This window comes from Gemmobacter aquarius (genome assembly GCF_003060865.1).
GTDB lineage: Bacteria > Pseudomonadota > Alphaproteobacteria > Rhodobacterales > Rhodobacteraceae > Paragemmobacter > Paragemmobacter aquarius.
Map to the genome: position 1 here is coordinate 966600 of NZ_CP028918.1, position 55053 is coordinate 1021652.

The 55053-nt window shown below is 65.5% G+C and carries 55 protein-coding genes (2 of these 55 running past the window's edge); 31 read left to right on the top strand and 24 right to left on the bottom strand.

The genetic code is table 11. The features are described 5' to 3' along the window. From HYN69_RS04675 to HYN69_RS04690, 4 genes are all read right to left on the bottom strand, one after another. Positions 1-156: the start of a hypothetical protein gene (locus tag HYN69_RS04675; protein WP_108434723.1), read on the bottom strand. The gene continues 447 nt to the left of window position 1, outside the view; the window shows 156 of its 603 coding nt (coding positions 1-156); it begins with the start codon at positions 154-156; its stop codon lies off the left edge, out of view. Positions 157-254: 98 nt separating this feature from the next. After that, positions 255-2702, bottom strand: a complete 2448-nt coding sequence (locus tag HYN69_RS04680) for a GcvT family protein (protein WP_108434724.1) — start codon at positions 2700-2702, stop codon at positions 255-257. Continuing rightward, positions 2699-3574, bottom strand: coding sequence for a choline kinase family protein (locus HYN69_RS04685; RefSeq protein ID WP_108434725.1), 876 nt, complete (start codon positions 3572-3574; stop codon positions 2699-2701). Before HYN69_RS04685 ends, HYN69_RS04680 begins: the two co-directional genes overlap by 4 nt. Before the next feature lie 86 nt (positions 3575-3660). Beyond that, entirely contained in the window at positions 3661-4719 is a 1059-nt protein-coding gene (locus HYN69_RS04690; RefSeq protein ID WP_108434726.1) for a glycosyltransferase family 4 protein, read from the bottom strand. Between the two features lie 150 nt (positions 4720-4869). Here HYN69_RS04690 and HYN69_RS04695 point away from each other — a divergent pair, with 150 nt between their 5' ends. Further along, positions 4870-5757 (top strand): lysophospholipid acyltransferase family protein, encoded by an 888-nt coding sequence (locus HYN69_RS04695; RefSeq protein ID WP_108434727.1) that lies wholly within the window; start codon positions 4870-4872, stop codon positions 5755-5757. On the opposite strand, the gene HYN69_RS04700 is transcribed toward HYN69_RS04695, so the two are convergent. Continuing rightward, positions 5681-7024, bottom strand: coding sequence for a 3-deoxy-D-manno-octulosonic acid transferase (locus HYN69_RS04700; RefSeq protein ID WP_108434728.1), 1344 nt, complete (start codon positions 7022-7024; stop codon positions 5681-5683). The genes HYN69_RS04695 and HYN69_RS04700 overlap by 77 nt on opposite strands. Positions 7025-7255: 231 nt before the next feature. Further along, a complete protein-coding gene (locus HYN69_RS04705) occupies positions 7256-8773 on the bottom strand; it encodes a UxaA family hydrolase (RefSeq protein WP_108434729.1) in 1518 nt (505 codons plus the stop codon). Between the two features lie 66 nt (positions 8774-8839). On the opposite strand from HYN69_RS04705, the gene HYN69_RS04710 reads away from it, so the two are divergent. Both HYN69_RS04710 and HYN69_RS04715 read left to right on the top strand, forming a co-directional pair. Beyond that, the gene (locus HYN69_RS04710; RefSeq protein WP_108434730.1) at positions 8840-9577 is read left to right on the top strand and encodes a GntR family transcriptional regulator; all 738 of its coding nucleotides are present in this window, start codon (positions 8840-8842) and stop codon (positions 9575-9577) included. 24 nt (positions 9578-9601) lie between these two features. Then, positions 9602-10567, top strand: a complete 966-nt coding sequence (locus tag HYN69_RS04715) for a sugar phosphate isomerase/epimerase family protein (RefSeq protein ID WP_108434731.1) — start codon at positions 9602-9604, stop codon at positions 10565-10567. Positions 10568-10807: 240 nt separating this feature from the next. Here the strand turns inward: HYN69_RS04715 and HYN69_RS04720 are convergent, their stop codons facing one another. Then, positions 10808-11641, bottom strand: a complete 834-nt coding sequence (locus HYN69_RS04720) for an amidohydrolase family protein (protein WP_108434732.1) — start codon at positions 11639-11641, stop codon at positions 10808-10810. Further along, positions 11638-12666 (bottom strand): aldo/keto reductase, encoded by a 1029-nt coding sequence (locus HYN69_RS04725; RefSeq protein WP_108437036.1) that lies wholly within the window; start codon positions 12664-12666, stop codon positions 11638-11640. The genes HYN69_RS04720 and HYN69_RS04725 overlap by 4 nt, the downstream gene beginning before the upstream one ends. Positions 12667-12761: 95 nt before the next feature. On the opposite strand from HYN69_RS04725, the gene HYN69_RS04730 reads away from it, so the two are divergent. The 4 genes from HYN69_RS04730 (at position 12762) to HYN69_RS04745 (ending at position 16935) form a co-directional block, all read left to right on the top strand. Further along, positions 12762-13574 carry a BtpA/SgcQ family protein gene (locus tag HYN69_RS04730; RefSeq protein ID WP_108434733.1) on the top strand — a complete coding sequence of 271 codons (813 nt, stop codon included), beginning with the start codon at positions 12762-12764 and terminating at the stop codon, positions 13572-13574. Positions 13575-13644: 70 nt separating this feature from the next. After that, positions 13645-14727 (top strand): M42 family metallopeptidase, encoded by a 1083-nt coding sequence (locus tag HYN69_RS04735; RefSeq protein WP_108434734.1) that lies wholly within the window; start codon positions 13645-13647, stop codon positions 14725-14727. Beyond that, positions 14724-16214 (top strand): FGGY-family carbohydrate kinase, encoded by a 1491-nt coding sequence (locus tag HYN69_RS04740; RefSeq protein ID WP_108434735.1) that lies wholly within the window; start codon positions 14724-14726, stop codon positions 16212-16214. The genes HYN69_RS04735 and HYN69_RS04740 overlap by 4 nt, the downstream gene beginning before the upstream one ends. After that, on the top strand, positions 16186-16935 hold the full coding sequence (locus tag HYN69_RS04745; protein WP_216824655.1) for a creatininase family protein: 750 nt from the start codon (positions 16186-16188) through the stop codon (positions 16933-16935). Before HYN69_RS04740 ends, HYN69_RS04745 begins: the two co-directional genes overlap by 29 nt. Before the next feature lie 82 nt (positions 16936-17017). Here HYN69_RS04745 and HYN69_RS04750 read toward each other — a convergent pair whose 3' ends face one another. From HYN69_RS04750 to HYN69_RS04770, 5 genes are all read right to left on the bottom strand, one after another. Beyond that, complete coding sequence (locus HYN69_RS04750) at positions 17018-17488, bottom strand: RbsD/FucU family protein (RefSeq protein WP_108434736.1); 471 nt, start codon at positions 17486-17488, stop codon at positions 17018-17020. 94 nt (positions 17489-17582) lie between these two features. Beyond that, entirely contained in the window at positions 17583-18506 is a 924-nt protein-coding gene (locus tag HYN69_RS04755; RefSeq protein WP_108434737.1) for a carbohydrate ABC transporter permease, read from the bottom strand. Further along, positions 18503-19606: a carbohydrate ABC transporter permease gene (locus HYN69_RS04760; protein ID WP_108434738.1), complete on the bottom strand. Its 1104-nt coding sequence runs from the start codon at positions 19604-19606 to the stop codon at positions 18503-18505. Before HYN69_RS04760 ends, HYN69_RS04755 begins: the two co-directional genes overlap by 4 nt. A 47-nt stretch (positions 19607-19653) precedes the next feature. Beyond that, entirely contained in the window at positions 19654-20544 is an 891-nt protein-coding gene (locus tag HYN69_RS04765) for a hypothetical protein (protein WP_108434739.1), read from the bottom strand. 122 nt (positions 20545-20666) lie between these two features. Continuing rightward, positions 20667-22295, bottom strand: a complete 1629-nt coding sequence (locus HYN69_RS04770; protein WP_108434740.1) for an extracellular solute-binding protein — start codon at positions 22293-22295, stop codon at positions 20667-20669. A gap of 265 nt (positions 22296-22560) precedes the next feature. On the opposite strand from HYN69_RS04770, the gene HYN69_RS04775 reads away from it, so the two are divergent. From HYN69_RS04775 to HYN69_RS04840, 14 genes are all read left to right on the top strand, one after another. After that, positions 22561-23613 carry an ABC transporter ATP-binding protein gene (locus HYN69_RS04775; protein ID WP_108434741.1) on the top strand — a complete coding sequence of 351 codons (1053 nt, stop codon included), beginning with the start codon at positions 22561-22563 and terminating at the stop codon, positions 23611-23613. 58 nt (positions 23614-23671) lie between these two features. Next, complete coding sequence (locus HYN69_RS04780; RefSeq protein WP_108434742.1) at positions 23672-24124, top strand: RbsD/FucU family protein; 453 nt, start codon at positions 23672-23674, stop codon at positions 24122-24124. Positions 24125-24128: 4 nt separating this feature from the next. Then, positions 24129-25058 (top strand): ribokinase, encoded by a 930-nt coding sequence (locus HYN69_RS04785; protein WP_108434743.1) that lies wholly within the window; start codon positions 24129-24131, stop codon positions 25056-25058. A gap of 166 nt (positions 25059-25224) precedes the next feature. Then, entirely contained in the window at positions 25225-25911 is a 687-nt protein-coding gene (locus HYN69_RS04790; protein WP_108434744.1) for an HAD family hydrolase, read from the top strand. Continuing rightward, on the top strand, positions 25908-26867 hold the full coding sequence (locus HYN69_RS04795; protein WP_216824656.1) for a sugar-binding transcriptional regulator: 960 nt from the start codon (positions 25908-25910) through the stop codon (positions 26865-26867). Before HYN69_RS04790 ends, HYN69_RS04795 begins: the two co-directional genes overlap by 4 nt. A 206-nt stretch (positions 26868-27073) precedes the next feature. After that, positions 27074-28387, top strand: coding sequence for an ABC transporter substrate-binding protein (locus tag HYN69_RS04800; RefSeq protein ID WP_108434746.1), 1314 nt, complete (start codon positions 27074-27076; stop codon positions 28385-28387). Positions 28388-28591: 204 nt separating this feature from the next. Continuing rightward, entirely contained in the window at positions 28592-29464 is an 873-nt protein-coding gene (locus HYN69_RS04805; RefSeq protein WP_108434747.1) for a carbohydrate ABC transporter permease, read from the top strand. Between the two features lie 10 nt (positions 29465-29474). After that, positions 29475-30305: a carbohydrate ABC transporter permease gene (locus tag HYN69_RS04810; RefSeq protein ID WP_108434748.1), complete on the top strand. Its 831-nt coding sequence runs from the start codon at positions 29475-29477 to the stop codon at positions 30303-30305. Positions 30306-30312: 7 nt separating this feature from the next. Further along, a complete protein-coding gene (locus tag HYN69_RS04815) occupies positions 30313-31311 on the top strand; it encodes an ABC transporter ATP-binding protein (RefSeq protein ID WP_108434749.1) in 999 nt (332 codons plus the stop codon). Continuing rightward, positions 31308-32078 (top strand): L-iditol 2-dehydrogenase, encoded by a 771-nt coding sequence (locus HYN69_RS04820; RefSeq protein WP_108434750.1) that lies wholly within the window; start codon positions 31308-31310, stop codon positions 32076-32078. The genes HYN69_RS04815 and HYN69_RS04820 overlap by 4 nt, the downstream gene beginning before the upstream one ends. A 2-nt stretch (positions 32079-32080) precedes the next feature. Beyond that, positions 32081-32866, top strand: a complete 786-nt coding sequence (locus HYN69_RS04825) for an L-iditol 2-dehydrogenase (protein ID WP_108434751.1) — start codon at positions 32081-32083, stop codon at positions 32864-32866. 10 nt (positions 32867-32876) lie between these two features. Then, positions 32877-33665 carry an SDR family NAD(P)-dependent oxidoreductase gene (locus tag HYN69_RS04830; protein WP_108434752.1) on the top strand — a complete coding sequence of 263 codons (789 nt, stop codon included), beginning with the start codon at positions 32877-32879 and terminating at the stop codon, positions 33663-33665. A gap of 13 nt (positions 33666-33678) precedes the next feature. Then, on the top strand, positions 33679-35118 hold the full coding sequence (locus HYN69_RS04835; protein ID WP_108434753.1) for a mannitol dehydrogenase family protein: 1440 nt from the start codon (positions 33679-33681) through the stop codon (positions 35116-35118). 92 nt (positions 35119-35210) lie between these two features. Continuing rightward, positions 35211-36584 (top strand): amidase, encoded by a 1374-nt coding sequence (locus HYN69_RS04840; protein WP_108434754.1) that lies wholly within the window; start codon positions 35211-35213, stop codon positions 36582-36584. A gap of 164 nt (positions 36585-36748) precedes the next feature. Here HYN69_RS04840 and HYN69_RS04845 read toward each other — a convergent pair whose 3' ends face one another. From HYN69_RS04845 to HYN69_RS04865, 5 genes are all read right to left on the bottom strand, one after another. Then, positions 36749-37738, bottom strand: a complete 990-nt coding sequence (locus tag HYN69_RS04845) for an aldo/keto reductase (protein WP_108434755.1) — start codon at positions 37736-37738, stop codon at positions 36749-36751. Between the two features lie 97 nt (positions 37739-37835). Continuing rightward, positions 37836-39554, bottom strand: coding sequence for a methionine--tRNA ligase (metG, locus tag HYN69_RS04850; protein WP_108434756.1), 1719 nt, complete (start codon positions 39552-39554; stop codon positions 37836-37838). Between the two features lie 150 nt (positions 39555-39704). Next, positions 39705-40244, bottom strand: a complete 540-nt coding sequence (locus tag HYN69_RS04855) for a cytochrome b (protein WP_108434757.1) — start codon at positions 40242-40244, stop codon at positions 39705-39707. 16 nt (positions 40245-40260) lie between these two features. Continuing rightward, entirely contained in the window at positions 40261-40818 is a 558-nt protein-coding gene (locus HYN69_RS04860; protein ID WP_108434758.1) for a YceI family protein, read from the bottom strand. A gap of 66 nt (positions 40819-40884) precedes the next feature. Continuing rightward, on the bottom strand, positions 40885-41826 hold the full coding sequence (locus tag HYN69_RS04865; protein WP_230426485.1) for a fatty acid desaturase: 942 nt from the start codon (positions 41824-41826) through the stop codon (positions 40885-40887). A 127-nt stretch (positions 41827-41953) separates the two neighbouring features. On the opposite strand from HYN69_RS04865, the gene HYN69_RS04870 reads away from it, so the two are divergent. Then, complete coding sequence (locus HYN69_RS04870; protein WP_108434759.1) at positions 41954-42811, top strand: helix-turn-helix domain-containing protein; 858 nt, start codon at positions 41954-41956, stop codon at positions 42809-42811. Between the two features lie 165 nt (positions 42812-42976). Here the strand turns inward: HYN69_RS04870 and HYN69_RS04875 are convergent, their stop codons facing one another. The 3 genes from HYN69_RS04875 to HYN69_RS04885 form a co-directional block, all read right to left on the bottom strand. After that, a complete protein-coding gene (locus tag HYN69_RS04875; RefSeq protein ID WP_108434760.1) occupies positions 42977-43501 on the bottom strand; it encodes a lipocalin family protein in 525 nt (174 codons plus the stop codon). A gap of 66 nt (positions 43502-43567) precedes the next feature. After that, the gene (locus HYN69_RS04880; RefSeq protein WP_108434761.1) at positions 43568-44116 is read right to left on the bottom strand and encodes a hypothetical protein; all 549 of its coding nucleotides are present in this window, start codon (positions 44114-44116) and stop codon (positions 43568-43570) included. 96 nt (positions 44117-44212) lie between these two features. After that, complete coding sequence (locus tag HYN69_RS04885) at positions 44213-45250, bottom strand: aldo/keto reductase (RefSeq protein WP_108434762.1); 1038 nt, start codon at positions 45248-45250, stop codon at positions 44213-44215. A gap of 96 nt (positions 45251-45346) precedes the next feature. Between HYN69_RS04885 and HYN69_RS04890 the strand changes: the two genes are divergently transcribed. Together HYN69_RS04890 and HYN69_RS04895 are read left to right on the top strand one after the other, a co-directional pair. Next, entirely contained in the window at positions 45347-45970 is a 624-nt protein-coding gene (locus HYN69_RS04890) for an ImuA family protein (RefSeq protein WP_108434763.1), read from the top strand. Positions 45971-46528: 558 nt separating this feature from the next. After that, positions 46529-47419 carry an EamA family transporter gene (locus HYN69_RS04895; RefSeq protein ID WP_108434764.1) on the top strand — a complete coding sequence of 297 codons (891 nt, stop codon included), beginning with the start codon at positions 46529-46531 and terminating at the stop codon, positions 47417-47419. Between the two features lie 7 nt (positions 47420-47426). Here HYN69_RS04895 and HYN69_RS04900 read toward each other — a convergent pair whose 3' ends face one another. Both HYN69_RS04900 and HYN69_RS04905 read right to left on the bottom strand, forming a co-directional pair. Next, positions 47427-48071 carry an NUDIX hydrolase gene (locus tag HYN69_RS04900; RefSeq protein WP_108434765.1) on the bottom strand — a complete coding sequence of 215 codons (645 nt, stop codon included), beginning with the start codon at positions 48069-48071 and terminating at the stop codon, positions 47427-47429. Beyond that, entirely contained in the window at positions 48044-48433 is a 390-nt protein-coding gene (locus HYN69_RS04905; RefSeq protein WP_108434766.1) for a DUF983 domain-containing protein, read from the bottom strand. The genes HYN69_RS04900 and HYN69_RS04905 overlap by 28 nt, the downstream gene beginning before the upstream one ends. Positions 48434-48687: 254 nt before the next feature. Between HYN69_RS04905 and HYN69_RS04910 the strand changes: the two genes are divergently transcribed. The 4 genes from HYN69_RS04910 (at position 48688) to HYN69_RS04925 (ending at position 50768) form a co-directional block, all read left to right on the top strand. After that, on the top strand, positions 48688-49242 hold the full coding sequence (locus HYN69_RS04910; RefSeq protein WP_108434767.1) for an EF-hand domain-containing protein: 555 nt from the start codon (positions 48688-48690) through the stop codon (positions 49240-49242). Between the two features lie 86 nt (positions 49243-49328). After that, positions 49329-49937 carry an RNA polymerase sigma factor gene (locus HYN69_RS04915; RefSeq protein ID WP_108434768.1) on the top strand — a complete coding sequence of 203 codons (609 nt, stop codon included), beginning with the start codon at positions 49329-49331 and terminating at the stop codon, positions 49935-49937. After that, positions 49927-50265 (top strand): dihydroorotate dehydrogenase, encoded by a 339-nt coding sequence (locus HYN69_RS04920; RefSeq protein ID WP_108434769.1) that lies wholly within the window; start codon positions 49927-49929, stop codon positions 50263-50265. The genes HYN69_RS04915 and HYN69_RS04920 overlap by 11 nt, the downstream gene beginning before the upstream one ends. 35 nt (positions 50266-50300) lie before the next feature. Then, positions 50301-50768: a periplasmic heavy metal sensor gene (locus tag HYN69_RS04925; protein WP_230426486.1), complete on the top strand. Its 468-nt coding sequence runs from the start codon at positions 50301-50303 to the stop codon at positions 50766-50768. Between the two features lie 266 nt (positions 50769-51034). Here the strand turns inward: HYN69_RS04925 and HYN69_RS04930 are convergent, their stop codons facing one another. Further along, positions 51035-52393, bottom strand: a complete 1359-nt coding sequence (locus HYN69_RS04930; RefSeq protein ID WP_108434771.1) for a diguanylate cyclase — start codon at positions 52391-52393, stop codon at positions 51035-51037. Between the two features lie 163 nt (positions 52394-52556). Here HYN69_RS04930 and HYN69_RS04935 point away from each other — a divergent pair, with 163 nt between their 5' ends. The 3 genes from HYN69_RS04935 to HYN69_RS04945 form a co-directional block, all read left to right on the top strand. Continuing rightward, positions 52557-52835 (top strand): DUF3572 domain-containing protein, encoded by a 279-nt coding sequence (locus HYN69_RS04935; RefSeq protein WP_108434772.1) that lies wholly within the window; start codon positions 52557-52559, stop codon positions 52833-52835. 202 nt (positions 52836-53037) lie between these two features. Continuing rightward, entirely contained in the window at positions 53038-53733 is a 696-nt protein-coding gene (locus HYN69_RS04940; protein ID WP_108437039.1) for an HAD family hydrolase, read from the top strand. A 134-nt stretch (positions 53734-53867) separates the two neighbouring features. Next, positions 53868-55053 carry the 5' portion of a trimethylamine methyltransferase family protein gene (locus HYN69_RS04945; RefSeq protein WP_108434773.1) on the top strand. It continues 371 nt past the right edge of the window, so only the first 1186 of its 1557 coding nucleotides appear in the window; the start codon lies at positions 53868-53870; the stop codon falls past the right edge of the window.

Here is a 55053-nt window from a genome sequence, read left to right on the forward strand (position 1 = left end):
GAGTTCGCGGTCTTCGTCTGTCAGGCGCAGGGTGGCGGGGCGGCCTTCGAGCACGGCGCGGCGCAGGGCGGCGAGGGCCGGGGTTCGGTGCACGTTGGGGATCATGTCGATGACCGACAGGGCCGGTTTCATCAGGGTACGGATGTCCCAAAGCATGATGCTGGCCCTTTCTGCGGTGAAAGGACGGGCTAGCATGGCGGAGCGGCGGTGGCCACGGCGTTCCGCGCGATGTGCGCGGTGCCGTGACTGGCAGGTCAGGCCTTGATTCGGGTGCCTTTGGGGTCGTGGAGCGGGGCGAGGTGAAGACGTGCCGGGATGCGGGTGGAGGCGACCTCGAGTTCGTAGGTGGCATCGGTCAGGTATTCGTCGGTCACGCCGTCCGCGTTGCGGACGTAGCCGAGGCCGATGGGTTTACCCAAGGTGTGACCAAAGCCGCCCGACGACAGCCAGCCAGCGCGGGTGCCGTTGCGGTAGATGGTCTCGCGGCCGAGGAGAATCACTTCGGGGTCATCGACGGTGAAGGTGGCGAGGCGTTTCTTCACTCCGTTTGCCAGTTGCTTTTCCAGCGCGGCGCGGCCGATGAAATCGGTAGGGGTTTTCAGCTTGCAGGCCCATGTCAGGCCTGCCTCGACGGGGGTGTGGTCGGGGCCGATGTCGGCACCCCATGCGCGATAGGCTTTTTCCAGACGCAGGGTTTCGATGGCGCGGTAGCCTGCATTTTGCAGCCCGTGGGGGGCGCCTGCCTGCATCAGGGCTTCATAGACGGTGACGGCGCAGTCGGTGGGCAGGTGCAGTTCCCAGCCGAGTTCGCCGACATAGGTGACGCGCAGCGCGAGGACGGGGCAGCTTGCGACCGAGATGGGTTTGGCGGTGCCGAAGGGGAAGGCGGCGTTGGTCAGGTCGGCATCGGTGAGCGATTGCAGGATGGTGCGGGCGTTGGGGCCCATGAGCGACAGGACCGAAGAGGCGGAGGTGACATCGACCAGTTGGCAGTTTGCGCTTTCGGGGATGTTGCGGGCGATCCAGTCGAAATCATGGGTGGCAAAGCCGGTGCCGGTGACGATGTAGAATTCGTCTTGGGACAGGCGGGCGATGGTGACATCGGCCTCGATCCCGCCGCGGGGGTTGAGGAGTTGGGTGTAGGTCAGCGTTCCGGGGGCGCGGTCTACGTTGCCTGCGGCGATGTGGTTGAGGGTTTTCGCGGCGTCAGGGCCTTTGAGGGTGAATTTGGCGAAAGAGGTCTGGTCGATCAGCACGGCCTGTTCGCGCGCGGCGCGGTGTTCGCGCGCGACGGCGTCAAACCAGCCGGGGCGGTTGTAGCTGTAGCGGTCGACTGGTTGTTCGCCAGCTGCGAGGTCGGCGAACCAGTTGGGGCGTTCCCAGCCGAGTTTTTCGCCAAAGCAGGCCCCTGCCTGTTGCAGGTGGGCGTAGAGCGGCGAGCGGCGGGTGGGGCGGGCGGAACGGTGTTCTTCGGACGGCCAGGCGATGGTGTAGTGTTTGCCATAGGCTTCCAGCGTGCGGGCGCGAACCCAATCGGTCGAGCGGTGCACCGCTCCGAAGCGGCGGATGTCGACGGGCCAGAGATCATAGGGCGCTTCGCCCTTGGCGGCCCATTCGGCCAGCGCCATGCCTGCGCCGCCGCCTGATGCGATGCCGAAAGCGTTGAAGCCTGCGCCTACGTAGAAATTCCGCAACTCGGGCGCTTCGCCCAAGATGAAGTTGCCATCGGGGGTAAAGCTTTCGGGGCCGTTGATCAGTTGCTTGACGCCTGCGGTGGCCAGCGCGGGGACGCGGGCGAGGGCATTTTCCATGAATTGCGAATAATGGTCGTAATCGGAGTTGAGGAGTTCGAAGTGGAAACCTTCGGGGATGCCGCTTTGCGCCCATGGTTTGGGGTTAGGTTCGTATCCGCCCCAGACGAGGCCGCCCACGTCTTCCTTCCAATAGGTGAGTCGGTCGGGGTCGCGCAGGGTGGGCAGATCGGGGGTGACGCCTTCGATGCGTTCGGTGACCATGTATTGGTGTTCGACCGAGATCAGGGGCACGTTGACGCCGACGGTGGCGGCAAGGGTGCGGGTCCATTGGCCCGCGCAACAGATGACCTTTTCACATTCGATGGTGCCATGCGGCGTTTCCACGCCACGGATGCGGCCGTTTTCGACGATGATGCGGGTGACGGGGGTGTCTTCGTATATCTGCACGCCGGACATGCGGGCGCCCTTGGCCAGCGACTGGGTGATGTCGGAAGGGTTGGCTTGGCCATCGGTCGGCAGGTAGGCGGCGCCGACGAGATCGTCGATGGTCATCAGGGGCCAGAGGTCTTGGGCCTCGCGCGGGGTCAGCAGGTGCATTTCGAGGCCGAAGCTGTGGGCGGTGGTGGCTTGGCGCTTCACTTCCGTCCAGCGTTCGGCGTTGCAGGCGAGGCGGAGGCCGCCGTTCATCTTCCACCCCGTCTGCAGGCCGGTTTCCTGTTCGAGTTTCTTGTACAGCTCGACCGAGTAGCCAAGGAGCTGGGTGATGTTGGCCGAGGTGCGGAGTTGCCCGACAAGCCCTGCGGCGTGGAAGGTGGTGCCGGAGGTGAGCTTTTTGCGTTCCAGAAGCACGGTGTCGGTCCAGCCGAGTTTGCCCAAGTGGTAGGCGGTCGAGCAGCCGATGATGCCGCCACCGATGATGACGGCGCGGGCAGTGGTGGGCAGGGTCATTGTGTATCCTCGAAGGCTGCAAGGGCGGTGCGGTAGGTTTCCAGATTGGTTGCCGTATAGGCGGCGTAGTCGAAGGCGAGGTCGGAGTGGATTTCCTGCACCATGGACCACATCGCCTCGCGCAATGCACTGGCGGCTTTCATGGCGCGGTAGCTGCGCCAGAGCGGGGCATCGGGCGGGCGTTGGTAGTAGGTGTTCAGGGCGTGGGCTTCCTGCTCGGGGGAAAGACCGTTGTTGGCGGCAATGCCGCCGAGGTCGAACAGGGGCGAGTTGAAACCGGCATAATCCCAGTCGATCAGCCAGAGGCGGGTGCCATCGTCGAGGAAATTGGCGGGCAAGAGGTCGTTGTGGCCGAAGATCAGGTCGACGGGTCCGGTTGCGGCCTCAAGTCGGTTGGTGTCGTGCAAGAGTGCGGGAAGGAGCGGGGCGTGGTGCGAGGCGGCGTCGCGCAGGGTGGCGGCGTAGTCGCGCAGGACGTGGAAGACCCAGAAGACAAGGGTGGGGCCGCGCAGGAAGCGGGGGATGTCGCGGTGGGCGCGGGCGACGAGGGACAGGGCGGCGTCGAGCGTGGCGGGGTGCTGGAAATCGGCAGCCGAAAGGGTGCGGCCGTGGATGAAGTCGATCACCAAGGCGCCGGGTTCGTGGTAGAGGACGGCGGGCGAGATGCCTGCGGCATGGGCGGCGCGGCTGGCGGCGAGTTCGTTGAAGCGCAGGATCTGGTGGACGGGGATGTCGTCGCCGATGCGGACGACGACGCGCTTTTCGGCGTCTTGCACGACGAAGTTCACGTTGGTGATGCCGCCGCCGAGGGGTTCGGCGTGAATCGTGCCGCGCCAGATCGGCAGGCTATGGACCTTGTCCAGCGGTGTCATGGTTCGCCCACCCGTTTGGCCCCCCTTTTGCGCGCAGGCTGTGGGCTGCGCCTTGCGCTGTCAAAGGGAATTTTGGACGGGTTGTGTCAGGGCGTGGTGCGGTGCCAGAGCTGGTCGTAGACAGAGCGGATGCCTGCGACCTCGGTTTCGATGCCGAACAGCGTGGTGGCGCGGTGGCGGGCGTTGGCGGCAAATGCGGCGTGGCGTGCGGGATCGGCGAGAAGCGCCACGGCGGCATCGGCTGCGGCGGTCCAGTCTTCTTGCGCGACGATGTGGCCGGCGGGTCTGGTGCTTTCCGGTGCGAGGAATTCGGCGAAATGGCCTGCGGTCGAGGCGATGACGGGCGCGCCTGTGGCCATGGCTTCCAGCGGGGTGACGCCGTAGCCTTCGTAGCGGGGCACGGCCACGAGGAGCGCCGCGCCTTGAAGGATTCGGGGCATCCGGTCGGCGGCGATTTCACCCGGGAACAGGATGCGGGCGGAGAGGCCCGCTGCGGCGACTTCGGACTTGAGCCGGTCGAGGAAAGCGGAGTCGGCGGGTTTGGCCATGCCGATCACCACGGCGGTCGCGCCGGGAAGCTGCGGCAGGGCGCGGATCATGGCGCGGACGAACAGGTCGGTGCCCTTTTCGGGGCGGATGCGGCCGACCGTGACGATGCCGTAAGCGCCGCCGAAACCTGTCGCTTGCCATGCGGCTGCGCGGTCCGGGGCGGGGGCAAAGCGGGCGGTGTCGATGCCATGGGGCACCACGGCGCGGACATGGGGCACGAAGCCTGCCGCCGCTTGGGTCGTTGCGATCACCGCGTCCATCCGGCCGATGAGCCAGCGCGGCCAAGCCGAATGGCGGCGTTGTGCGGCTGATGTGAAGACGATGCGGATGGGCAGGCGCAGGATGTCGCGGGCAAAGAGTGCTGCCTGCATTTCGGAATTGCGGCGGACGTGCCAGATCGAAAACGGCAAGCCTGCAGGCGAAAGGCGCGACAACGCCAACGCCTGCCGCAACGTCATCGGCGCCGGGCAGGCGGGCAGCGGTTTGCCGACGAGTGCGGCGTCAAGGTTGCGCGCCTGTTCGCCGAGCACTGCGGCGGCTGTCGCCGACACTCCGGTAAAGCGCGGGTTGAAGTTGGTGACGTAGAGGGCGGGCATCGGGCACGGGTCCAAGGGGTGCCCCCATAGGCAGGGACACATGCGGCGCTGTCAATCACCTGGCGTTCTTGTGACCCGCCCGAGGCGCGGTTATATCTGGCGGCGATTTGCAGCGCGGCCCCGGCCCCGTCCTGCACCCCAAGGATCGTGATGCCCTATCTGCAAACCCTGATCTACTGGATTACCGACCGCCTGATCCGGGGCGCGATCCGTCTGTTGCTGGTCTTGCCGTTCGACAGGCGGCGGCGGGTGGCGGGGTGGCTGATGTCGCGCATCGTCTCGCCACTGGGGGGGTATGACGACCGGATCCGCGAAAACCTTGCGCTGATCTTTCCCGACCTGCCGCAGGCCGAGGTGCGCCGTCTGGTCAGGCGGGTGCCGGAAAATCTGGGGCAGTCGACGATCGAGCTTTATTCGGCGCAGGATTTCCTTGACCGTATCCGCGCCGAACCCCTGACCGGTGCAGGGGTCGAGGCTTTGGCCGAGGCGCACCGGACGGGGCGCCCGGTGATGCTGGTGACGGGGCATATCGGCAATTACGATGCGATCCGCGCGGCGCTGATCACGCGGGGTTACCGTGTCGGCGGGCTGTACCGGCCGATGGGGAACCCGTTTTTCAACACACATTACGTCGCGGCGATTTCGGCCATCGGCAAGCCTTTGTTCCCGCGCGGCCGCAAGGGGCTGTCCGACATGGTGCGCTTCTTGCGGTCGGGGGGGATGCTCGGGGTGGTACTCGACCAGTATATGGGCGACGGCGCACCGCTGACATTCATGGGACGCGAGGCGTTGACGGCGCTGTCATCGGCCGAATTGGCGCTGCGCTACGATGCGCTGGTGGTGCCGACCTATGGCATAAGGCGCGAGGATGGCGGGTTCGACCTGATCGTCGAGGCCCCGATCCCGCATGGTACGCCGGAAGCGATGACGCAGGCGTTGAACGACAGCCTTGAAGGGCAGGTCAGGGCGCATATGGACCAGTGGCTCTGGACGCATCGGCGCTGGAAGGTGTCACGCCGGAAAGGGCTGAAAAGATAAGCGCTGCGACGCGGTCCGTCGCATCGCCTTCGGCTGAAAGCGTGCTTGTGGCGGCACGTGTCAGGGCATCGCGGGCGGTCGGATCTTGCAGGGTCAGGACGGTTTCGGCAAGGGTTTCGGCCGTGATGCAGAGTGCTGCGCCATTCTGGTCGAGACGCGCATAGAGGTCGGCGAAATTGCCCACCATCGGGCCGTGCAGGATGGCCGATCCGTGCAGGGCGGGTTCATAGGCGTTGTGACCGCCGACAGGAACCAGCGATCCGCCGATGAACGAGACGGGGCAAAGGTCGAACCACAGGCCCAACTCGCCCAAGGTGTCGGCAAGGTAGATGCCGGTCGCGGGGGACTCGCCCTTGGTGCGTTGCGCGACGCTATGGCCTGCGGCTTGCAGTGCGGCGCGGATCGCGCTCGCGCGGTCGGGATGACGCGGGGCGAGGATCAAAAGCGCATCGGGCAGGGCATCGGAGATTTTGCGGTGGGCGGCGGCGACGATGTCCTCCTCGCCGGGATGGGTCGATGCGGCGAGCCAGAGCGGGCGGCCTACGGTTGCCGCGCGCAAGCGGGCAAGTTCGGCGGGGTCGACCGGCAGCCGGTCTGCGCCGCGTTTGAGCGAGCCTGTGACGGTGACGGTGGAAGGGTCGGCTCCGAGGCGCAGCAATTTGTCAGCGGCGGCGTGGTCAGGGGCGGCCAAGGCGCTGAACCGCCGCAGCAGGGCGCGCGACAGGCCACGAAGCCGCGACCAGCGGGCCAACGAGGCATCGGAGATGCGGGCATTGACCAGCAACAGCGGAATGGCGCGGCGGTGGGTCTGATAGATGAGACGCGGCCAGAACTCGCTTTCCACCATCACCGCGACATCGGGCCGCCAATGGCGCAGAAAGCGGCCAACCGGACCGGGCAGGTCGAGCGGCAGGAATTGCACCGTGACGCCGGGCGGAACGCGCGCCGTCATCAGCCGGGCCGAGGTGACGGTGGTGCAGGTAAGCAGCACATGGGCGCGGGTGGTCAGGGCAGCGAGCAGCGGCAGGACGGAAAGCCCCTCGCCCACGCTGACGGCATGCAGCCAGACCAGCGGGCCAGCGGGACGGGGGACATTGGTTTGCCCCAGTTTCTCGCGCCAGCGGTCGGGGTCTTCCTTGCCTGCCGCAAGGCGGCGGCGCAGCAGCGGGGCTGCGAAGGGCGACAACAGGGCCGTCAGGCAAAGATAGGCCCCGAGGAGGGGTGACGCGGGCGGACTGGGCGGATCGGTGAAGGGTACGGATGCCATGCGTCCAGTTACACCCCGCCCGTGCCGGACGCCAAGGCCGATTGTACAGCCGATATTGCCGGACGCGTCACGGGACGGGCAAGAGCGAAGGGCTTTTTGCCATTTTCTGTCGTCAAATATCCTCGGGGGTTGGCCGGAACGGCCATAAGGGGGCAGACAGCCCCCTTCCTTCGCCGAGCGCCCTGCGCGAGAGATGGCTTGCGCGGGCGTCTTTGCCCGCGCTCCGTTTGGTCACATCACGGCACCGATCTGCCACGGCACGAATTCCGCGCCGCCAAAGCCGAGCGCTTCGGAAAAGCTTTTCTCGCCTGACGCGACGGCGATGATGCGGTCGAGGATTTCCTCGCCCTTCTTCTCGATGCTGATGCCTGCGGTCAGGATGTCGCCGCAGTTGATGTCCATATCTTCAGACATGCGGGCATACATTTCCGAATTGGTCGCCAGTTTGATGCAGGGGCTGGGTTTGTAGCCCGACACCGAGCCGCGCCCTGTCGTGAAGACGATCATGGTCGCGCCGCTCGCGATCTGGCCGGTGACCGAGCAGGGGTCGTAGCCGGGGCTGTCCATATAGACGAAACCGGGCGTGGTGATGGGTTCTGCGAATTTGTAGACGCCCGACAAGGGGGCGGTGCCGCCCTTGGCGACCGCGCCGAGCGATTTCTCGAGGATGGTGGTCAGCCCGCCCTTCTTGTTGCCGGGGCTGGGGTTGTTGTCCATCTCGCCCTTGTTGCGGGCGGTGTAATCCTCCCACCAGCGGATGCGGTCGAGCAGTTTCTCGCCCACCTCGGCGCTGGTGGCGCGGCGGGTGAGCAGGTGTTCGGCGCCATAGATTTCGGGGGTTTCCGACAGGATCGTGGTGCCGCCCATGCGGACCAGCAGGTCTGAGGCATGACCCAAAGCGGGGTTGGCGGTGATGCCGGAATAGCCGTCGGACCCGCCGCATTGCAGGCCGACGACCAGTTTCGACACGGGCGCGGGGGCGCGGGGGGTCTTGCTTGCCACCTCGGCCATCTCGCGCAGGACCTCCATCGCTTTCGCGATGGTGGCGCGGGTGCCGCCGGTCTGCTGGATGGTCATGTAGCGGAAGTTGCCGTCGGGGCGCAGGCGGCCTTGGCCCACCAGATCGGGAACCTGCATCACCTCGCAGCCAAGGCCCACCAGAAGAATTCCGCCGAAATTGGCGTTGCGGGCGTAACCTTTCAGCGTGCGCATCAGGGTATCATAGCCTTCGTCCACGCCCGACATGCCGCAGCCCGTGGAGTGCACGATGGGAACGATGCCGTCCATATTGGCCATGGAATTCAGGTAGGGGTCTTTTTCGGCGGCTTCGGCGATGAAGCGGGCGACCGAACCCGAGCAGTTCACGCTGGTCAGGATGCCGATGTAGTTGCGGGTTCCCACCTGACCATCGGCGCGGTGATAGCCCATGAAGCTGCGGGGTGGCAGGGGCGGCAGGGGCGTGCATTCCGCGCCGATGGCGTAATCGTCGGTATGGGGTGCCATGCCGAGATTGTGGCTGTGGATATGGTCGCCCGCAGCGATGGGGCTTGTGGCCTGCCCGATGATCTGGCCATAGCGCAGCACGTTTTCGCCCTGCGCGATGGCGCGGGTGGCGATCTTGTGGCCGCGCGGGACGGGAGCGGAAAGGGTTGCGCCTTCGGCTGGGGAGCCTGCGGGAAGATCGGCCAGTGCGATCACCAAATTGTCCGACCCGTGCAGACGGATCACCTTTGCCTCTGGAGCAGCCATCGACCTATATCCTTTGCCTTGCGCCCGCTTGCTTGACAGCGCGGCGATCATGCCTAACATGTTAGCATGTTACAGGCGCAGGAACCCACTTCACAAGGCCCTTCCGACGCGGGCGCGTCGCGGCTGAAGCCGCTCGAGGCCTTTGCGGGGTCGCTGGGGCAAAAAGTCTATCAGACGCTGCGCGAGGCGATCCTGTCGCTTGCCTATCGTCCGGGCGAGATATTGCGCAAGCCCGAGATCTGCGAGGCTTTGGGCGTGTCGCGCAGTCCGGTGGCGGATGCTGTGGCGCGGCTTGCGGCGGAAGGGCTGGTCGATGTGGTGCCGCAGGCGGGCACCTTCGTCGCGCGGTTTTCGATGGAGGAGATCCGCGAGGGCGCGTTCCTGCGCGAGGCGATCGAGGTTGCGGCGATCGAGCGGCTGGCCGAGACGATCACCGAAGAACAGCTTACCCAGTTGCGCCGCAATCTGACGGTGCAGGCGGCGCTGGTGGCCGATGGCGATGTGCCGGGGTTTTACCAGATGGATGCGGCGATGCATGAATTGCTGCTGTCGTTCACCGGCTTTCGCAAGCTGGCGCAGGTGTCGGAGACCGCATGGCTGCATGTGAACCGCGCGCGGCAGTTGATCTTGCCGGTGGCGGGGAGGATCGGGGCCACGGTCGAGGAGCACCGCGCGATCCTTGCCGCCCTCGAGGCGCATGATGCTGCGGCCGCGCGCGAGGCTGTGCGCTTGCATCTGCGGCAGTTGATCCGCTATCTCGAACCGCTCGAGCGTGACCGGCCCGAGTTGTTCGCGCCGGATTGACCAAAGCTGAAAGGCCGCCCCGTGATGACTTTACCGAACCGCCCGCGCTATGCCGCGCGTCTGAATGCCTTCAAGCGCGGCAAGGAAGGTGTGGCGGGCATGATCGCCCGCGCGGGCGAGGTGGGCGGGCTGTCGGCGGCGGACCTGAACTTTCCCGACCATTTCGAGGCGCATCGGGCGGCCGAGCTGTCCGACATGCTGGCGGCGCAGGGCATGGCGCTGAACGGGCTTGCCATGCGCTACTATACCGAGGCAGGATTCAAGCTGGGCGCGTTCACGCACCCCGACCGCGATGTGCGGCGGGCGGCGGTCGATGTGACCAAGCGCGGGATGGATGCGCTGGCGGCGATGGGCGGCACGGTCATGACGCTGTGGCTGGGGCAGGACGGGTTCGATTACAGTTTTCAGGCCGATTACGCGCGCATGTGGGACGATACGCTGGAAGCTCTGGCCGAGGTTTGCGATCACAATACGGGTCTGGATGTGTCGGTGGAGTACAAGCCGAACGAACCCCGCGCCCATGCGCTGATGCCGGATATGGCGACGACGCTGCTCGCCTTGCGCGATCTGGGGCGCAAAAATGCGGGCGTGACGCTGGATTTCGCGCATGTGCTTTATGCCGGAGAGATGCCGGCAAAGGCCGCGATGCTGGCGGCGCGCTACAGCCGTATCTTGGGCGTGCATCTGAACGATGGCTACGGCAAGCGTGACGACGGGCTTATGGCGGGTACGGTGCATCCGGTGCAGACGGTGGAATTGTTCGTGGCGCTGGAAAAGATCGGCTATGACGGCGTGATCTATTTCGACACCTTCCCCGACCACGGCGGGCTGGACCCGGTGCTGGAGGCGCGCGAGAACATCCGCCTGACCGAACGGCTGCGGACCATAGCCTCGGGGCTGGCCGGTCGCGCCGATCTGGAGGCAGCCATTGCACGGCAGGACGCCGCCGCGTCGACCCGCATCATCGCCGGAGCGATTTACGGCGCTTGAGCCGCTGACCAAACGGAGCGGGCGTTCCGCCCGCACGCGTTCAGCGCCTTGGCAGGCGCGCGTTCAGGGGGCTTTCCGCCCCCCTCGCCGCCAAGGCGGCTCACCCCCCGAGGATATTTGAGCGAGTGTGAAAGCAGGGGGCGGCTTTGGCTTTCATGCTCGCTCAAATATCCTCGGGGGGGAGGGGCGCGGAACGCGGCCCGTGGGGGGGCGGAAAGCCCCCCTTCCTTGGGCGAGGGGTCAGAGGCCGTAGAAGGAGGCTGCGGTTCCGCCGAAGATGAGGGCGCGGTCGACCTCGGTCAGGGTGGCAGTCAGGGTTCGGGCGGCGCCGTGCCAGTCGGCGTATTCGCCGCGCAGGCGGCATACCGGCCAGTCGGAGCCCCACATCGTGCGTTCGGGGCCGAAACTGGCGAAGATGTGGTCGGTGTAGGGTTTGAGGTCGGCAGGGGTCCAGTCGGGGTTGGCCTCGGTGATCAGGGCCGAGAATTTTACGCAAGCCGCTGTTTCATCGGCGAGGCGGGACATGCCGTCGGACCAAAAGCGCAGGTGGTCGGGGGAATTGTCGCGGATTTGCGGTTTCATGCAATGGTCTATGACGGTCTGCATGTCGGGGTAGCGGTTCAGAAGCGTGCGGAAATGCGCGAGGTGGCGGGGAAAGCCCAAGGCATCGAAGCGTAGGCCAAGGTCGGTTATCGCACGGAAGGCCCATTGCACATCGTCGCGCAGCATCCAGGCGTCGTCGGGTATGTCCTGGATCATCGGGCGGACGCCCTTGAATTTCGGGTGGTTCGCGAGGCGCTTCAGATGGGCGAGGTCGGCGGGGTTTTCGAAGTCGATCCAGCCGACGACGCCGAGGACCCACGGCGTCGCATCGGCTATGCCGAGCATGTATTCGGTCTCGTACACCGTGGGGGCGGCCTGCACGAGGATTGTGCCGTCGATCCCTGCCGCTGCCAGTTGCGGGGCGAGGTCGGCGGGGGCGTAGGGGCGCGACAGTGTCGGGTCATCCTTCGGCATCCAGCCGTAATCGCCCCTGTGGGGGTGCCAGAAATGCTGGTGGGCGTCGATTTTCATTGCGGGTCTACCGGAGCGTTGGCGGGCAGAAGGCCTGCCTGTTTCATATCTGCCCAGAGGGCAGGGGGGATTTGGGCTGTGCTGGCGGCGAGGTTTGCTGTGACCTCGGCCACGGTCTGGCCGCCGGGGATGACCGAGACTACGGCCGGATGGGCGGCGCAGAAGCGGAAGGCGGCATCGACGAGGCGGGTGCCGTGCTTGATGCAGAGCGATTGTAACTCGGCTGTGCGGTTCATGGCCCAGTCGGGGGCGTCTTCGTAGCGGTATTTGGCGGTCGGGATCGGGCCGGTAGCAAGGATTCCGGAGTTGTAGGGGCCGCCGATGACGACGCCGATGCCGCGTTCGTGGGCGGGGTTCATGAAGCCGTCGAGGGCTTCGCTGCGGAGAAGCGAGTATTCGCCGGCGAGCAGGAAGATGTCGAAATCACCGCGATCCATCATCCAGCGGCACGGCTGCCATTCGTTCACGCCTGCGCCGAAGGCCTTGATCGTGCCGTCGTCGCGCAATTTGACAAGGGCACGATAGGCGCCGGACATGAATTCGGCCAGTCTTGCATCGAGGGCGTTTTGGCTGCCGTGGGTGAAGATGTCGAGGTCATGGGCATAGAGGATGTCGATGCGGTCGATCCCGAGGCGTTCGAGCGAGAATTCGACCGAGCGGAAGGTGGCGTCGTAGCCGTAGTCGAAAACCTCGGTCCGGGAGGGTACGTCGAACCATTTGCCGAAACCGTCGCGTTTGTCGGGGGTCGTGGCGCGAAACAGGCGGCCGATTTTCGAGGAAATGACGTAGGCATCACGGGGTTTGCCGCGCAGGAAGCGGTTGAGGCGGGTTTCCGACAGGCCGAGGCCGTAGAGGGGGGCGGTGTCGTAGTAGCGCACGCCTGCGTCCCATGCGGATTGCAGCACGGCTTGGGCGTCATCGTCGGATATGGCGCGGAAGAGGTTGCCGATGGGGGCCGCGCCGAAGCCGAGGGTGGTGAAGGTCAGGCCACCGTTTCCGAGCCTGTCCCAATGTCGTGTCTGCATCTGTGCCTCCGCCAAGTTGCTGACATGCTAGTATGAAGGGCCTTGCGGTCCAATAGGTTTTGGCTAGCGTGGGGGCGATCTTCGGGAGGAATGGAATGAACCGGTTCGAGCGTGTCTTCGGCGCAGGCAGGAAGCCTGTGATTGCCATGGTGCATCTGGGGGCGCTGCCCGGCACGCCGTTGCATGATGCGGGGCGCGGGGTCGAGGGGATCATCGCGGATGCGCGGGCGGACCTGACGGCTTTGCAGGCGGCAGGGGTCGATGCGGTGATGTTCGGCAACGAGAACGACCGGCCCTATGAGTTGAAGGTGGACACGGCCAGCACGGCGACGATGGCCTATGTGGTCGGGCGCCTGCGGGACGAGATCACGGTGCCGTTTGGCGTGAACGTGCTGTGGGACCCGATGGCGTCGATTGCCTTGGCGGCGGCGACGGGGGCGGCCTTCCTGCGCGAGATCTTCACCGGCACCTATGCCAGCGACATGGGCGTCTGGGCACCGGATGCGGGGGCGGCGCAGCGCTACCAGCACCGGTTGGGCAATACGGATTGCGCTTTGCTCTACAACGTTTCGGCCGAGTTTGCGGGGTCGCTCGACCCCCGTTCCCTGCCCGACAGGGCGCGGTCGGCGGTGTTTTCCAGCATCCCCGATGCGGTGCTGGTGTCGGGCGCGATCACCGGCGAGGCGGCGGAGATGCGCGATCTGGAAGGCGTGAAGCGGGTGTTGCCGAAGGTGCCGGTGCTTGCCAACACCGGCGTGAAGCACGCGACCATCGCCGATGTGTTGCGCGTGGCGGACGGGTGTATCGTGGGGTCGGCGTTGAAGGTCGGCGGTGACACCTGGGCAGCGGTCGATGCAGAACGCGCCCGCGATTTCATGGACAAGGCGCGGGCGGCGCGGGGCTATTGAGGGCGGTCGGGGTAGGGCCAATTTTCTTTGTGGGAAAATTGTGCTTGATCGAATGTGGTGAGGGCTGCTGATGGAATTGCGTGATCTGATCCGGGATTACATGCTGGTCCCAGGTCTTGCGGGGCATGAGGACCGGATCCGTGCGCGGATCGCGGCGGACCTCGACCTGCTGGGGCTGGCGCACCGGACGGACCGTTTGGGCAACCTGTCCGCCACCATCGAGGGTGATCCGGCGGCACCTGCGGTGCTGGTCTTTACGCATATGGACCAGTTGGGGTTCATCGTGCGCAAGGTCGAGTCGTCGGGGCTGATAAGGCTTGAACGGTTGGGCGGGGTGCCCGAGCGGGCGCTGGCGTCGCAGGCGGTGCTGGTGTGCACGCGCAAGGGTGATCTGGCGGGGGTGATCGCCAACAAGAGCCATCACGCGACCACTCCGGACGAGAAATACCGCGTGCTGCCCTATGCCGAATTGTATGTGGACTGCGGCTTTGCATCCAAGGACGAGGCGCAGGCGGCGGGGGTGCGGATCGGGGATGCGGTGGTCTACCGGCCGCAGGTTATCGACCTTGCGGGGGGGCGGATTGCCGGCACCTCGGTCGATGATCGCGCCGGATGCGCGGCGCTGGTGATGCTGGCCGAGCGGTTGATCGGGCGCAGCGCGGGGCCGACGGTGCATCTGGTCTGGTCGGTGCAAGAGGAGTTCAACCTGCGCGGCGTCTTGCCAGCGGCGGCGGCGGCCAAGCCCGATATCGCGTTCCAGATCGATTTGCTGCTGGCCTGCGACACGCCCGATATGGCGGGGCGGGGCGAGGTGACGCTGGGTGGCGGGCCGGGGATTTCGCTTTATTCTTTCCACGGGCGGGGCACGCTGAACGGGGTGATTCCGCATCCGGTTCTGGTCGGGCTGTTCGAGGATGTGGCCGAGGCGGAAGGCCTGCCCTTGCAGCGGTCGGCCCATACAGGGGCGCTGACCGACCTGTCCTATATCCAGTTCATGGGGGAGGAGGGGGTGGCCTGCCTCGATGTCGGGTTTCCGATGCGCTATACGCATTCGTCGCTGGAAGTGTGCGATCCGGCTGATGTGGCGGGGATGGTGGAGCTGCTCGATGCCGCGATAGCGCGGATCGGGCCGGAGATGCGGTTGATCCGATGAGCTATACGCTGGGGGTGGATATCGGCACCTTCGAGACGAAGGGGGTGCTGGTCGATGCGGGCGGCGGGATTGTGGCCACCGCGACGCGCGCGCACAAGATGCTGGTGCCGAGGCCGGGGTGGGCCGAACACCGCGCCGACGAGGATTGGTGGGGCGATTTCGTTTTCGTCACGCGCGCCCTGCTGGCGCAATCGGGGATCGACCCCAAGGCGATAGCGGCGGTCGCGGCAAGTGCGATCGGGCCTTGCATGCTGCCGGTCGATGCGGCGGGCGCGCCGCTGATGAACGGGGTGCTTTACGGGGTCGATACGCGCGCCTTGGCCGAGGTGGCCGAGCTGACCGACCGGATCGGCGAGGCGCGGATCATGCAGGTCTGCGGCAATGCGCTGACGTCGCAATCGGTGGGGCCGAAGATCTTGTGGCTGGCGCGGACCCATCCCGAACTGTTCGCGCGGACGGCGAAGGTTCTGACCTCGACCAGTTACGTGACATGGAAGCTGACGGGCGAGCATGTGATCGACCATTACACGGCGGCGAATTTCTCGCCTTTGTATGATGTGAACAAGCTGGCATGGACCGATGCCTTGGCAGGCGACATCATCGATCTGGCCCGTTTGCCGCGTCTGGCTTGGTCGACCGATATCGCGGGCAGCGTGACGGCGGCGGCGGCGGCTGAAACGGGGCTGGCGGTGGGCACTCCGGTCACGGTGGGCACCATCGATGCGGCGGCAGAGGCGGTCAGCGTGGGCGTGCAATCGCCCGGCGAGATGATGATGATGTATGGGTCGACCATCTTCATCATCCAGGTGACCTCGGATCCCGTGCGCGATGCGCGGCTGTGGTATGCGCCGTGGTTGTTTCCGGGGATGCATGCGTCAATGGCCGGTCTTGCGACGAGCGGGACGCTGACGCACTGGTTCCGCGACCAGCTGGCACGGGATGCGGATTTCGCGGCGCTGGCGGCCGAGGCCGAGGCCAGCCCCAAGGGGGCGAAGGGTCTGTTGTGTCTGCCCTATTTCAGCGGCGAGCGGACGCCCATTTATGACCCGATGGCGCGGGGGGCTTTCTTTGGCCTGAACCTGACGCATACGCGGGGGGATATGTTCCGTGCGGCCATCGAAGGGGTGGCTGCGGGCACGGCGCATGTGCTGGAGACCTATGCCGAGGTCGGGGCTTCGCCCCGCCGCGTGCTTGCGGTGGGCGGCGGGGTGAAGAACGCGGTCTGGATGCAGGCGACATCGGACCTTTCCGGCGAGGCGCAGATCGTCTGCGAAAAGACCGTGGGGGCGAGTTACGGCGATGCCTTTCTTGCCGCCGTGGCGGTTGGGCATGCGATTGCCGAGGAGATCACGGAATGGAACCCCGTGGCGCGGGTGGTTTCTCCCGAGCCGGTCGAGGCCTACAAGCGGCAATATCCGCTGTTCAAGGCGCTGTATCTCGCGACCAAGGACATCGCGCATGACCTGGGGGCGGGCGATGCGGTTTGACAGGATGCGACCCCACCAGATCGCCGAAGCGGTGGCGGCGAACACTCCGGTCGTGCTTCCCATCGGGGTGATGGAATATCACGGCGAACACCTTCCGGCGGGTGTGGATTTGCTTGCAGTGACCGAGACCTTGGCGCGGTTGGGCGATGATGTGGTGGTACTGCCGCCCTTTGCCTATGGCGCGGCGAGTTTTGCCGTGGCGGGACCGGGGTCGGGGACGTCGCATGTGGGCGCTTCGGTGATCCAGCCGATGGCCGAGGCGCTGTTTGGCGCCTTGCTCGCCACGGGGTTTCGCAACATCCACGGGGTGATCCACCACCAGACCGAAGGCTTCGATCAGGGGATGCCGACCGACCTTGCCTTTCGTCTGGCGGGGCGCAATGCGGTGATGAAATGGCTTGAGGCCGAGCGCGGCCTTGGCTGGTGGGGCGACCGCAGGATGCAGGGCTATTATGCGGCGCAGGCAGCGGGGGCGGACCCGTTCAACTGGATTCGCATCCACCCGTTGTTTCCGAAGAACGACGTGCTGCCCTTTGACCATGCAGGCGAGGGCGAGACGGCGCTGATGCTGGCGCTGGCACCCGAGACGGTGGCGATGGAGCGGGCGCTGGAGGGCGGGCACTGGTACACCGAGACGGCAGTTTCGGCGACGGCCGAACTGGGCGAGGCGGGCGTGGCCGTGGCGCTGGCGCATCTGCGGCATGTGTTGGGATTGGGGTGAGCCCGAAGATTTTTCTGCGAAAAATCTTGCAGGCGATCCTTCTGCGAAGGATCTTTTGCGCGGGGACCCTTCGCAGAAGATTTTAGGCAGTGCGTTCCGACAGCGGCGGAAGGTCGATCACGCCCTTTTTCAGGATGAAGCAGCCGTAAGGGCCGCTGTCGGCGGTGCGGATAATGGCGAAGGCGCGTTTCGCCTCGGCGTAGAAGGCGAAGCGTTCGAGGGCGCGCATCGGGACGGGGCGGTCTTCAGCCGCGTCGATGGTTGCCTGCATGCGGGCAAAGACCGGCACTTGGGCGTAGGGGTCGCCTACCACCTGCATGCGTGCGACAGGGGCATCGACAAAAGTGTCGAGCGGCATCAGCGACAGGATCGCGGCGGTGGCGGTAGGGATGTCGCAGCCTGACATATCGACCAGTTTGCCGTAAGTGGTTTGCGCAGCGATGGTCGCGGCGGGGTGGTTCACGTCACAGATCACCAGATCGTCACCATGGCCCATCTGCATGAGGATATGGACGATTTCGGCAGACAGTCGCTGGTCGATGCCCTTTAGCATGAGGGTGTGTCCGGGTCCGCCGCCCAACGAATTTTCTGCGAAAATTCAGGGCCTGCGGTCAGTTTCGGAGCGCAGATTTTTCGCAGGAAAATCGTCATTTCACCGCACCTGCCGCCATGCCCTTGATGATGTAGCGTTCCAGCACGACGCCGATCACGATCAGCGGCAGGATCGCTGCGAAGGAGAGGGCGGCCATGCTCCACCACGAAATGCCTTGGCTGCCGGTCTGGCTTGCGACCATCACGGGAAGGGTGTTGGCGTAGGTCGAGGTCAGCAGGGCGGCAAAGAAGTATTCGTTCCATGTCAGCACCAGCGACAGGATGAAGGCCGCGACCATGCCGGGCAGGGCGATGGGCAGGATGATGGTGGCGAAGGCGCCCCAGATCGACAGGCCGTCGACAAGGGCGGCCTCTTCCAACTCGGTCGGGATAGAGCCGAACTGGTCGCGCATGATCCAGATGACGATCGGCAGCACCGAGAGGGTGTAGAGCAGGATCAGGCCCACGCGGGTGTCGAGCAGGGCCAATTCCTTGTAGAGGACGAGGAAGGGCAGGGCGAGCACCACGGGCGGCAGGATCAGTTGGCTCAGGAAGAAGAACGAGATGTCGGCGTTCTTCATCCACAGGAATTTGTAGCTGAAGCGCGACAGGCCATAGGCCGCAAGGCTGCCCAAGGCGACGGCAAGGGCCGAAGAGGTGAGCGAGATGATGGCCGAATTCCAGAACCGCTTCATGAATTCGGCGCGCACGGTGCTTTCCGCCCCGATGGTGTCGGGCGACAGGCCGAGGGATTTCCAGCCGATCCATTTCGGGGTGAAATCCACGAAGGGGATCAGGTTTCCCTTCATCACGTTGGGGGCCATCTTGAAGCTGGTGGTGATGGTCCAGTAGATCGGGAACAGACAAATTATGGCCCAGAGGATCAGCACGCCATAGATCGCGATGCGGCTGGTCCACCATTTCGCGCGGTGGTTCAGGTCGGTCGAGGTGTCGCGGAAGATCTGGGTGCTGGCGGTCATGTGCGGGGCCTTGCGAAACGGTCGGCGAGTTTCATCAGGATGGTCATCGCGATGATGATGACGACGAGGTAGACCATCGCAAGCAAGGTGCCGTAGCCCACGTTCGAGCGGTCACGGTATTCGCGGAAGATGAAGCTGGTGACGGTATCGGTCGCCCCGCCGGGGCCGCCGGAGGTGACGTTGATCACCACATCGGCCAGTTTCAGCTTGAAGATGATGCGGATCAGGATCGCGGTGATCGAGACAGGCAGCATCAGGGGGAAGGTGACCTCCCAGAAATTGCGCCAGCCGTTGGCGCCGTCGACCTTGGCCGCCTCGTTCAGCTCTTTCGGAATGGCCTGCAATCCGGCGAGGATCATGATCATCATGAAGGGGATGTAGGTCCAGGCGTCCATCGCCATGATCGTCAGGCGGGCGATTTCGGGGGTGCCGAAGAACGAGGGCGTGTCCCAGCCGAGGAAGCGACCAAGGCGGGCGAGGGGGCCGTAGCGGGCCTCGAGCATGGATTTGCCGATCATCCACGACACGGCGACGGGTGACAGCATCAGGGGCAAAAGGAAGGCCACGCGAAAGAATTTGCGGGCGCGGATTTCGGCGTTCAGCAGCAGGGCGAGGCCGAAGGCGATGGCATATTCGACGATGATCGCGGCGGTGTAGAGCACCATGTTCCACATGGCGTTCCAGTAGAACGGGTCGGCCCACATCTGGCGGATGTTATCGAACCCGTTGAACTGCCGCCCGTCGGGGCTGGAAAGGTTCCAGCTGGAAAACGCGATCAGAAGGCCGAACAGGAGCGGAAAGACGGTGAGCGAGACGACGAACAGGGCGGCGGGCAGCACGAAGAGGGTGCGCTTGCCCTGCTCGCCCCGGATCAGCACCTGCGCCCAGCACAGCGCCGTGGCCCAGAGGCAAAAGGCGTAGAGCGTGGGCCGCCACGTGGTGAAGCCCCAGTCGCCATGCCCCGTGGCCTGCAAGGTTTGCAGGGTGGCGGTCAGCGCCATGATGGCGGCTGACCCCCAGATGATGCCATGCCCGAACGCCTTGCGGCGCGGCGAGATGTCGTCGTTCGTGACGACGTGGAGGAGATCACCGTTGCTCATACTAGCATGTTAGCGGTGGGGTGGGGGTGTGGCAAGGGGTGGGGTGTTTACAGTTCTGGCGCGCTTCCTCCCAAGTTCGATTTAAAATCGTTCAGTTCGGCCTCAACTTTGCCTATTTCTTCTTCTTTTGCGGCGTTATTAATCGTCAACGACTTAACGTAAAGTTCCGTGTCGAACGCAAGCATCGAGAATGAACTTAGTGCGGGCGTATCGGCCATACCACCCTCACCAACTGTTATTATCGTACCGCATCCCTGTGTGAGCCAGTTGGCCGTGCCTTCTAAGTGCTTTAGGCTGTAAGGATCAATGCTAAACATGACATCGCCATTTCCTCCAAAGATTGGCTTACCCCATATACAGGCCTTGTTAGCTTTCAATTCATTGTTGGCAGTCCAAGAATAGTTGGCTTGGTTGGCAGTCCCAGCTCGACCGTAGCCGTTGATTTGATCGAGGGTTACAGTGCCAAACTTTTTGAACGTTTGCTCCCAAAACTCTTTACGCCCAATTGTTCTATCGTCTGCGGAAACTCTACGATTCATTCCATAGATGAGGCGACTCTCAGGGTCGGGCAGGAAAAACAGATAAAGTGCGTCTTCTACAGCGCCTTTGGTCGTAACATTAACCTTCATTACGTGATCGAATAGAGGAAAACTTACAGACACACGCTCTCTGCCCAAAGTTGCGTCATAATTCACTATCGGTTCACCGAAACCGAAGTTTCCGCCAGCGAAGCGCGGATCACTGCCGATGTGTTGCAAGGCTTCGTCAAGACTCATTCCAATTCGGAAGCCTAGAAAGTCTATCAGAGGCGTCGCCGCGAAGTCAGTAGCACCTTTTGAGATGCCGGACCATTCAATGGTACGAGATGTATTAACATCTGCGAAACTGACATCAGCAAGCGCCAAGAACGAACAAGACAGTATCAAACCTTTCATCATCACTCGTTACCCTTTCACGCTTAACGACAGACGAATAATTTACAACGAACTCCGGTTGTCAACAAAAAACCCGCCGCGATCTCTCGCGGCGGGTGCTTTCATCCTGCCCAGTCAGAACCGGATCACAGCCCCAGACTTGCCTTGTACAGCTTGATCTGGTTGTCGCGGCCGATTTCGTCGGTGATTTTCTCCCATGCGGCAGCGATGGCGTCTGCCGTTTCCTGGGCCGATTTGTACTGGCCCGAGTAGCCCTTGGCCAGTTCGTCCTCGGCGACCGAGTAGTACTGGAAGATGCCCGGGATACGCGGTTCGACGGCGGCGTTGGGGTGGTTGTAGCTGTCGGCGTTCGAGCCGAGGTAATCCTCGACGAAAGCGCGGTCGTAGCCTGCGGCTTCCCATTCGTCATACTGGAAGTGCGAGTTCCGGTAGGGCTGGAAGCCCGACGGATAGGCCGACATCCACAGCGACAGGTCTTTGCCGCCCAGATGGGCTGCGGCGGACCATGCGGCCTTGCGCTTTTTCTCGTCGCCCGAGACGCGGTTGGTGACATAGACGCCCCAGCCGAGGAAGGCCATGTTGGGCGCTTCGTTATAGGTCTCTTCCCAAGCGGCGGTCTGGCTGTTGTAAACCTTGTCCGAGCCGGGGTTGATGCCAAAGCCCACCACATCGCCCACGACCGAGGTGTCGGAGGTGCGGGCGTTCGAGCCGATGTCGCCCCACCACATCAGCATCGAACCGGTGCCGGCGAGGAATTGCGAGAAGCCGGTGGTGCCGGGGTCGGCGTTGATCTGGTCGGCGGGGTAGGCGTTGGCCGCGATCAGGTCCATCACGTCCTGGATCGCCTGCACGAAGGCAGGGTTGTTGACGCGGGGCTTCATGGTTTCGGGGTCGAACAGCCATGCCGGATCGTTCGGATGCTTGGCATAGGCGGCCGCGCGGTTTTCGAGGAAGTAGAAGCCGAAGCCGCCCCAGCCCTTGAGCGGGTCGAGGTAGCCCACGGCGGGCTGGCCGGTCAGCGGGTCGGTCTGGCCGATGACGGCCTTGGACACGGCGTTGATCTCTTGCCAGGTTTTCGGAACGGCAGCGCCGCCGATCGCGCCCTCGCCGAAGTAGTCGGTGCGGTAGGCGAAGGTGTGGCAGTCGCCGTCGATCGAGATGCGGTAGGTCTTGCCGTCCCAGGTGCCGACGGGGGCCTTAAGGTAGTTCACATAGTCGTCCATCTCGATCTGGGTTTTGACCCAGTCGGGCATTTCGTCCAAGAGGCCCTTGCTGGCGGTGTCGCCTTCGAGCGGGGCACCCATGGCGAGGATGTCGAAATCGACGGTGCCGGTGGCGATGCTTTGCTGCAGGCGCGGGTTGTAATCGGCCTGTGCGAGGTCGATCCAGTTGATTTTCGCGCCGGTATAGGTTTCCCAGCCCTTGAGCAGGCCGCGGAACAGGATGTTGTGCAGCCCGTTGTTGTTGATGCCGAAGAAGGTCAGCTCGACGCCGGCGAATTCACCCTCGGCCACGTTGGCCTTGGTGGCGCCGAGGGTCATTTCACCGACCTTCTGCCAATCGGCATCGGTGGGCGAGCCAGCGCCGACGCCCGGAATTTTCAGGATTTCGGCGCGGACATTGCCGTGGCTTTCGGCGAATGCCGGACGGGCCAGCGGGCCCATCGCGGTGACGGCGCCAAGTGCTGTGGCACCCTGCAGCATGCGGCGGCGGCTCATCTTCGAGCGCATCGCGTTGTAGAGATCGACTTTCACGGTAACGTCCTCCCCTTGTGCCGCGTGTTCCCCTTTGGGCGGCGGCTTATCCTTCGGTTGCTTTCGCGAGATGCCATGCGCCCCGTCGGGTCACGTCATGGTGCGAAGGGCCTCCCAACCCCGCGTCACGGCAGTCCTCGGGTGGAGCTTGGCAAGCGGTTCGTCCCCTGTCAAGAATTCTAACATGTTAGTATGATTAGTGCGTGGACAGGTCCGCCCGCCTTCGCTACCTAATCAGGGCTGGACGACCGGGAAGGGTGCGAGGATGGCCGAAGTCACGATCCGCGAGTTGAAGAAGACGTATGGCGGGCTACAGGTCATCCACGGATTGGATCTGGATATTCCGGATGGGGAATTCGTGGTGCTGGTCGGGCCTTCCGGCTGTGGCAAGTCCACCCTGCTGCGAATGATCGCTGGGCTGGAAGAGGTGTCGTCGGGGCGGATCAGCATCGGCGACCGGCTGGTGAACAACCTGCCGCCGTCGGAACGCGACATCGCGATGGTGTTCCAGAACTATGCGCTTTACCCGCACAAGACGGTGGCGGCCAATATGGGCTTTGCGCTGAAGATGCGCGGGATGGACAAGGCCGAGATCGACACGCGGGTGAAGCGGGCGGCCGAGGTGCTGGGGCTGACGCCCTATCTCGACCGCTATCCCCGCGCGCTTTCGGGCGGGCAGCGGCAGCGCGTGGCCATGGGGCGGGCCATTGTGCGTGATCCGCAGGTGTTCCTGTTCGACGAGCCTCTGTCGAACCTCGACGCCAAGTTGCGCGTGCAGATGCGGGCGGAAATCCGCGAGTTGCACCAGCGGTTGAAGACCACGACCGTCTACGTCACGCATGACCAGATCGAAGCCATGACCATGGCCGACAAGATCGTGGTGATGCAGGGCGGGCGGGTCGAACAGGTCGGTGCGCCGCTGGAACTGTATGACCGTCCGGCGAACACCTTTGTGGCGGCCTTCATCGGGTCGCCTTCGATGAACATGATCGCAGGCGTGGTGCAGGGCGGTGTGGTCAAGGCGGGCGGGGCGTCCTTGCCTTTGCCGAACGGCATGCAGGTGGCCGAAGGGCGCGAGGTGATCTACGGGATCCGGCCGGAAAATCTGGGGCTGGCGCAGGCGGGCTTGCAAGGCACGGTCGCGGTGGTCGAACCCACGGGGTCCGAGACGCATGTGGTGATCCGTATCGACGGGGGCGAATTGACGGCGGTGTTCCGCGACCGTGTCAGTCTGCGCCCCGGGGATGCGGTGACCTTGGCGCCGGTCGATGCGGCGGGGGTGCATCTGTTCGACAAGGCCAGCGGGATGCGGTTCTGACCGGCTTGACCGTTCCGGTGGGGCGCGGCAGGGTGCTGATGATTTCGGGGAGGAAGACATGCTGAAGGGTATCGACAACCGGCTGAACGCCGAGGTGTTGTCTTGTTTGCGGGCGATGGGGCACGGCGATGTGCTGATCCTGTGCGACACCAATTTTCCCGCCGACAGCGTGGCGCGGGACACGCAGCTTGGCTATCTGCTGCGGATGGAGAACCTGACGGCGGCCGAGGCGGCGAATGCGGTGCTGTCGGTCCTGCCTCTGGACACGTTCGTCGATGATTTCGCAGGGCGGATGGAGATCGTGGGCGATCCGGTCACGGTGCCGCCGGTGCAGGCCGAGGTGCAGGCCGAGATCGACGCCGCCGAAGGCAAGCCGCGCCCGATGATCGGGATCGAGCGCTTCGCGTTCTACGACATGGCGCGTCAGGCCTATGCCGTGATCCAGACTGGAGAGCGCCGGTTCTATGGCTGCTTCATGCTCCGCAAGGGCGTGATCCCGCCCGGGGAGTGAGGCCATGAACGTCAAACCAAAGATCGTCGTTCTGGGGATATTCGTGGCCGATACTGCCTATCGCGCCGAGCGTCAGCCACGGATGGGGGAAACCATCCTTGGCACGTCCTTTGTGCTGGGGCCGGGTGGGAAAGGGTCGAACCAGTCGGTTGCCGCCGCGATGGCGGGGGGGGATGTGACGATCATCTCGCGCCTTGGACGGGATGCTTTCGCCGATATCGCGCGGGCGACATGGGCGCGTGCGGGGGTTGTTCCTTCCGTCACGGAAGACCCCGACAGCTATACGGGGGCGGCCTATATCTTTATCGAGAACGCCACGGGCAACAATGCGATCATCGTCGCGGCGGGGGCTGCGGGGCGGATTTCGGTGGCGGATGTCGAAGAACGGGCAGCACTGATCGGCGGCGCTTCGGTGTTCATCACGCAGTTGGAGCAACCGATCCCTTCGGCCAAGCGCGCGCTTGAAATTGCGCGGGCGGGTGGGGCGAAGACGATCCTGAACCCCGCGCCTGCGGCGACTTTGGGCGACGATATCCTTGCGCTGTGCGATTATGTGACCCCCAACGAATCCGAGGCCGAGGGGCTGACCGGCCTGCCGGTGACGACCGTGGCCGAGGCGGAAAAGGCGGCGGATGCGCTGCTCGACCGTGGCGTGGGGGCGGTGATCATAACGCTGGGCGAAAAGGGCGCGCTTTACCGCGACCGCACGCGGTCGGTGCATGTGCCGGTGATCGGTGCGGGGCCGGTGGTCGAAACGACCGGCGCGGGCGATGCGTTCAATGGCGGTTTTGCGGTTGCCTTGGGCGAGGGGCGCGATGTGGTGGACGCCGTGCGCTTCGGCTGCGCCACGGCGGGCATCAGCGTGACCCGTGCGGGCACTGCGCCCGCGATGCCCTCGCGCGACGAGATCGAGGCGCTGCTCGCACGCTCCTGATTTCATGCTGGCATAAATATCCGCAGGGGGTTCGGGGGGCGGCAGCCCTCCGATCAGAATTTTCGCAGAAAATTCGTCCTTTCCGGCAGCCCCGAATTTTCTGCGAAAATTCCCGCCCTGCATCGGGCGTTGACACGGGGCCTGCCATGGCGTTCACCATCCAGCCATGACCGAGCCGCAACTTATCATATTCGACTGCGACGGCGTGCTGATCGACAGCGAGGTGATCAGCGCGCGGCAGTTGATCGCCGAGTTGAAAGGCCATGGCGTCGAGATGGACATGGCTTTCGTCAGCCGCCATTTCCTTGGCCGGTCCTACCCCGTGGTGCTGAAAGAGGTGCGCGACCGTTGGGGCGTGGCCTTGCCAGAGAGGTTCGAGGCCGATTACCGCGCGCGGCTGCTTGCGGCCTTTGAACGCGACTTGCGGCGGATGGAGGGTGTGGTCGAAACGATCGGCGCCTTGCGTCTGCCCTATTGCCTTGCCACGTCGTCCAGTCCGGAACGGATGCGGCGCAGTCTCGAGATTACCGACCTGACCGCGCTGTTCGAAGGGGTGGCCTTTACCGCTTCGGAAGTAGCGCGTGGCAAACCTGCGCCCGACCTGTTCCTGCATGCGGCGGCGAAAATGGGTGTGCCGCCTGCGGCTTGCGTGGTGATCGAGGATTCGCTGAACGGGGTGCGTGCGGGCTTGGCGGCGGGGATGCGGGTCTGGCGGTTCGTGGGGGGCAGCCACATGGCAGGTCTTGATCTGACGCCGCCGGCCGACGCCCTGCCGGAAGCGAGTTTCGACAGTTTCGCCGCGATGCGTGCCGCGCATCCGGCGGTGTTCCGCCCCGTCTTCGAGGTGTCGTGATGTCCTTGCCTGAAACCGAACCCAGCCAGTCGGATGATGCCGCCCGCGCGGGGTGGCTTTATTACGTGGCGGGCATGACGCAAGACCAGATCGCCCGCGAGTTGGGGGTCAGCCGCCAACGGGCGCAGCGGTTGGTCAGCCGCGCGATGGCGGAAGGGTTGATCCATGTGCGGCTGGAGCATCCGATTGCGGCCTGCCTTAAGCTGGAGCAGGCGCTGACCGAACGGTTTTCGTTGACGCGTTGCCGTGTTGCGCCCGCGCTGGGCGCGGGACATGATGCGGTACAGGGGATCGCGCCTGCCGCTGCGGCCGAGTTGGAGCGGTTCTTGCGAATGCCCGAGCCTTTGGTGATCGCGCTTGGCACAGGCCGCGCAATGCGGGGCATGGTCGATGCCATGGCGGCGCTCGAGGCGCCGCAGCATAGGCTGGTATCGCTGATCGGGAATATCGCGCCGGACGGGTCGGCTTCGTTTTTCGATGTCATCATGCGGATCGCAGACAAGGTGCGCGCGCCGCATTACCCGATGCCGGTGCCGGTGATTTCGGAAACGCCCGAGGAAAACGCGACGTTCCAGTCTTTGCGTCCCGTGCGGCAGGTGCGCGAACTGGCCAAGGCGGCGGATGTGACATTCGTCGGTGTCGGTCAGATGAGCGACGATGCCCCGCTTCTGGCCGACGGTTTCGTGCGGCCTGACGAGCTTTCCGAAATGCAGCGGCAGGGTGCGGTCGGCGAGGTTGCGGGCTGGGTCTTCGACCGCGAAGGTCGCTATCTGGAGCTTGGCACCAACAGCAGGGTCGGGGGCGTGCGAATCGTGGCGGGGCAAAGCCGTCCGGTCATCGGGGTGGCGGCGGGGCCGTCGAAGGCGCCTGCGATCCGGGCGGCGCTGGTTGCCCGTATCCTGAACGGGCTGGTCACCGACGAGGCGACCGCGCGGGCTGTTCTGGCGCAGGGCTAGGCCCGCACCGGATTTCGGTAAATACCTGACAGGCAAGGGGAACCGTCCGGCTTTGGCTTTCGTTCGCGCGATGCCCATGTTTTCGGCAGGGTTCGCGGCTGTCTGCCGAAGGGGGGTGCAAGTTTCGCTTGACGAAACAGGCCCTGATATGGGTAATTGCTCAATAGGCGATGAAATGCTCAGTCGCTTGTTAGGGAGGACTACCCATGAAAATGACTTACCGTGCCCTTTTGGGCGCGTCGGTCGCGGCTTGCCTTTCGGGCGCTGCAATGGCCGAGACGACGATCACCGTGGCGACCGTCAACAACGGCGACATGGTGCGTATGCAAGGCCTGATGGACGACTTTTACGCCAAGCACCCCGACATCAAGGTCGAGTGGGTGACGCTGGAAGAGAACATCCTGCGCCAGAACGTGACGACCGATATCGCGACCGGCGGTGGCCAGTATGACGTGATCACCATCGGCACCTACGAGGTTCCGATCTGGGGCAAGCAGGGCTGGCTGGAAAGCCTGAACGACCTGCCCGCCGATTATGACGTCGATGACCTGCTGCCCGCGATCCGCGGCGGCCTGACGGTCGACGGAAAGCTGTATGCTTCGCCCTTCTATGGTGAATCGTCCTTTGTGAACTATCGCAAGGATCTGGCCGAGAAGGCCGGGATCACCATTCCGGATGCGCCGACCTGGGACGACATCAAGGCCGCTGCTGCCGCGATGACCGACAAGGACGCGGGCATCTACGGCATCTGCCTGCGCGGCAAGGCGGGCTGGGGCGAGAACATGGCCTTCCTGACGACCATGGCCAACAGCTATGGCGCGCGCTGGTTCGACGAAAACTGGGTGCCCCAGTTCGACCAGCCGGAGTGGAAAGCTGTCATGACCGACTATGTCGACATGCTGACCAAATACGGCCCGCCCGGCGCTTCGAACAACGGTTACAACGAGAACCTGACGCTGTCGCTGCAGGGCAAATGCGCCATGCGGATGGACGCTACGGTTTCGGCCGGTTCGCTGACCGATCCGGCGCAGTCCGAGTTCGCCGACAAGGTGGGCTTTGCGCTGGCACCTGACGCAGGCCTTGGCAAGCGGGCCAACTGGCTTTGGGCTTGGTCGCTGGCCGTTCCGGCGTCGTCGGACGCCAAGGACGCTGCCAAGACCTTCATCAACTGGGCGACCAACAAGGACTACATCGCGCTCGTGGCTTCGAAAGAAGGCTGGCGCAATGCACCTCCGGGCACGCGCACGTCGCTTTATGCCAATCCGGAATATGCGGCGCTGCCGTTCGCCAAGATGACCATCGACTCGATCAACGCGGCTGACCCGACCAAACCGACCGTCAAGCCGGTGCCTTATGTCGGTGTGCAGTTCGTGGCGATCCCCGAGTTCGCTGGCCTTGCGACGAGCGTGGGTGAAATCTTCTCGGCAGCCCTGGCTGGCCAGAAGACCGTGGACGAGGCGCTTGCCGAAGCCCAGACGCTGGCCGTTTCGGAAATGACCGACGCCGGTTACATCAAGTAAGAACAGCTTCCGGGCCGTCGCTCACGGCCCGGGACACCCCGGCTTGCGGACCTGTGCTTTTGGTCCGCAAGCCCTTGCTTTCGATGACCGCGCTTTGATCGACCCTGTTGCAGACACCCGCTTTCACCCCCGTGCTGCAGCTTTTATCCGCGTCGTTCTGACGGCATCCTTTTCCGCGCCATCTGACCTCGGAGACCTAGTTCCATGTCCACACATTCCAGCCGGATCGCTGCCCGTATCATGGTGGCGCCCTCGGTCGCCTTGTTGCTGCTCTGGATGGTCGTGCCGCTGGTCATGACGCTTTACTATTCTTTCCGCCTGTATCGCCTGCTGTCGCCGGATCGCACGGGCTGGGCTGGCATGCGCAACTATACGTGGTTCTTCCAGTCGCCCGATTTCTGGCTGGCGATGGGGAACACCTTGGCGCTGGTCGGCGGAGTGTTGGTGATCACGGTGGTGCTGGGTACGCTGATCGCTTTGCTGATAGACCAGCCGGTCTGGGGGCAGGGGGTCTTGCGTATCCTTGTGATCGCGCCCTTTTTCGTGATGCCGCCAGTCGCCGCGTCGATTCTGGAAAACCTGTTCATGCATCCGCAGAACGGGCTTTTTGCCGCCGTGTCGATGGCGCTGGGATACGAGCCGATCCTCTATCTGCAGGATTATCCGATGTGGTCGGTGATTGCGATCGTGTCGTGGGAATGGCTGCCCTTTGCCACGCTGATCCTGCTGACCGCGCTGCAATCGCTGTCGTCGGAACAGATCGAGGCCGCCGAGATGGACGGGGCTTCGGCCTTTGGACGGTTCCGCTATATCATTCTGCCGCATATGATGCGGGCGATCACGGTTGTGATCCTGATCCAGACGATCTTTCTTTTGGGGATATTCGGGGAAATCTACACCACCACCCAAGGCGGGCCCGGATCGGCGTCGACGACGCTGCCTTACATGATCTTCAAGCAGGCGATCGTGGCCAAGGATATCGGTCGCGCCGCAGCGGGGGGGATCATCGCAGTCATCCTCGCCAATATTGTCGCGTTCTTCCTGATGCGCGGCATCGGCAAGCATCTTGACACGTAAGGGATAGACCATGGCTCGCGCGACATCGACCCGCCGTAAACTGCTGACCACGCTGGCAGCCTGGAGCGTGGCGCTGGTGATCTTTTTCCCCGTGCTGTGGATGATCTTGACCAGTTTCAAGACGGAAGTGTCTGCCGTTGCCACTCCGCCGGAATTGCTGGGGGCGGATTGGACGCTGGAGAATTATGCCGAGGTCTGGCAGCGGTCGGACTATCCGCGGTTCTTCTGGAATTCGGTGGTGATTTCCATCGGCTCGACGCTGCTGGGGTTGGCGATTGCCATTCCTGCGGCGTGGTCGATGGCTTTCGTGCCGGGGCGCAAGACCAAAGACCTTTTGATGTGGATGCTGTCGACCAAGATGATGCCTGCGGTCGGCGTGCTTATCCCGATGTATCTGCTGTTCCAGCGACTGGGGCTTTTCGACACCAAGATCGGGCTGGTGCTGGCCCTGATGCTGATGAACCTGCCGATCATCGTCTGGATGCTTTACACCTATTTCAAGGAAATCCCTGCCGAAATCCTTGAAGCGGCGCGGATGGACGGGGCGGGTTTGTGGAACGAGATCCTTTATGTGCTGACGCCGATGGCGCTGCCGGGGATCGCGTCGACCATGCTGCTTAACGTGATCCTTGCGTGGAACGAGGCGTTCTGGACCATCACGCTGACCACCACCAAGGCGGCGCCGCTTTCGGCATTCATTGCCAGTTTCTCGGCGCCGCAGGGGCTGTTTTACGCGAAACTGAGTGCGGCAAGCACGATGGCGATCGCGCCGATCCTGATTTTGGGCTGGTTCAGCCAGAAACAACTCGTCCGTGGCCTGACATTCGGCGCGGTGAAGTGAGGGCGACATGGGCAAGATAACACTGAAACAGGTAAACAAGTCGTTCGGCGAGGTCGCGGTCATTCCGGGGATCGATTTGGTGGTCGAGGATGGCGAGTTCGTGGTTTTCGTCGGGCCTTCGGGCTGCGGAAAATCCACCTTGCTGCGGCTGATCGCGGGGCTGGAGGATACCACGAGCGGGGTGATCGAGATCGACGGCAAGGATGCGACCGCCCTGCCGCCCGCCAAGCGGGGGTTGGCGATGGTGTTCCAGTCTTACGCTTTGTATCCGCATATGTCGGTCAAGAAGAACATCGGCTTTCCGCTGAAAATGGCGGGGATGGATGCGGTGGAAGCCGAGAAGCGCATTGCCAATGCGGCGCGTATCCTGAACCTGACGAGCTATCTTGATAGGCGCCCGGGCCAGTTGTCGGGCGGGCAGCGCCAACGTGTGGCGATTGGGCGGGCGATCGTGCGCGAGCCTGCGGCGTTCCTGTTCGACGAGCCTTTGTCGAACCTCGATGCGGCGTTGCGGGTGTCGATGCGGCAAGAGATCACTGAACTGCATCAGGCGCTGAAGACCACGATGATCTACGTGACGCATGATCAGGTGGAAGCCATGACCATGGCTGATAAGATCGTTGTGCTGAACGCGGGGCGGATCGAACAGGTGGGCAGCCCGTTGGAGTTGTATCATCGCCCCGCCAACACCTTTGTGGCTGGCTTTATCGGCAGCCCGAAGATGAACCTGATCGGCGGCGAGGAAGCCGAAAAGGTCGGCGTGGCGACCATCGGCATCAGGCCCGAACATATCGACGTGCGGGCGGACGGACCTTGGCAAGGGGTGGTGGGCTTGGCCGAACACCTCGGGTCGGACACGTTCCTGAAGGTCGAGGTCGAGGGGGTCGGCACATTGACCGTGCGGGCCACGGGCGAGGTGCGGTTGCGCCACGGCGACCGCGTGGGGCTGGCCCCGCAGATGGACAAAGTGCACCGCTTCGGTGCGGACGGAAAGGCGATTGCATGAGACTGGCAGGTAAGACGGCGCTGATCACGGGTGCCGCACGCGGCATCGGGTTCGAATTCGCGCGAGCCTATATCGCCGAGGGTGCGACGGTCACCTTGGCGGATATCAACGCGGGTGCGCTGGAGCGGGCGGTGGCCGAGTTGGGGCCGAAGGCCCATGCGGTGCAGATGGATGTGACATCGCAGGACAGCATTGATGCGGGGTTTGCGGCGGCCATTGGCAAGATGGGGCGCTTGGACATTCTTGTGAACAACGCGGCGCTGTTTTCGGCGGCTCCGATAGCCGAGATCAGCCGCGCCGATTACGACAAGCTGTTCGCCGTGAACGTGGCGGGCACGCTGTTCTGCCTGCAAGCGGCGGCACGGCATATGATCGCACGCGGCGAGGGCGGCAAGATCATCAACATGGCGTCGCAGGCGGGGCGGCGGGGTGAATCGCTGGTCGCGGTCTACTGCGCGACCAAGGCTGCGGTGATCTCGCTGACGCAAAGTGCGGGGCTGAACCTGATCAAGCATGGCATCAACGTGAACGCGATTGCGCCCGGTGTGGTGGACGGCGAGCATTGGGACGGGGTGGATGCGTTCTTTGCCAAATATGAGGGCAAGGCACCGGGCCAGAAGAAGCGCGAGGTCGGGGCGGCGGTGCCCTTTGGCCGGATGGGCACGGCGGCGGACCTGACGGGGATGGCGATTTTCCTTGCGACGGGCGAGGCGGATTACGTGGTGGCGCAGACCTTCGGCGTCGATGGCGGGAACTGGCTGGCCTGATCATGCAGAGGTTGGCGGGGCAGAGGTTGGCGGGGCAGCGGTTGGCGGGCAAGCGGGCCTTGGTGACGGGGGGCGCACGGGGCATCGGCCTTGCGATGGCGCGGGCCTTTCGGGCCGAGGGTGCGCGGGTCGTGGTGGCTGACCGGTCGGTCGCGGGCTTTGCCGAGGCAGGCGTGGCTGCGGTGGCGATGGATGTGTCGCATCAGGACGGGATCGATGCGGGGGTCGCGGCGGCGCTGGGCATCCTTAACGGGATCGATGTGCTGGTGAACAATGCGGGGGTCTATGATCTGGCCCCGATCGTCGATGTGACGCGGGAAAGTTACGACCGGCTGTTCGCGGTGAATGTGGCGGGCACGTTGTTCACGATGCAGGCGGTGGCGCGGGTGATGATCGCGCAAGGCTCTGGCGGGCGGATCATCAACCTTGCCAGTCAGGCGGGGCGGCGGGGTGAGCCTTTGGGTTCGGTCTATTGCGCGACCAAGGCTGCGGTGATCAGCCTGACGCAAAGTGCGGGCCTGAACCTGATCGGGCACGGCATCACCGTGAACGCAATCGCGCCCGGAGTGATCGAGAGCGACATGTGGGACCACGTGGACGCTTTGTTCGCCAAGGCCGAGGGGCTGGAGATCGGCGAAAAGAAGCGGCAGGTCGCGGCGGGCGTGCCCTTTGGCCGGTTCGGCACGGGCGACGAGGTGGCGGCCATGGCGGTTTTCCTCGCCTCGGACGCTGCGGCATATGTGGTGGGCCAGACCTACGGGGTCGATGGCGGCAACTGGATGGCATGAGGGAGCGGAAATGGATCTGGGATTGAAGGGCAAGGTGGCCGTGATCACCGGCGGGTCGGTCGGGATCGGGCTTGGCGTGGCCAAGGCCTTTGCCGCCGAGGGGGCCGATGTGGTGATCGCGGCGCGTGACGGGGCGCGGGCCGAGGAGGAAGCCGCAGGCATCCGCGCCGCGCATGGCGTGCGGGCGCTGGCGGTGGCTGCCGATGTGGCCACGGCTGCGGGCTGTGCCGCGCTGGTTTCGGCCGTGCAGGGCTTTGGCGGCTGCGACATTCTGGTGAACAATGCGGGCACCGGGTCGAACGAGACGATCCTCGAGGCCGATGACGACAAGTGGCTGGAGTATTGGAACCTGCATGTGATGGCCGCGGTGCGGCTGGCGCGCGGGTTGGTTCCGATGATGAAGACGCGTGGCGGCGGGGCGATCCTGAACAACGCCTCGATCTGCGCGGTACAGCCCCTGTGGTACGAGCCGATCTACAACGTGACCAAGGCGGCGTTGCTGATGCTGTCGAAGACCATGTCGACCGAGTTCATCAAGGACAATATCCGCGTGAACACGGTGAACCCCGGCCTGATTTTGACGCCCGACTGGGTCAAGACCGCCAAGCAGCTTTCCGCCCCCACGGGCGGCGACTGGGAGGGGTATCTGCAATCGGTGGCCGATGAACATGCGCCGATCAAGCGGTTCGGCACGGTCGAGGAACTGGCCGATTTCTTCGTTTTCCTCTGCTCGCCCCGTGCGAGCTATTGCACCGGCGCCACGTTCCACGTGGACGGCGGGATGCTCAAATCCGTCTGAAGGCCCAAAGACCATGACCCAACCTGTCGCCATGCCCGCCTATGACCGCACCAAGCTGAAACCCGGTATCGTGCATATCGGTCTGGGCAATTTCCACCGCGCCCATATGGCGGTTTACCTCGACGATCTGTTTGCCAAGGGGCTGGCGATGGACTGGGCCATACTGGGCGCGGGGGTGCGGGCAGGCGACGCGCGGATGCGCGAGGCGCTGATGGCGCAGGACTGTCTTTCGACGGTGATCGAGCTTGACCCTTCGGGCCATGTGGCGCGGCGGGTGGGGTCGATGGTCGGGTTCATCGAGGTGCAGCCTGACAATGCGGCGCTGATCGCGGCGATGGCCGATCCGGCGATACGGATCGTGTCGCTGACGGTGACGGAAGGCGGCTATTACGTCGATCCGGCAACGGGGGCTTTCGACCCCGCGCATCCCGATATCGTGGCGGACGGGGCGAACCCTTTGCGGCCTGCGACGGCCTTTGGTGCGATCCTTGCCGCGCTGCGCCTCCGGCGCGCGGCGGGCATGGTGCCGTTCACCGTAATGTCTTGCGACAACCTGCCCGGCAACGGGCATGTCACGCAGGCGGCGGTGGTCGGGCTGGCGCGGCTGTACGATGCGGCCTTTGCCGATTGGGTTCAGGCCAATGTGGCCTTCCCCAACGGCATGGTGGACCGGATCACCCCCGCGACCGGCCCGCGCGAACGGGCGATGGCGGCGAAGTTCGGGCTTGGCGACGATCCGGTGCCGGTGACCTGCGAGCCGTTCCGGCAATGGGTGCTGGAGGACAATTTTCCCGCAGGCCGTCCGCCGCTGGAGGCGGTGGGGGTGACGTTTACGCCCCATGTCCATGCCTTCGAGGCGATGAAGATCCGCATCCTGAACGGGGGCCATGCGATCATCGCCTATCCGGGCGGGCTGATGGGGATCGAATACGTGCACGAGGCGATGGCCGAACCGCTGATCGCGGGTTTCCTCGACAAGGTCGAGCGCGACGAGATCATTCCCATCGTGCCGCCGGTGCCGGGGACGGATCTGGGCGATTACTACACGCTGATCCGGTCGCGGTTTTCCAACCCCGAAGTGGCCGATACCGAGCGGCGGCTGTGTCTGGACGGGTCGAACCGGCAGCCGAAGTTCATCATCCCGTCGATTGCCGACTCTCTGGCGGCGGCGAAGGTGCCGCGGGGGTTGATCCTCGAGTCTGCGCTGTGGTGCCATTACTGTGCTGGCGTGGCCGATGACGGGTCGGTGATCGAACCGAACGATCCGAACTGGGACCGCTTGCAGGCGGTGGCGCGGGCTGCGGCGCAGGATCCGGCGGTGTGGCTGGGGATGGAGGATATCTATGGCGCGGTCGGGCGCGATGCGGCAGTGATCGCGTGCTTTGCAGGTTTCCTGCGCGATCTGGGTGCGCGGGGCACGCGGGCGGTGCTGGCCGATTACCTGCAGGGGTAACGGTTGCCTCGACGGCGCCCTGCGCCTAGCCTCGGGCCACCTTGGACGGGTGGCCCTTTGCATGTGCGTCACCCAAGGCGGGAGGGGTTCGCATGGGTTTGGCCGATCTGACAGCGGTCGAGGTGGCGGGACTGGTGGCGTCCCGGCAGGTCTCGGCGCGCGAGGTGGCCTTGGCCGCGCTAAAGCGGGTCGAGGCGGTGAATGGCCGGTTGAACGCCATCGTGGCGCGTTGTGACGACGAGGCGTTGGCTGCGGCGGATGCGGTGGATGCTGCCTTGGCGCGGGGCGGTGATGCCGGGCCGATGGCGGGGGTTCCGGTCACGGTCAAGGTCAACATCGACCAGAAGGGCCATGCGACGACGAACGGGCTGCGGCTGCAGGCGGGGCTGGTGGCCGAGAGCGACAGCCCGGTGGTGGCATCCTTGCGGCGGGCGGGGGCGGTGATCGTGGGGCGGACGAACACACCTGCGTTTTCGCTGCGCTGGTTTACCCGAAATTCACTGCACGGGGCCACGCTGAACCCGCGCGCGGCGGGGATCACTCCGGGCGGGTCGTCGGGCGGGGCGGGGGCGGCGGTGGCGTCGGGCATGGGGGCCTTGGCGCATGGCACCGATATCGCGGGGTCGATCCGCTATCCGGCCTATGCCTGCGGGGTGCATGGATTGCGGCCTTCTCTGGGGCGGGTGCCTGCTTATAACGCCACGGCGCCGGACCGGCTGATCGGCGGGCAGGTGATGGCGGTTTCAGGGCCGCTGGCCCGGTCGGTGGCGGATTTGCGGCTGGGGTTGCAGGTCATGTCGGCGCACGACCCGCGCGACCCTTGGGCGATTGCCGCCCCGCTGGAAGGGCCGCCCGTGGCACGGAAAGTGGCGCTTTGCGTGGCGCCGGACGGGATGGCTGTGCACCCTGCGGTGCGGGCGGCGCTGCTGGCGGCGGCGGGGCGGCTGGTCGAGGCGGGCTACGTGGTGGAAGAGCCGGTGACGCCGCCGTGGCGCGAGGCATGGGAGGTGCAGCTGCGGCTCTGGATGGCCGATATGCGCCACGGCTCGGCTGAGGCCGTAATGCGCGAGGGCGATCCCGATGCGGTGTTCGTCTATGGCTGTCTGGACCGTATCGTGCCGCCGCTGACGGTGGGCGGGGTGATGGAGGCCTTGCAGGCGCGGGCACGGCTGGTGCGGTTGTGGAGATGTTTTCTGGCGGAATGGCCCTTGGTGCTGTGCCCCGTGTCGGGCGAGCCGCCCTTTGCGGACCAGTTGGACGTGCGGTCAGAGGCGGATTTCGCGCGGGTGCTGGACGCGCAACTGCCGCAGATCGCACCACCGCTGATGGCCTTGCCGGGGTTGGTTGTGACGACCGACCTGACGGGTGCAGCGCCCATGGGGGTGCAACTGCTGGCCGATTGGCATCGCGAGGATGTGCTATTGGCGGCCGGCGAGGTTTTGGCGGGCGTGGTGCCTGTCGCCTGACGTCTTGCCTGCCTTGGCCTTGGAGAGGGCTGTCTGCCCTCTCCAAACCTCACCCGAGGATATTTGGGCCAGCATGAAAGCAGCTAGCTTTTTGCCTTTTCACACTCGCCCAAATATCCTCGGGGGGTGAGGCGAAGCCGAGGGGGGCGGAAAGCCCCCCTGCCTTACCAGCGCTGGTGGACGTGGGGGGCGATCAGGCGGTCATAGACATCGCGGGCTGCGGCCATGGTGGCGGCGGGCAGGGGGGCGAGGGCGTCGGCGGCGGCGTTGGCGGTGGATTGTGCGGGCGTGCGGGCGCCGGGGATGACCACGGTGACGGCATCCTGCATCAGGATCCAGCGCAGGGCGAACTGGGCCATCGTGGCGCCCTGGGGGACGAGGGCACGCAGGTCTTCGACCGCTTGCAGCGCCACGTCATAGGGCACGCCCGAGAAGGTTTCGCCCATGTCGAACGCCTCGCCATTGCGGTTGAAGGCGCGGTGATCGTCGGCGGCGAATTGGCTTTCGGCGGTCAGCTTGCCCGTCAGCATGCCTGACGCAAGGGGGACGCGGGCGATGATGGCGACGCCGCGGGCCTTTGCCTCGCGGAAAAACAGGGTTTCGGGGCGCTGGCGGAAGATGTTGTAGATGATCTGGACCGAGGCGCAGCCGAGGTATTCGATGGCTTTGAGCGCTTCTTCCACCTTTTCGACCGAGACGCCCCATTGTGCGATCTTGCCCTTTTGTTTCAGGGCTTCCAGCCCGTCGAAGAGCGCGGGGTGGTAATAGGTTTCGGTCGGCGGGCAGTGGAGTTGCACGAGGTCGAGGCAATCTATGCCGAGGTTGGTCAGGCTGCGGTCGATGAAGGCTTCGATATTGGCGGGGGTGTAGCCTGCGGCCACATGCGGGGTCAGGCGGCGGCCCGCCTTGGTGGCGACGAAGGGTTTGTCTTGCCGCGTTTTCAGCACATCGCGGATGATGCGTTCGGACCGGCCATCGCCGTAGACATCGGCGGTGTCGATGAAGGTCATGCCTGCGTCGAGGGCGGCTTCCAGCGTGGCGCGTGCGTCGGCTTCCGACACGTCGCCCCAGCTTCCGCCGATGGCCCATGCGCCAAAGCCGATGCGGGTGGTGGTGCGGCCGGTCTTGCCGAAGGGGGTGGTGGAAAGGGTCATGGTGCTGTTCCTGTGGCTGGCGGGGAGGGGGGCTTTCCGCCCCCAACGGGTCGCAGGCGACCCTCCCCCCGAGGATATTTTCAGGCAGAAAATGCGGTCAGGTGCGGATGCCCGAGAAGCGGCTTTGCCAGTCGGCGCGTTCTTCGTCGGTGATCTTGCGGAACAGGTTTTCAGGGACCGAGAAGGTGGCACCTGCGGACAGGGCACGCATGGCTTCGGGCACGTCTGTCGGCCATGACCAGTCGGTCGAGCCCATGGCCTGCATCATCGTAGCCGAGGCGTCGGGTATGAAGGGCTGCGAGAGGATCGCGTAGACGCGGATCAGGTTCAGCGCGAGGCGGATCTGCGCCTGTGCCTGTTCGGGGTCGGTCTTGACCACGCTCCACGGGGCGGCGGATTGCAGGTATTCGTTGCCGATGACCCAGATCGCGCGGAGTTCGGCGGCGGCCTTGCGGACTTCCATCTGCTCCATCAGCGCCTCATACTCGCGGATACGTGCGCCGAGGTCGGCGATGAGGGCGGTTTCCTGCGGACCGAAGGTGCCACCTGCCGGGATGGTCGTGCCGAATTTCGAGGTGGCGAATTTGGTAACGCGGGAGACGAGGTTGCCGAGAACATCGGCGAGATCCTTGTTCACCGAGCCTTGGAAGTTTTCCCATGTAAATTCGCTGTCCGAGGATTCGGGGGCGTGGGACAGCAGCCACCAGCGCCAGTAGTCGGCGGGCAGGATCGAGAGCGCCTGATCCATGAACACGCCGCGGCCCTGGCTGGTCGAGAACTGGCCGCCATCGTAGTTCAGGTAGTTGAAGGATTTGAGGTAATCGACCAGCTTCCAAGGCTCGCCCGAGCCGAGGATGGTGGCGGGGAACGAGAGGGTGTGGAAGGGCACGTTGTCCTTGCCCATGAACTGGTAATAGGTCACATCCGCCGCGCCCTTGTCGGTGCGCCACCAACGTTCCCATGCCGCATCGGGCTGGCCATTGGCATCGGCCCATTCGGCGGTGCCTGCGATATATTCGATTGGGGCATCGAACCAGACGTAGAATACCTTGCCCTCCATTCCCGGCCAAGGTTCGTCGCCCTTTTTCACCGGGATGCCCCAGTAGAGGTCACGGGTGATGCCGCGGTCTTGCAACCCGTCACCGTCATTGAGCCACTTTTTGGCGATCGAGGTGGTGAGGATCGGCCAGTCGGTTTTGGAGTCGATCCATGCTTCCAACTTGTCGCGCAGGCTGCGCTGGCGCAGGAAGAGATGCTTGGTTTCACGCACTTCGAGGTTGGTCGAGCCCGAGATCGACGAGCGCGGGTTGATCAGGTCGGTCGGGTCGAGCTGCTTGGTGCATTCCTCGCACTGGTCGCCGCGCGCGCTGGTATTGCCGCAGTTGGGGCAGGTGCCGGTGATGTAGCGGTCGGGCAGGAAGCGGTTGTCGTCGATGGAAAAGACCTGCTTTTCAAGCACTTCCTCGATCAGGCCGTTTTGGGCCAGTTTGCCCGCGAAATGTTGGGTCAGGCGGTGGTTGCGCTGCGATGACGAGCGGCCGAAATGGTCGAAGGACAGGCGGAAGCCTGCGGCGAGGTCTTTTTGCACCTGATGCATCTCGGCGCAGTAGTCTTCGACCGGCTTGCCGGCCTTGGCGGCGGCGAGTTCGGCGGGGGTGCCGTGTTCGTCGGTGGCACAGATGAACATCACCTCGTGGCCGCGGGCGCGCATGAAGCGGGCGAAGAGGTCGGCGGGCAACTGGCTGCCGACAAGGTTGCCGAGGTGCTTGATCCCGTTGATGTAGGGGATGGCGGAAGTGATCAGAATTCGTGCCATGGCAGCGCCTTTCGTCCGGTCCGGCGCGGGTTCTAGCGCGGGGCGCGCGCAAGGGCCAGAGGATAGGGGCGCTGCGGGCGGTTTGCAGGCGGAATTTTTGTAAAATTCCGGTGCGTTTTCTGTGTCAGAAAACGCTTTCCCGATGGCGGGTCAGGGGCGGCCTTTGATCATGCGGGTCAGGGTGCCGTCGCCGTCCATCTCGCGCTTCAGGGCTGCGCCGATGTGGAGTGCAAGGAGAGCCATCAGCAGTTTGGTGGCGACGGCGTGGATTGCGAAGCCCGTGGTTTCCCATGTTTCCGAAACCGGCGCGATGGGCGGGACGACGAAGCGATCAAAGAGCATCACGTCGATGCCGGTGGCGCTGCTGGCGACCCAGCCGGAAAGCGGGATCAGGATCATCAGCGCGTAGATGGTCCAATGCACCGCCCTTGCTGCCCGGGCCTGCCAGCCGCCACCTTGCGGGGCGGGCGGGGGCGAGGCGAGGTGCCAGAGGATGCGGATGGCCATGAGGGCGAAAACGGTCAGGCCGAGCGATTTGTGCAGGGAATAGAGCCAGAGGTTGGCAAGACCGGGTTGCAGGTCGGCGATGCGGAAACCGAGCGAGAGTTGCACGACGATCAAACCCGCGACCGACCAGTGCAGGGCGCGGGTCACAAGGCCGAAGCGGTCGGGGGTGTTGCGGTACAGCATGCGGCCTGTCCCCTGTTCAGTCGGCCCGGGCGATGCGGGCGGTGATCTTCAGGCGAACCTCGTCTCCGACCATGTCGGCCCAGCCTGTGGCGCCATAGTCGGAGCGGTTGACCGTTCCGGTCAAGAGGATGGTGAGGCGCGAAAGATCGCCTGCGTCGTGGCCCTGCTGGCGAAAGATGCTGGCGGCGAGCGTTACGGGGCGGGTGACGCCGCGGATGGTCAGCGCGCCGTCGACCGAGGCGCCATCGCCCGCGCGGCTGACCACGCTGGAGCGGAATGTCATTTCGGGAAATTGTGCGGAATCAAGGACTTTTGGGCCCTTCATCGCCTGTGCGGCAAAAGGGAAAGAGGCGTTGGCGTTGCTGACATCGAGCGCTACGTCAATCACGCTGTTGGCGACCTGCTCGAAATCGAGCACCAGATGGGCGGATTTGACCGGCATTGCGCCGGTGATGTGGTCGGGCCCGAAATCGGTCTCGAATCCGACGGTCGACTGGTCGGCCTGGAGATCGTAGGGCACCGGGGCGGCCTGAGCTGGCAGGGCGAGCAGGATCAGGATGGCGGCGAGACGCATGGCTTCACTTTCCTTGGGATTTCGAAAGTGTAGCACGGCGCAGGGGCTTTGGTTGCGCTATTGCGATCAGGTGATCGCTTCGGACCCTATTTGGACCGTGTGCTGGTTCGACGCGGTGGCGGGCATCAGCGGATGTGGGACGGGGTCCTTGGTGCGGAGGAAGTAGCGCAAGATCACCTCGAGGTAGTTGCGGTAGACGTAACCTTCGTTGCGGCGCAGGTAATGGTCGCGGTTGGCGGCATAGGTTTCGGGCAGGCGGTACCATGGAACCGAAGGGTGCATGTGGTGGACTACATGCAGGTTATTGTTGAGAAATAGCAGGGCGAGGGGGCCACGATCCTCTACTATCACCGTGCGGGCGCGGGCGGCTTCGTGGGCGCGGTGTTCAAGGAAGGTGCGGATTTTCAGGATCGCGTGGCCGAGATAGGCGGCGGCAAGGTAGGCCCACCACGGCATGGCGGTGGCCGAGAGCCAGAGGGCGACGAGGGCGAGGCCTGCAACGTGCAATGCCCATGCGCGGCGGGTGCCGCGGGCGTTGGCCCAAAGCTGGATCGCTTCGTTCTTGAGCCAGAGGATATTGCCGAGGACGGGGCCGATGGTCACGCGACCGAGGAGCGTATTGTTGAGGCGCATCAAGGCTTTGACGGGGGCGGGCAGGGTGGCCCAGACCTGCGGGTCGCAATAGTTCGATTCGGGGTCGTCGTAAGGATCGGTCAGGATCGGGTCATGGTGATGGGCAAGATGGGTGTCGCGGAAGCGTTGGAAAGGGACCGTCAGGTTGAGAGCGGGAAAGGCCAAGGCTTCGTTCAGGCGGGGCGAGCGGAAGGGGTGGCCGTGCAGGATTTCGTGCTGGAGCGAGGAATACTGGGCGATGGCGAGGGCGGTGAGGAGGATCGCGAGCGCCGGAAAGTTGTGGTATATCAGAGACGTAGCGAGCGCCCAGAGGGTGTAGGTTGCGGCCAGCAGGATCAGCGTGGGCCATTCCACGCCTTGGTCTTTGGTGTTCAACTTCGTCCCCAGGTTTGGCCGGTCATTGCACGCTTTCAGCCTGTCTGGAGAGAATAGCACTTGTCCGCTGCGCTCTGAATCCTGAAGATGGGCAACAGAATGTCACGTTTGTTGAGGAAAGTCACCAATGGTGGGGATAATGGACAAGCGGGACCGGGCTGTGATGTTCCGGGCGCGGCTGGCCGAGGCCATGGCCGAGCGGGGGATGAACCGGTCGGAACTGGCGCGGGCGACGGGGGTGGACCGCTCGACCATCTCGCAGCTTCTGGGGGATGGAACGCGGTTGCCCAACGCGCAGCTGGCGGCGGATTGCGCGGCGGCTTTGGGGATCAGCGCCGACTGGCTGCTGGGGCTGGCGGCCCGGCCCGAGCCTTTGGCGGACCTGCTTGCCACGTCGCTGACTGTGACGGAAGCGCCGCGCGCGCTGATCGACGAGACGATCTTTGGCTGGCACCGTGAGGCTGCGGGCTACAAGATACGGCATGTTCCGGCAACTTTGCCCGATATGTTGAAGACGCGGGCGATGGTGGAATGGGAATACCGACCGCAACTGGGGCGCACCGCCGAGCAGGCGCTGGGCGCGTTCGAGGATCGGCTGGCATGGATGCGGGGGGCGCGGTCGGATTACGAGATCGCGCTGCCGCTGCATGAGCTGGAGGCTTTCGCGGGCGGGACGGGCTATTACGAGGGGCTGCCGCTGGCGCTGCGGCGCGAGCAACTGGACCGGCTGATCCTGCTGACCGAGCAGCTTTACCCGTCGCTGCGGCTATACCTGTTCGATGCGCGGCGGGTGTTTTCGGCGCCTGTCACCATCTTCGGCCCGCTTCTGGCGGTGGTTTACCTTGGGCGGCATTATCTTGCTTTTCGCGATTCGGCGCGGGTGGCAAGCATTGCGGCGCATTTCGACTGGCTGGTGAAGGAGGCCGCCTTTTCGGCGCGCGAGGTGCCGGACCATCTGCGGGGGCTGCGGGCGCGTCTGGGGTGAGGGGTGCTATGCACAACCGATGCACAGTTTTTGCGCGCTGCGTTAGGGTTTGATTAGCCGTCCGGCGGGGCCGCGCGTCGGCTGGTGGCGCAGGGGGGCTGTCTGCCCCCACGGCCTGACGGCCTCCCCCCGAGGATATTTGAGCGAGCATGAAAGCGGGGGGTGTTACCAGACCTGCAGGTGGGTGGTGTCGTAGCCGTTGAAGACGAGCACCTGCTTTGCGGCGGCGAGACGGTCGGGGGTGAGGGGGGCGCCCCGGTTCAGGATGAAGCCGAAGCTGCCGTCGGGCGTGCCGATGACGAGGGTGCGCAGATCGGTGTCGGCCCAGAGCACCCACCATGCGCGGTCAAGGGGCGCGGGGGCGTCGCCGGTGGGGGTGAGGCGTCCGGGGCCGGTGATGGCAAGCGGGCTGTTGATGTCGAGTGCCTCGCCGTCGAGGCAGAGGCGGGCGAGGATGGAGAGGCCGGCTGCGGTTTCAATGATGCTGGCCCCGCCGGCGCGGCATTCGGCATCGGGCTGCCGGGCGAAGCTGGCGACCTGTGCCCAGCGGCCCTGGGTCTGGGCGAGGTTCAGGACGGCGTTGGAATAGATCGGGGCGTCGCTGCGGAAGCCGTTGCGCTTGGTTGCGCTGGAGCAGGCGGCAAGGGCAAGGGCCGAGGCGGCGAGGAGGAGGAGGAGGCTGGGGCGCAAGGGAGGGGTCTTTTCTTTGGGGAAGGGGGGTCTTCGGGGAATGGGGGTCTTCGGGGAATGGGGCGGTCAGTCGATGCAAAGGGTCGCTTCGGTTCCGTCGGCTTGCAGGATCGGGTTGCAGCCGAAAAGCGGTTTGACAGGCGCGCAGGTGCGCGAGCGGGCGAGGCAGAGGCCGTCGCAGTCGGTTTCCTTGCGGCAGGATTTGCCTGCGTCGCGGGTGCGCGTCACGCAGGTTCGCAGGGGCGATGTGCCGTTGGCGGACCAGATGCCGCCCTTGGCCAGACAGGCGCTTTGTTCGGGGGAGGGGCGGGGGGTGGTTGCGGCCGGGTCGGGTGTCTGGTCGGGTGTCTGATCTGGAGCGGGTCGGGTGGCCGGTCGGGTGGGGCGCGGTTCGGGGCGGGGTGTCTGGTTCGGGGTGGCGGCGTCGGCTGCCGTGGGAGCAGTCGGTGTGGGTGCCGCTGTGGCAATCGCGCTGGGCGGGGCGGCGAGGGTGGTGACCTCGACGGGGCCGGGAAGGATGGCGGCGGCGGGGGTGTCGCGGGCGGTTTTGCCCGGAAGCGACAGAGTGCAGGCGGCGAGGGTGGCGAGAAGGACGGGGAGAAGGAGCCTGCGCATCTGTCATGCCTTTGGGGTCACGCCTTTGGGGGACCGTGCCACTAGGGCACGATCCGGCGGGGATGCGCAAGCGGCTGGCCGTGGGCGCGGCGGCTTTCAGTAGGGTTGCGGGTGGGCGCGCCATGCGGCGGCGATATCGGCCAGAACCTCGGGCGTGAGGGTGATGTTTGCCGCGCCGATGTTGGTTTCAAGCTGTGCTAGGCTGGTGGCCCCGATGATCGGGATGTTGGGGTAGGGACGGGTGCGGCAAAAGGCGATGGCCATTTGCGCGGGGTCGAGCCCGTGTTTTGCCGCGATGGCAAGGTAGGTTTCGACCGCCGCATGGGCGGAGGCGGTGGCACGACCCGAGAGGTCGGCGTTGAGGGTGCGGCGCGAGCCTGCGGGCGTGGCGTCGCCGCGGTATTTGCCGGTGAGAAGGCCGGTGGCGAGGGGCGAGAAGGCGAGGAGGGGCAGGTTCTCCATCGCGGAAAGCTCGGCCCAGTCGGTCTCGAACTGGCGGCAGAGGAGGGAGTATTCGTTCTGCACGGTGGCCATGCGCGGCAGGTCGTGGAGGGCTGCGAGGTGGAGCCAGCGGGCGGTGCCCCAGACGGATTCGTTCGACAGGCCGATGTGGCGGATCTTGCCGGCGCGGATCAGGTCGGCGGCGGCGGTGAGCACGTCGAGCATGTTTTCGGTGACCTCGCCCGCGTCGCGGCCAGAGGGGTCGAACGCCCAGTTCTGGCGGAAGTGATAGCCGCCGCGGTTGGTCCAGTGCAGTTGGTAGAGGTCGATGTAATCGGTTTGCAGGCGTTGTAGCGAGCCGTCGACGGCTGCACGCAGGGAGGCGCCTGTGATGGGGGCGTTGTCGCGGACGACAGCGCCTTTGCCGGTGATCTTGGTGGCGAGGATCACGCGGTCGCGGCGGTTTTTGGCGAACCATGTGCCGATGATTTCCTCGGTCCGGCCGACGGTTTCGGCGCGGACGGGGTTAACCGGATACATCTCGGCGGTGTCCCAGAAGGTGACGCCGTGATCGAGGGCGAGGGACATCTGGGCGTGGGCTTCGCTTTGGGTGTTCTGGCTGCCCCATGTCATGGTGCCGAGGCAGAGTTCCGAGACCGAAAGACCGGTGGTGCCGAGGGGGATGGTTTTCATGGGGTGCTCCGTTTGTTGGCGCGGAGCGTAGCGGGAGGCGAGGCGGGGGCAAGGGGCAGGATTGAGAACGTAAAGAGAACATGTCAAGATCAAAGCATGTCATTGCCGATTCTGGATCAGTTCGGGCCGAGGGCTTCACGGGGCAGGCAGACGCTTGCGGGCGGGCTGGCGCTGCTGCGCGGGCGGGTGCACGAGATCTGCGGTCCGGCGCGGGTGGTGCTGGCGGCGATGCTGATGGGGCGCTGCGCGGGGCCGGTGTTGTGGATTGCTCCGGCGTGGCAGGGCGAGCGGCTTTATCCCGACGGGTTGGCTGCATTCGCCGATCCGGGGCGGCTGGTGATGGCGCAGGCGCGGCGGGGCGAGGATATGCTTTGGGCGATGGAAGAGGCGCTGCGGTCGGGGGCGGTGCCGCTGGTGGTGGCCGAACTGGCCGAGGTGCCGGGGCTGACGCCGGTGCGGCGGTTGAACCTTGCCGCCGAAAGCGGGGCCGAGGCGGCAGAGGCGCGGCGGGGGATCGCACCCTTGGGGCTGATGCTGACGCCGGGGGCGGGGGGGGCTGCGGGGGTGGAAAGCCGCTGGCGGATGGGGTTTTCGCCCTCGGCCTCGGGGTTGCTGGAGGGGGGCGAGGTCTGGCGGCTGGAGCGCGAGCGGGCGCGGGGCGAGGGGCCTGCGGCGTTTACGCTGAGGCGGGGGGAACGGGGCGAGGTGGAGGTGGCCTGACGGTTCGGGCGCTGCGCGGGGGCGCGAGAAGAATTTTCGGAGAAAATTCTTCGGGGGGCTGTCTGCCCCCCGCGGCCTGCGGCCTTCCCCCGAGAGTATTTCGGCAAAGGTGAAGGCGTGCCGATTGCGGGTTTGGGGAGGGATGGTTTGGGTTGAGGGCTGGAGGGACTGGTGCGGTGCGGTGCGGGGTGGCGGAGCGTAGGGCGGGATCGAAGGCGGTCGGGAGGGGAGGGGTGTTAGGGGTAAGGGGCGACAGGGTGAGGCGTGGAGTTCGGAGCGGTCTTTTGGTGGCGCCGGAGGGGGTGGGAGCGTTGGCGGTTTGGAGCGGGGAGGGGGACGCGCTTTTATGAGGCGCCTTGGCTTCAGGGGGATGTGTCGGGAGCGCGTGTCGTTGGTGGCGGGATCGGGGTGGTCGGGAGGGGCGGGGTGTTTGGGTGAGGGTGGCAGGTCGGGGTGTGGCGTTCGGGGTGTGGAAGTGGGGGGCGGGGCGGTGGTCTGGTGGGCTTTGTGCCGGCTGAGCGCTCTGGTCATCCTGCGCGGGGCGGGCGAGAAGGCGGGATGGGACAGTTGTGGATCATCCTGACCATCGGGGCGGCGGCGTTGCAGACCTTGCGGTTGATGCAGCAGAAGCGGCTGAAGGGGCTGGGGCTTTCGACGGTGGGGGCCTCGTTCGCGCGGTTCCTGTTTGCGGCACCCTTGGCTTTGGCGCTTCTGGCTGTGCTGGTCGCGCTGGGGCATCCGCTGGTGCCGGTGCAGGGCAGTTTCGTCGCTTACGTGCTGGCCGGCGCGGTGGGGCAGATATTCGGCACGCTGTGCACCGTCGCGCTGTTTTCGGAGCGGAGTTTCGCGGTCGGGTCGGCCTTTACCAAATCGGAGACGATACAGGTTGCGGCGTTTTCGGCGCTGATCCTTGGCGAACCGGTTTCGGGGTTGGGGTGGGGGGCGATCCTGCTCGGGACCGTTGGGGTGATGCTGTTGTCGTTTCCGCAAGGTGGCTGGGGCGGGTTCTGGAACCGCGGGGCGGCGCTGGGGCTGGCGGGGGGTGCCTTTTTTGCGCTTTCGGCCATCGGCTATCGCGGGGCGACGCTGGCCGTTGCCTCGCCCGATGCGCTGTTTCGGGCAACCGTGGCGCTGGCGGCTGTGACCTCGTTCCAGACGGTGGCGATGGGGGGCTGGCTGGTCTGGCGCGACCGGGCCGAGCTTGCGCGGGTGGCGCGGGGCTGGCGGGCGACCGCGCCGGTGGGGGCCAACAGCATGGTCGGATCGCTTTTGTGGTTCACCGCATTCGCGCTGATGAACGCGGCCTATGTGCGGTCGCTCGGGCAGGTGGAGTTGATCTTTTCGGTCGCGGCGTCGGTACTGGTCTTTCGCGAGCGGGTGAGTTTGCGCGAGCTGTGCGGGATCGGGCTGCTGGCGCTGGCGGTGGTGGGGATCGTTTCGGTCGCCTAGGGGCGGGTTAGAGACGCCTGAATGTCGGGACGGGGCCGGAATTGTCGAAGAAGGGGGTGCCGAGGTCCGGCGCGCCGTTCAGGGTTGCGGCGACCTCGGCGAGGACGACTTCGGTGATGAAGGGGAGATCGAGGGCGCGGGCTTCGGTCAGGCCGATCCAGTGCAGGTGGCCGAGTTCGTCGGAGGCATCTGTGAAATCGTCGGGGTCGCCGGCGATGCGGGCGGCGTCGATCAGGAAGAAGCGGGCATCGAAGCGGCGTGACCGGCCCGGGGGCGTGATGGCGCGGAAGATGAAGCGCAGAGGCGGTTCGGGGGTTTCGGTCAGGTGGAGGCCGGTTTCTTCGGCCAGTTCGCGCAGGGCGGCGGTGGCGAGGGCGTCGGGTTCGGGGTCGGCGCCGGTGGGGTGGCGCAGCAGGCGTTCGGCGCAGGTGGGCGAGATGAGGCCAGTGCGGGGGGCTGCGCGGTCAGAAGGGTCGACGCCGCCGCCGGGGAAGACGTATTTCGACGGCATGAAGACGGCGGCCGCGCCGCGCTGGCCCATCAGCACGCGCGCACCGCCCGCATCATGGCGCAGCACCACGACCGTGGCCGCGTCGCGGATCGGTTCGGGTTTCGCCTCGGGTTTCAGAATCCGTGCATCCGCTTGGCCCATTGCATCCCCACCATCGCGCCCTTCAATCGGGGCAGAAGGTAGAGCGAGAGCGCGACCGTGCCTATCGAAAAGACGGTGGCAAGCACCAAGGGATCGGGGCGGTAATGGGTGAAGGCCCACAGGATCAGCGGGGCCATCAGGTGGCCGACGATCAGGATCGTCAGATAGGCGGGGCCGTCATCGGCGCGCTGGTGGTGCAATGCCTCGCCGCAGACGGGGCAGCTGTCGCGCACTTTCAGATAGCCGCGCAGCATGGGGCCAGAGCCGCAATTGGGGCAGCGCCGACGCCAGCCGCGCAAAAGGGCGGGCTTGAGCGGGCGTTCTTCGCTGTCATGTGCAGCATGGGCCTGTGCGTGTGGCATCTGCCGTGGTCCTTTGGGGTGGTGCGCGTCGTCATCGTCGGGTGAGGCGTGATACCTAAGCAGTCCGGGACCGGATGCGTAGGGGACAGATCGCCACAGCAAACGGGGTTTATGTGAACGAACGGCGGGGCGGAGGGAAGCGGAAAGATTTTCTGCGCGATTTTTGCGACAGGCGCGACGGAAGCGGGCGGGCGGGGCGTTTGAGGGTCATGAAGGCGGCGGGAGGAACCTGCGCCTGTTGATGGAGAGACAAGATGACCACCACCAAAAAGACGGTTCTTGCGGCCCTGATGCTTTCGGTTCTTGGCGGGGTAAGCCTTGGCGGGGCGGCCTTTGCCCGCGGGGCGGACGGGATGGAGATGGGCGACGGCATGGGGCCGATGGCGATGTTCGACTTTGCCGCCGTCGATGCCGACAAGGACGGCAAGGTGACCGAAGCCGAGTTGCAGGCCTTCCGTGCGGCCGAGGTGGCCGGGATCGATGCCGACAAGGACGGCAAGATCACCGCTGCCGAGTTGAAGGCGATGCATATGGTGCGGCTGGAGGCACGGGCGACCGAGATGGCCGACCGCATGATCGCGCGGCTGGATGCGGACGGGGATGGCACCTTGACGGCGGCGGAACTGGCGGCGCGGCCTGCGCCTGCGGGGATGTTCGGCCGGATCGACGCGGATGGTGACGGGGCGGTGACCGAGGCCGAGATTGCCGCCGCACGCGAGAAGATGATGGCGATGCGGGGCGGTGACGGGGAAGGTGGTCGCCGTGGTGGCGGGCACCATCGCGGCTGGTTCTTTGGCGGCGGCAACTGAGCAAGGCGCGTGCTGCCCGCAGCGCCCTTGGGGGGCTGCGGGTTTTCTTTGCTCGCAAGGGCCGGAACGGCTAAGCCCGATGCAGGATGGATATGCCCCGCGACACGATGGACCGCCTGACGGACGAGGCTTTGCTGGCGCTTTACGCCACGGGCGATGCGGCGGCTGCGCGGGAATTGACCGCGCGGCTGGTACCGCGGGTGCTGGGTTATGCGGCGCGTCTGCTGGGCGACCGGACCGAGGCCGAGGACGTGGCGCAAGAGGCGATGCTGCGGCTGTGGCGGGCGGCTGCGGGCTGGCGGACGGGCGAGGCGCAGGTTTCCACATGGCTTTACCGCGTGGTGACGAACCTGTGCACCGACCGGTTGCGCGCGCGGGGGCGGCGGGGTCCGGTGGGGACGGACGATGTGCCCGAGGTGGCCGACGGGGCGGCGGGCGCCGAGGCGGGGCTGATCGAGGCCGACCGGATGGCGGCGCTGGACGCGGCCCTGGCCGAATTGCCCGAGCGGCAGCGGCAGGCGCTGGTTTTGCGGCATCTCGAGGGGTTGTCGAACCCCGAGATCGCGGCAGTGATGGACATGGGTGTCGAGGCGGTGGAAAGTCTGACCGCCCGTGCCAAGCGGGCCTTGGCCGTCCTGTTGCAGGGGCGGCGCGGGGCTTTGGGATACGGGGAAGGAGTTGGCGATGGCGGATGAACTCGACGATCTTTGGGTCGCGGCGCGGTCGCGGCGGATAGAGCCTTCGGAGGCGCTGATGGCGCGGGTGCTGGCGGACGGGCTGGCCGAACAGCCGCGGCCTGCGCTGGTTGCGCGGCGGCAGCGGCGCGGGCTGTTTGCGCGGCTGGCCGAGGTGTTCGGAGGCTTCGGGGCCTTGGCCGGCATGGGCGGGGCGGCTTTGGCCGGGGTGGCGCTGGGCTTCGTGCAGCCCGCGCAGGTGACGGAGTTTGCCGATGCGGTGCTGGGTGTTCAGGCGGCGTCGGTCGAGTTGATGCCGGATGCGGCCAGCCTGTGGGCGGGGGAGTGAGCGGGATGGATCGGGCTGGTGCGGAAGGGGCGGAGGTGAGGAACGGCAAGGGGGTGCGGATCGCGCTTGCGATTTCGGTGGCGCTGAACCTGTTGGTCATAGGGCTGGTCGCGGGGGCGGTGCTGCGCGACGGCGGGCCACGCGGGCGGATGGGGAACGATCTGGCGCTGGGTCCGTTCACCGAGGCGCTTGCTCCGGCAGACCGCGCAGCCCTGCGGCAGGAGTTCATGCAGCGGATGCCCGAGATGCGCGACGCGCGGCGGCAGATGCGGGCCGATTTCAAGGGTTTGCTTTTGGCGCTGCGGGCCGAGCCTTTCGACGTGGCGGCGGTGCGTGGCCTGATCGCGGGCCAGTCGGAGCGCATGGCAGGGCGGCTGGCGGTCGGGCAGGACCTGCTGGTCGGGCGGATCGAGGCGATGACGCCCGAGGCGCGGGCGGCTTTCGCCGACCGGCTGGAAGAGGGCTTGCGGCGCGGGCCGGAGCGTCGCGGCGCGGGCGGCTGAGGCGGGGATCGGCGAGCGCCGGGAGTGGCGTGACGGGTTATCGGCTGGGCTGTTGGTCGGGTTGGGCGGGCGTTGCGGGGCCGATGTTTCGATGGTGGCGGCCTGTTCCCGGAGCGGGAGGCGGCGTGCCGCTTTTTGCCCGCGGCGCGATGGCGGGTGCGGGCGATGGGACCGCCGATAGACGGCAGGCACTGCGGCGGGGGGCGTGGCAGTCAACACTTTGACTGGATACCCCGCTTGGACCGGAACGGGCTAGCGCGGCGGGGTCAGGCGGCGCGGCGGTCGGTGGCGACGCGGTCGCGGCCTTTCGCCTTGGCGGCGAGAAGGGCGCGGTCGGCGCGGTCGCGCAGCCCCTCGACCGGTTCGGCGCCGGTGCCGATGGCGACGCCGATCGAGACGGTGATGCGAAGCGGCGGGTCGGCGGCTATTCCGATGTCGAGGGTGCGGATGGTTTCGCAGATGCGTTCGGCGACGCCGCGGGCCTGATCGAGGTCGAGGCCGGGCAGGGCGAGAAGGAATTCCTCGCCCCCGATGCGGGCCAGCATGTCGGCGGGGCGCAGGGTGGCCTGTAGGCTGCGGGCCACCGCGACGAGCACGAGATCGCCCGTGCCATGACCGAAGCGGTCGTTCACCTGCTTGAAGCGGTCGCGATCGACGAAGAACAGGGCGAAGGGCCGGCCCTCATGGCGGGCGCGGTTGGCGATCTGGTCAAGTTCACGCTCGGCGTAGCGGCGGTTCCACAGACCCGTCAGATCATCGGTAAGGGCAAGGCGCATCCCGTCGCGCAACGATTGGCGGTGCTGTTCGGCATTGCGGGCGCGGCGCAGGACCGAGGCGAGGCGCAGGGCGATTTCGTCGGTCTGGGCATCGAGGGGCACCACCTCGTCCACGCCCATGTCATAGGCGGTGGCCGCTTGCTTGGCGCCATCGCACAGCAGGATGACGCCGCTGTGCATCGACGAGGGGCGCGAGCGGATTTCCGAGACGAAATGCAGGCCGGTGCCGCTGTCTGCGTCGAGAATGAAGGCCTCGGGCAGGGGGTGGGCGTCGGGGGTGAGGGCGAGCGCCTCTTCGCGGCTGAGGGGGGTGACGGAATGGCCGGTGCGACGGGCGAGGTCGCGCGTGAGGCGCAGGCGCAGGTCGCTGCGGTGGGTGGCGACGGCGACGAGGCCGGGGCGTTCGAAAGGGGCGGGGGGGTCGGCCATGTGCCAGGGCGCGGGGGCAGTGCCAAAGTCGGCGGGGGGGCGGTCTTCGGAGGCGCGGCGCAGCAGGCTGCGGGTGCGGGCCAGCAGCAGTTCGTCGTTCACGGGTTTGACGAGGATATCGTCGGCCCCGGCAGAGAGGCTGGCAAGACGGGCTTCGCGGGTCGGGTTGGCGGTGAGGATGATGACCGGCAGGTCGTGCAGGCGGCGGTCGCGGCGGATGGCGGCGAGCACATCGAGGCCGGACATGTCGGGCAGGTCGAGGTCGAGAAGGACGAGGTCGGGGCGATCGGTGGCCAGAGCGTGAAGTGCCGCCGCGCCGTTCGAGGCCGTGGACGTGGCATAGCAGGCCCCTGCGAGCTTGACGTTCATCACGATGCGGTTCACCGCCGTGTCGTCGACGATCAGTATCCTGCCTGCCATTGCGGCCCCGTCTTGCCTTTTCGTGTCGGCGCCATCTTGGCCCCTTGGGTCGATCTTGGTTCACAGAATCCTACCAAAGGGTTAAGCAAAGGTTTCCGGATTGCAGAAAATTCGCCCTATTCTGCGGCCGGGCGGTGCGGGGCGGCGGAAAGATGTGGATAAGATGCGGCAGGATCAGGCGGAAACGGTAGGGTTGCAGGCGCTGGCGTGGCTTGCGTCGGAGGACGAGCTGTTCGGCAGCTTTCTGGGCGCATCGGGCGCGGGGGCGGGCGATGTGGCCGAGGCTGCGGGAAAGCCCGAGTTTCTGGGGGCGGTGCTTGATTTCGTGATGATGGAGGATGCCTGGGTCATCGCGTTCTGCGATGCGAACGGGCTTGCCTATGGTGTGCCGATGGCGGCGCGGGCGGTCTTGCCGGGGGGGCAGGCGTTTCACTGGACGTAGGGTGGGTGCTGTGCACCCACCTTTGCCGGGGCGGGAGTGGTGGGTGCAGAGCACCCACCCTACGGGACGGGGGCAGGTTTGCGGCGGAGCGCCGGTGTCGGGCGGAGCGCCGTGAGTATTTGGGCAAAGGTGAAACGCAAGGTGGTTGCCTTTGATGCGTGGCGCGGCGAGGATCGGGGCCGGATTGCGCGGGGTGGCTTTTATGATCGACGGCATCATTTTCGACAAGGACGGGACGCTGTTTGATTTCCGTGCCAGTTGGGGCGGTTGGGCGCGGCATCTGCTTGGCGATCTGGGCCGCGACGCGGCCCATGCCCGCGAGATGGGGGCGGCCATTGGCTTCGATGTCGAGAGCGGGGTCTTTGCGCCGGACAGTCCGGTGATTGCGGCGACCGCTGCCGATGTCGCGGCTTGTCTGCTGCCGCATCTGCCCGGGCGCAGCCATGCCGGGGTGATGGACGAGATCAACGCGCGGGCCGCAACCGCCACCATGACGCCTGCAGTGCCGCTGCGGCCGTTGCTTTCCGCATTGAAGGCGCGGGGGTTGCGGGTGGGGCTTGCGACCAATGACACGGAAGCGCCGGCGCGGGCGCATCTGGCGGCGCATGACATCACCGAATTTTTCGATTTCGTCGCCGGATATGATTCGGGCTATGGGCCGAAGCCGGGGCCGGGAATGTGTGCGGCCTTTGCCGCGCGGTTCGGGCTGGACCCTGCGCGGGTGGCGATGGTGGGCGACAGCCGGCATGACCTCGAAGCCGGACGGGCGGCGGGGATGCGGGCGGTGGCGGTGCTGACGGGGATTGCCGAGGTGGCGGAGTTGGCGCCGCATGCCGACGTGGTGCTGGCCGATATCGGCGCGCTTCCTGCTTGGCTGGACGGCGGCGCGGCGGGCTGAGGCTGCGGCTGGCGGGGAGGCGTTGCGGAAAAACGACCCTTTTGCGTCGGCGGCGGAGTGTCGTCTTGCGTCCGCTTTCGCCATGTTGGCGGTCAGGCCCGTGTTTCGGGGCAGCCAGACCGTGGAGAGCGACGATGAACGAAGAGCCGGGACGCAAGCGCCGCGCCGGAGGGCGGGCGGGCAACAAGAGCCGTGCGGGCAGCGCGATCATCGACCAGATGCCGTGGCGGATTCCGGTCAACCCCGACCGTCCGACCGAACCTTTGGATGCCGATGGCGTGCAGCGGATGCACAAGGCGGCGATGCGGATCCTGCGGGAAATCGGGATCGAGTTCCTGAACCCCGATGCGGTGGCTTACCTGAAAAAGGCGGGCTGCAAGGTCGAGGGCACCAACGTCAAGATGGACGAGGACTTTGTGATGGAGATGCTGTCGCATGCTCCGTCGTCGTTCACCATCACGCCGCGCAATCCGGATCGCGAATTGATCATCGGCGGCAAGCATATGGTGTTCGTGAACGTGAGTTCGCCGCCGAACGCCTGGGATCTGGAGCGCGGCAAGCGGTCGGGCGATTTCGAGACCTTCAAGGAATTCATCAAGCTGACGCAGTATTTCAACTGCATCCATATCGCGGGGGGCTATCCGGTCGAGCCGATCGACATCCACCCGTCGGTGCGGCACCTCGATTGCCTTTATGAAAAGCTGACGCTGACGGACAAGGTGGTTCACGCCTATTCGCTGGGCGCCGAGCGGGTCGAGGATGTGATGGAGATGACGCGGATCGCGGGGGGGCTTTCGGAAGAGGAGTTCACCGCAAAGCCGCGCATGTATACCAACATCAACTCGGTTTCGCCGCTGAAGCATGACTATCCGATGCTGGATGGTGCGATGCGGCTGGCCAAGCGCGGCCAGCCCGTGGTGGTGACGCCCTTTACACTGGCCGGTGCGATGGCACCTGTCACCATGGCGGGGGCGGTGGCGCTGTCGCTGGCCGAGGCACTGGCTGCGGTGGCGCTGTTGCAATACATCAATCCGGGCTGTCCGGTTGCGATCGGCACCTTTACCAGCAACGTCGACATGAAGTCGGGCGCGCCCGCCTTTGGCACGCCGGAATACATGCGGGCGACGCAGATGACGGGGCAGTTGGTGCGGTTCTACGGGTTGCCGATGCGGTCTTCGGGCGTCTGCGCGGCCAACGTGCCGGACGGGCAGGCGATGTGGGAGACGTCGAACAGCCTGTGGGCGGCGGTACAGTCGGGGACCAACATGGTCTATCACGCGGCCGGTTGGCTGGAGGGCGGGCTGATCGCGTCGCCCGAAA

What these genes read in the sequence shown, in the direction of transcription:
- HYN69_RS04835 (WP_108434753.1), top strand. Translation starts at nt 33,679, where the DNA reads ATGACCCAACCTGTCGCCATGCCCGCCTATGACCGCACCAAGCTGAAA.
- HYN69_RS04765 (WP_108434739.1), bottom strand. Translation starts at nt 20,544, where the DNA reads ATGATGAAAGGTTTGATACTGTCTTGTTCGTTCTTGGCGCTTGCTGAT.
- HYN69_RS04685 (WP_108434725.1), bottom strand. Translation starts at nt 3,574, where the DNA reads ATGACACCGCTGGACAAGGTCCATAGCCTGCCGATCTGGCGCGGCACG.
- HYN69_RS04900 (WP_108434765.1), bottom strand. Translation starts at nt 48,071, where the DNA reads ATGGGCCAAGCGGATGCACGGATTCTGAAACCCGAGGCGAAACCCGAA.
- HYN69_RS04730 (WP_108434733.1), top strand. Translation starts at nt 12,762, where the DNA reads ATGAACCGGTTCGAGCGTGTCTTCGGCGCAGGCAGGAAGCCTGTGATT.
- HYN69_RS04920 (WP_108434769.1), top strand. Translation starts at nt 49,927, where the DNA reads ATGGCGGATGAACTCGACGATCTTTGGGTCGCGGCGCGGTCGCGGCGG.
- HYN69_RS04725 (WP_108437036.1), bottom strand. Translation starts at nt 12,666, where the DNA reads ATGCAGACACGACATTGGGACAGGCTCGGAAACGGTGGCCTGACCTTC.
- HYN69_RS04740 (WP_108434735.1), top strand. Translation starts at nt 14,724, where the DNA reads ATGAGCTATACGCTGGGGGTGGATATCGGCACCTTCGAGACGAAGGGG.
- HYN69_RS04790 (WP_108434744.1), top strand. Translation starts at nt 25,225, where the DNA reads ATGACCGAGCCGCAACTTATCATATTCGACTGCGACGGCGTGCTGATC.
- HYN69_RS04810 (WP_108434748.1), top strand. Translation starts at nt 29,475, where the DNA reads ATGGCTCGCGCGACATCGACCCGCCGTAAACTGCTGACCACGCTGGCA.
- HYN69_RS04680 (WP_108434724.1), bottom strand. Translation starts at nt 2,702, where the DNA reads ATGACCCTGCCCACCACTGCCCGCGCCGTCATCATCGGTGGCGGCATC.
- HYN69_RS04735 (WP_108434734.1), top strand. Translation starts at nt 13,645, where the DNA reads ATGGAATTGCGTGATCTGATCCGGGATTACATGCTGGTCCCAGGTCTT.
- HYN69_RS04930 (WP_108434771.1), bottom strand. Translation starts at nt 52,393, where the DNA reads ATGGCAGGCAGGATACTGATCGTCGACGACACGGCGGTGAACCGCATC.
- HYN69_RS04915 (WP_108434768.1), top strand. Translation starts at nt 49,329, where the DNA reads ATGGATATGCCCCGCGACACGATGGACCGCCTGACGGACGAGGCTTTG.
- HYN69_RS04760 (WP_108434738.1), bottom strand. Translation starts at nt 19,606, where the DNA reads ATGAGCAACGGTGATCTCCTCCACGTCGTCACGAACGACGACATCTCG.
- HYN69_RS04885 (WP_108434762.1), bottom strand. Translation starts at nt 45,250, where the DNA reads ATGAAAACCATCCCCCTCGGCACCACCGGTCTTTCGGTCTCGGAACTC.
- HYN69_RS04705 (WP_108434729.1), bottom strand. Translation starts at nt 8,773, where the DNA reads ATGGCTGCTCCAGAGGCAAAGGTGATCCGTCTGCACGGGTCGGACAAT.
- HYN69_RS04935 (WP_108434772.1), top strand. Translation starts at nt 52,557, where the DNA reads ATGCGGCAGGATCAGGCGGAAACGGTAGGGTTGCAGGCGCTGGCGTGG.
- HYN69_RS04855 (WP_108434757.1), bottom strand. Translation starts at nt 40,244, where the DNA reads ATGCTGTACCGCAACACCCCCGACCGCTTCGGCCTTGTGACCCGCGCC.
- HYN69_RS04785 (WP_108434743.1), top strand. Translation starts at nt 24,129, where the DNA reads ATGAACGTCAAACCAAAGATCGTCGTTCTGGGGATATTCGTGGCCGAT.
- HYN69_RS04940 (WP_108437039.1), top strand. Translation starts at nt 53,038, where the DNA reads ATGATCGACGGCATCATTTTCGACAAGGACGGGACGCTGTTTGATTTC.
- HYN69_RS04880 (WP_108434761.1), bottom strand. Translation starts at nt 44,116, where the DNA reads ATGCGCAGGCTCCTTCTCCCCGTCCTTCTCGCCACCCTCGCCGCCTGC.
- HYN69_RS04710 (WP_108434730.1), top strand. Translation starts at nt 8,840, where the DNA reads ATGTTACAGGCGCAGGAACCCACTTCACAAGGCCCTTCCGACGCGGGC.
- HYN69_RS04815 (WP_108434749.1), top strand. Translation starts at nt 30,313, where the DNA reads ATGGGCAAGATAACACTGAAACAGGTAAACAAGTCGTTCGGCGAGGTC.
- HYN69_RS04845 (WP_108434755.1), bottom strand. Translation starts at nt 37,738, where the DNA reads ATGACCCTTTCCACCACCCCCTTCGGCAAGACCGGCCGCACCACCACC.
- HYN69_RS04750 (WP_108434736.1), bottom strand. Translation starts at nt 17,488, where the DNA reads ATGCTAAAGGGCATCGACCAGCGACTGTCTGCCGAAATCGTCCATATC.
- HYN69_RS04745 (WP_216824655.1), top strand. Translation starts at nt 16,186, where the DNA reads ATGACCTGGGGGCGGGCGATGCGGTTTGACAGGATGCGACCCCACCAG.
- HYN69_RS04720 (WP_108434732.1), bottom strand. Translation starts at nt 11,641, where the DNA reads ATGAAAATCGACGCCCACCAGCATTTCTGGCACCCCCACAGGGGCGAT.
- HYN69_RS04825 (WP_108434751.1), top strand. Translation starts at nt 32,081, where the DNA reads ATGCAGAGGTTGGCGGGGCAGAGGTTGGCGGGGCAGCGGTTGGCGGGC.
- HYN69_RS04895 (WP_108434764.1), top strand. Translation starts at nt 46,529, where the DNA reads ATGGGACAGTTGTGGATCATCCTGACCATCGGGGCGGCGGCGTTGCAG.
- HYN69_RS04860 (WP_108434758.1), bottom strand. Translation starts at nt 40,818, where the DNA reads ATGCGTCTCGCCGCCATCCTGATCCTGCTCGCCCTGCCAGCTCAGGCC.
- HYN69_RS04690 (WP_108434726.1), bottom strand. Translation starts at nt 4,719, where the DNA reads ATGCCCGCCCTCTACGTCACCAACTTCAACCCGCGCTTTACCGGAGTG.
- HYN69_RS04775 (WP_108434741.1), top strand. Translation starts at nt 22,561, where the DNA reads ATGGCCGAAGTCACGATCCGCGAGTTGAAGAAGACGTATGGCGGGCTA.
- HYN69_RS04780 (WP_108434742.1), top strand. Translation starts at nt 23,672, where the DNA reads ATGCTGAAGGGTATCGACAACCGGCTGAACGCCGAGGTGTTGTCTTGT.
- HYN69_RS04700 (WP_108434728.1), bottom strand. Translation starts at nt 7,024, where the DNA reads ATGGCATCCGTACCCTTCACCGATCCGCCCAGTCCGCCCGCGTCACCC.
- HYN69_RS04830 (WP_108434752.1), top strand. Translation starts at nt 32,877, where the DNA reads ATGGATCTGGGATTGAAGGGCAAGGTGGCCGTGATCACCGGCGGGTCG.
- HYN69_RS04805 (WP_108434747.1), top strand. Translation starts at nt 28,592, where the DNA reads ATGTCCACACATTCCAGCCGGATCGCTGCCCGTATCATGGTGGCGCCC.
- HYN69_RS04890 (WP_108434763.1), top strand. Translation starts at nt 45,347, where the DNA reads ATGTCATTGCCGATTCTGGATCAGTTCGGGCCGAGGGCTTCACGGGGC.
- HYN69_RS04840 (WP_108434754.1), top strand. Translation starts at nt 35,211, where the DNA reads ATGGGTTTGGCCGATCTGACAGCGGTCGAGGTGGCGGGACTGGTGGCG.
- HYN69_RS04905 (WP_108434766.1), bottom strand. Translation starts at nt 48,433, where the DNA reads ATGCCACACGCACAGGCCCATGCTGCACATGACAGCGAAGAACGCCCG.
- HYN69_RS04715 (WP_108434731.1), top strand. Translation starts at nt 9,602, where the DNA reads ATGACTTTACCGAACCGCCCGCGCTATGCCGCGCGTCTGAATGCCTTC.
- metG (WP_108434756.1), bottom strand. Translation starts at nt 39,554, where the DNA reads ATGGCACGAATTCTGATCACTTCCGCCATCCCCTACATCAACGGGATC.
- HYN69_RS04755 (WP_108434737.1), bottom strand. Translation starts at nt 18,506, where the DNA reads ATGACCGCCAGCACCCAGATCTTCCGCGACACCTCGACCGACCTGAAC.
- HYN69_RS04820 (WP_108434750.1), top strand. Translation starts at nt 31,308, where the DNA reads ATGAGACTGGCAGGTAAGACGGCGCTGATCACGGGTGCCGCACGCGGC.
- HYN69_RS04870 (WP_108434759.1), top strand. Translation starts at nt 41,954, where the DNA reads ATGGTGGGGATAATGGACAAGCGGGACCGGGCTGTGATGTTCCGGGCG.
- HYN69_RS04800 (WP_108434746.1), top strand. Translation starts at nt 27,074, where the DNA reads ATGAAAATGACTTACCGTGCCCTTTTGGGCGCGTCGGTCGCGGCTTGC.
- HYN69_RS04910 (WP_108434767.1), top strand. Translation starts at nt 48,688, where the DNA reads ATGACCACCACCAAAAAGACGGTTCTTGCGGCCCTGATGCTTTCGGTT.
- HYN69_RS04695 (WP_108434727.1), top strand. Translation starts at nt 4,870, where the DNA reads ATGCCCTATCTGCAAACCCTGATCTACTGGATTACCGACCGCCTGATC.